This is a genomic window from Pseudoalteromonas sp. SWXJZ10B (assembly GCF_015864475.1).
In the GTDB taxonomy this organism is placed as follows: domain Bacteria; phylum Pseudomonadota; class Gammaproteobacteria; order Enterobacterales; family Alteromonadaceae; genus Pseudoalteromonas; species Pseudoalteromonas arctica.
The window spans coordinates 1-49,610 of sequence record NZ_JADYXD010000028.1 but is presented as its reverse complement, the minus strand read 5'-3'; the positions used below and the strand labels follow the sequence as shown (position 1 = coordinate 49,610).

Below are 49,610 nucleotides of genomic sequence, written 5' to 3'. Positions count from 1 at the left end.
TGGTGGGTGATACTGGACTTGAACCAGTGACCCTCGCCTTGTAAGGGCGATGCTCTCCCAACTGAGCTAATCACCCACATCTAAACAACATTGCATTGCTGCGTTGTTGTGGGGCGCTATTATAGATAGAGTTGAAAATGTGTCAACACTTGAATGATAAAAATGTGCTGAATGAAGGTTTTATAAACAATAGGATATGGTTGAAGTCTATTTTATCATCAAATTTGATATTGCAGTTCAATTAAGCACCTAATAAGCTCCTAAAAGTGAGTAGGGAATTGTATTTTATTAATCTTAAATTTAGCTTCACGATACTTATTGTTTTTTTTACTGGAGTCGTTTTTATGATTATGAGCAAGATGGATTAATATTAGGGCTAGTTATTTAGTGAATAGAGCGGTCCTTTAAAAATGAATTTAATCTAAACTTCCCAAAACAAATGCTATTTTCAGCATTCTAAACTCTATTTTTGTACTTACTTTATTTTTATAAGCCAACCTAGCCAAATCGTAAATACTCATACTTCACTAATAGCCTTCGGATTAAGACTAAATAGATCACACATAACTAGTGCGTGTTGACCTTTGTGGATTGAACCCAAAGGGCAGCGCATGTTTGGACTTTATGCGGCGTTATCGCCTATTCATGGGTAATAACCAAACTACAATAGGCTCTGCCTTGCCTAAAAAGCAAACATACTGCTGCAAATTCACCCACCAAAGATCAACACGCCCTGAAGTTTTGTACATAGCATTACGAAGCTACAATGCTCTTTAAAAAATATTCTTCAAACAATAATCGAGTTTTTAGTACGAGTGACGCTGGTTAATAAGCAAGTAAAGGCTGCGGGTACTCTCAAATCCACATTTAAGTTTTGGTTATTATAAGCAATTGTAACTTTTAAAAGATTAAGGCGATTGGCGGGGCCTTAATTGGTAGTTTTTAGATAAGTTCAATTTGCATATAAATGTATACCTTTGCTTTGATGCAATTTTGTTGCATTAAATAGGGGAGTAGGGTGTTGTTAAGTATTCGCTGCGATATAGTGATGTTATTATAAGCAGTAGGGCTAGAATCTTATTCAAATTGTATTTTTTAGCACGCTTGATAGCCAGTTTGTTGAAAATTAAACCATTTAAATAAAGCTAGGTAAAAAACTGTTGACTTTATTTTGGGTGGTGCATAGAATGCGCCCCGCACTAAGCGATACACGATGTGTTTATCACGACGGGTATTGATTAAGTTGGGGCCATAGCTCAGCTGGGAGAGCGCTTCGCTGGCAGTGAAGAGGTCTGCGGTTCGATCCCGCATGGCTCCACCAAAAATTAGTGTTTTGTCCTAGGGTAGCAGTTTTCTGTGTCCCCATCGTCTAGAGGCCTAGGACACCGCCCTTTCACGGCGGTAACAGGGGTTCGAATCCCCTTGGGGACGCCACTTACTATTTTAAGTATTGTGTAAAGCAGTGTGACACCGCACTCTCTATGCACGACGTTATCAAGAGTACTAATCTCTTGGGGACGCCACTTACTTATTTTTAATAGGAAAGTGAAGTGTTATTAAGAAAGCTCGCCTGAAACGAGTCTAAAAATTCAGTTGTCCTAGTGACACATTTATGTGTCCCCATCGTCTAGAGGCCTAGGACACCGCCCTTTCACGGCGGTAACAGGGGTTCGAATCCCCTTGGGGACGCCACTTACTATTTTAAGTATTGTATAAAGCAGTGTTACATAACACTCTATATGCACGATGTTATTAAGAGTATCAATCTCTTAGCTATATCATTTACTACTTAGATAGGGAAGTGCAGTGTTATTAGAATAAAACCACAAATTAACACCCTCATTTCACACTTCATTTTTATATCAATCTATTTACACTTTGTTACAAAACCAAGCCCATAATCGCTCCATATTCCTTGTTGTACTTTTAATTAGTCTTTAAACTCATTGAGTTAATTTAAATATGGACTAAAAAATGAAACTCACAAAAATTGCACTTGCTGTTTTACTTGCATCAGGGTTGGCTGCATGTAATAGCTCAACTCAAGCTGTTGATAAAAATATTGTTACAGAAACATCAATTCCTGGCGTTACACTTATTGAATCAGTGAAATCTAATGCAGGTGAAATCAACATACCGTATAAAAAATATAAACTAGATAACGGTTTAACTGTAATTGTGCATGAAGATCATTCAGATCCCTTAGTACACGTTGATGTAACATACCACGTTGGTTCTGCTCGCGAAGAGTTGGGTAAGTCAGGCTTTGCTCACTTTTTTGAGCATATGATGTTTCAAGGTTCAGAGAATGTTGCTGATGAGGAACATTTTAAAATAATATCTGAAGCAGGCGGTACTTTAAATGGTACAACTAACTCAGATAGAACAAATTATTTTGAAACAGTACCTGTAAATCAATTAGAAAAAATGTTGTGGCTAGAAGCTGATCGAATGGGCTTTTTACTCGATGCTGTAACCCAAGAAAAATTTGAAGTACAACGCGAAACAGTAAAAAATGAGCGCGGCCAACGTGTTGATAATCGCCCTTATGGTCGTTTAGGTGAACGTGTTGCTCAAGCGATGTATCCAGATGGTCATCCATATTCATGGCCAGTAATTGGTTTTATGGACGATCTTAATCGCGTAAATGTAAATGATTTAAAAGCATTCTTTTTAAAGTGGTATGGTCCTAATAATGCAACGCTTACTATTGGTGGCGATATCAACGCTAATGAAATACTGCCATTAGTTACTAAATACTTTGCACCAATTCCAAAAGGCCCTGAAATCCCTACAGTAGAAAAAACAGCTGTAACACTCAATGCTGATAGATATATTTCAATGGAAGATAAGGTACATTTGCCTTTATTAAGTATGAGTTTCCCAACGACTTACGCTCGCTCTGAAGATGAAGCACCTCTTGATATACTTGCTGAAATATTGGGTGGTGGTAATAATTCACTACTATACAAAAACTTAGTTAAAACTCAACTTGCTGTTCAAGCAAGTGCAAATCATCCATGCCAAGAGTTAGCGTGTTCAATTAGTCTTTATGCTTTACCAAATCCTACAGCAGGGAAAACGTTAGCTGATATGGAAAAAATCATTCGTGATTCATTTGTTGAATTTGAAGAGCGTGGCGTTACACAAGATGATTTAGATAAAGTAAAAGCTAAAATAGAATCTGGTGCAATTTTTGGTCTGCAAAGCGTATCAGGAAAAGTCTCTCAACTAGCCGCGTCAGAAACGTTTACAGGTAACCCAAATTCAGCTAAAGATGAGATTGCACGTTATAACAAAGTTACAAAAGCTGATGTTATGCGTGTTTTTAATCAATATATCAAAGGTAAATCTGCCGTTATTATGAGTGTTGTACCAGAAGGGCAAACTCAACTTATAGCTGCTCCAGACAACTTTACGCCTAAATCGCATGATTTTGGAGGTCCATCTACAACTTCAGCTGATGATTTAGTGGCACGAAGAGCTGTTGATACATTTGATCGAAGTGCTCATCCAGAGGCCGGCGCAAATCCTGCTGTTGATGTTCCTACTCTTTGGCAAACTAAGACCGAAAACGGTATTAAAATATTAGGTACTCAAAGTACAGAAACGCCAACTACCGCTATTTTCATTAAAGTTCCGGGTGGCCTGTACAGTGAGCAAGCTAGTAAAGTGGGTTTATCATCAATAACTGCATCGTTAATGAGCGAGTCAACGCAAAACTACACTACAGAGCAGATGAGTAACGCGCTTGAAAAACTAGGTAGCCAGGTAAGTATCTACTCAGATAAAACACATACAAATGTGTATGTTTCTAGCTTAACCAAAAATGTAGATGCAACGCTAAAGCTTGTAGAAGAAAAGTTATTTAAACCAGCATTTAATGCAGATGACTTTGAGCGTAATAAAAAGCAAATCATTCAAAATATTCAACATTCAATGAAGGATGCTGGGTATTTAGCATCTAATACATATAGTAAATTACTATATGGCAACAATATAGCTGCACTTCCAAGTACTGGAACGCTTAATAGTATAGAGGCTATTGCACTTGCTGACGTTAAAGCTTTTTATAACGCAAACTTTAAACCGCAGGGCGCTCAAGTAATTATTGTTTCTGATTTAAAAGAGTCAACAATTGAACCAAAAGTTAAAGCTACACTTACAAATTGGAAAGGTAAATCGAGCTTAGTAGCGGTTGATTTCAGTGAACCTAAAGTAGAAACTAATGTAATTTATTTGGTCGATAAACCAGACGCTCCTCAATCAGAAATTCGTATAGGTAAACGCGATATGGTTGAAGATATTACAGGTGAGTTTTTTAAAGCTAACTTGATGAACTTTGCACTTGGTGGCACGTTTAATAGCCGTATCAATCTAAATTTACGAGAAGATAAAGGCTACACTTACGGTGCTCGCTCTCGTTTCTGGGGTGATAAAACATCAGGTGGCTTTACCGCTTCTGCAGCGGTGAGAGCCGACTCTACTGCAGCGTCTATTACAGAGTTTACTAATGAGCTTAATAACTATGCTCAAAACGGTGTCACTGATGAAGAGCTTATGTTTATGCGTAAGGCTATCAATCAAAAAGATGCGCTTAAATACGAAACGCCTAATGCAAAACTTGGCTTTTTAGCACAAATATTAGAATTCGATTTAAAACCTAGCTTTGTAAAAGAAAGGAATGAGATTGTTAGCAATATCAGCAAAGAAGAAGTTAACGCCTTAGCTAAAAAACACTTAAATACTAAAGACATGATTTATTTAGTAGTGGGTGATGCTAAAACACTTCGTCCAGAGCTCGAAAAATTAGGTATGAAGGTTGTTGACTACAGTCTTTAATATTTAAATAAATCATTGGAATTATAAAGCAGCTTTTTTAGCTGCTTTTTTTTGCCTAATTGTAGAGTGTTGAATTTTTTGTGAAAAATAGATTACAAGGAGCAACTACAGCATCTTTCTTTAGATATAAAATATAGTTTTATAGCTTAAACCTTCAAAGAACATCACATTCCTAGCTTTTTTATTCAGTACTTATAAAGATTCGATTTGGTAGCATAAATTTAAACATCCAACTTTATTAGGAGGATTTATGGCAAGTGGATGGGCACGAGACGGTGCAATTCAAGATCAAATTGATGCGAGTGTTAATGACGCCGTACAGTATGCAAGAAGCAATTTAATATCTGGCGCAAGTGCAGAGTTATGTGATGAGTGCGATGAGGAAATCCCACAAGCACGAAGGCTCGCGTTACCAGGAGTGCGCTATTGTGTTGCATGCCAAGCTGCAATAGAAGGTAATGGTGCTAGCGCTAAATCGTTTAATAGACGTGGCAGTAAAGACAGTCAGTTGCGTTAAAAGGTGCTAAAAAGCACCTTTTTTAATTTAAACTAGCACCCATAACTTACATAACTTAAAAGTTACTCATGTCATCTTTTTTCTGAATAAGTTCTATTGAATAACCGTCAGGGTCTTTTACAAAAGCAATTTCAGTAGTACCGCCTTTTACAGGCCCAGGTTCACGACTAACATTACCACCGGCTGCCTTAATATCAGCACAGGCTTTGTAAATATTATCAAATTCGATGGCTATATGGCCATAAGCATTACCAAGGTCGTAGCTATCCTCATCCCAGTTATATGTCAATTCTAGGACTGTCGTGTCCTTCTCATCTCCATACCCAATAAAAGCCAATGTATATCGATACTCGTCATTGTCTGCGCGTCGTAACTCTTTCATACCTAATACTTCAGTATAAAAAGCAATTGATTTGTCTAAATCCGCTACACGCAGCATAGTATGTAATAAACGCATTATTCAGTTCCTTTAGTGATTTTTCAAAGTTCAGTATATTTTTAACTAAGCGCTATTATTAAGCGCATTTTGTGGTTTTTATATGTATTAGCCATATATGTAGGCGTTACGTACAAATCACAACCTCAATACCATTTAGAGTCGGAAGCTGTTCACGTATGGTCTTTATAATTTCACCAATAACATCAATTGTAAATTACCAATTAATGAACCATTTTATTGAATTTTGCATATTTAAATAAAGAACACTCAATTATTGGTCAACCTATTAGTATAAAAAAGTTACTGATTGTTCAACAAAATTTAACCTATGTCTGATTGGGTTTTTCATATCTAACTCTTTGTTTTTGATTGATATTAAATTTATTTGTATGTAATTTGTAAAAATATGGGATTTACTTGGTTAACTTATTGGTTGACAAAAAAGGTGTATGGTAATACAGTTTTTGCATACCAATTGGTAAGTTGCTTGGTTTGAGTGAATACAATGTATTGGTAATTAATCAGAGTTACGTTTTGCACAGGTTAATTTATAAATAACTCAAGCTTAAAGTTACTCTACAAATTGAAACAAAGACACAGCGTATTTTAGAGTAGATTTTACTTGTTCTTATAAAAGTATGCGCCACATATTTAGGAGTTATTCATGTCAAAACCAGTCATCGGTTTCATCGGCTTAGGCTTAATGGGCGGCAACATGGCCGAAAATTTACAAAACAAAGGCTATGAGCTAATTGTTATGGACCTTAGCAAAGATGCGGTTGCAGCATGTGTTGCTAGAGGCGCAAAAACAGCAAGCACTGCTAAAGAGCTAGCTGAAGGTTCAGATATTGTTATGTTTTGTCTTACAACTTCTGCCGTTGTAGAAAAAATCATTTATGCAGAAGACGGTATCCTAGCGGGTATTAAAGAAGGTGCAGTACTAGTTGATTTTGGTACTTCTATTCCATCATCTACTAAAAAAATTGGTGCTGATTTAGCAGCTAAAGGCGCAGGCATGATTGATGCTCCTCTTGGTCGTACACCAGCACATGCTAAAGACGGCCTTTTAAACATCATGGCTGCAGGCGATATTGATACATTCAATAAAGTTAAACCAGTACTAGAAGATCAAGGTGAAAACGTTTTCCATCTTGGCGAGCTAGGTGCAGGTCACACAACTAAGCTTATTAACAATTTTATGGGCATGACTACAGTATGTGCTATGTCACAAGCATTTGCAGTTGCAGAGCTTGCTGGTGTTGACCGTCAACAACTTTTTGACATCATGTCGACTGGTCCATCTAACTCACCGTTTATGCAATTTTGTAAAAACTATGCAGTTGATAATGTTAGTGACCTTGGTTTCTCGATTGCTAATGCAAACAAAGATTTAGGCTACTTCCTACAAATGGTAGAAGACCTAGGTACTGAATCAAAAATCGCTGAAGGTTCATCAGCTAACCTACAAGCAGCGTTTGACGCTGGTATGGGTCAAGGTAACGTTCCTGAAATTTTTGATTACTTCAAAAAGTTAGAAAAGTAATACTTCTCGACCTTATTGAGCGCTTTAGGCTTTTAGCTTAAGGCGCTTTAACACACATGACACCAATTGACTAAAGTCTTTGTGCAATGTCAGCTTTTTAAAATTCTGATGAAGCACTACTTTCAGTCACAACGAAAAAGAGTTAACTATGCGTTTGATTAACACAATAAAGCTTAGTCTAGTTCTCATCGGTTGCATATCCACACAAATAGCGGCCAAAGATTATTTTGTAGAAAGTAAACAAGCTTTTAATGATATCGCAGCTAATCTAGTTGCTGGCGACAAAGTAGTACTTAAAAATGGTACTTGGTCTGACTTCGAAATCCTACTTGAAGGCCAAGGTACAAAAAACTCTCCTATTTTATTGACCGCTGAAACTAACGGCAAAGTAATTTTATCGGGTCAATCTAACCTAAGACTTGCAGGTAAATACCTTGAGGCTTCTGGCTTAGTATTTAAAGACGGCTACACACCGAGCTCAGCTGTAATAGAATTTCGTAAAAACAAAAATGAATTAGCCTACAACTCACGAGTAACAGAAATTGTAATTGATAATTACAGTAATCCAGACAAACGAGAGTCTGATTATTGGGTTGCATTATATGGACAACATAACCGCTTTGATCATAGTCATTTAGTTGGCAAACGAAATAAAGGCGTGACAGTTGCTGTTCGTTTAAACACTCAAGCAAGCCAAGAAAACTATCACCGTATAGATAATAACTATTTTGGCTACCGTCCAACTTTTGGTTCAAACGGTGGTGAAACACTTCGTATTGGTACTAGTCATTACTCATTAACTGATTCACATACATTGGTAGAAAATAACTACTTTGAACGCACCAATGGTGAAGTAGAAATTGTGTCGGTTAAGTCAGGTAAAAACATCCTTCGTAATAACGTATTTTATGAAGCGCGCGGTACATTAACGCTGCGCCATGGTAACGGTAACCTAATAGAAGAAAATATATTTATTGGTAATGGTGTTGACCACACCGGTGGTATCCGCGTTATCAATAAAGACCAAATTGTAAGAAATAACTACCTACAAGGTCTAACAGGGTATCGTTTTGGCAGTGGTTTTACTGTGATGAACGGCGTACCAAATTCATCTATAAATCGTTATCACCAAGTTGAAAATGCGACAATTGAAAACAACACATTTATAAATGTGCGTCATATTCAACTTGCCGCAGGTAGCGATGCTGAGCGTAGCGCTGCACCTAAAGATAGCGTAATGAAAAATAACTTAATCATAAATCAAGATGGTGAACAGCCATTTACAACATTTGATGATGTAAGCGGGCTGGTACTAAGTAACAACATTGCTGATACAAAAGTACTTTCTGAGCTAACGTACGGTGTAAAAAAAGAAAAAATCACGCTTAAAAAAGCAAGTAATGGTCTACTTTACCCAACATCTAAAAGTTTAAATGTAGGTGCAAAGCGCGATTTAAAAGTACTTAAAAAAGAAGATACCGGTGTTAGCTGGTATGCAAAAGTACCTGCTTTAGTTGATTTTGATTCTGGTAAGACACATTCTGTTAAAGCTGATGTAAGTGCATTACTAGACGCTATTGATAATGCACAGTCGGGCGATGTTCTAGAACTAGCGCCTGGCCAGTATGATGTTTCTAAACTGGTTAAAATTGATAAAACGTTGACAATTAAAGCGAAGCAGAACACAAAGTCTAAACTTACTTTTCAACGTTCTACCTTGTTTGAAATACATGATGGCGGCAGCTTAAAACTAGATGGTTTATCTATTTCAGGTGAAAACGCGCCAGATGCAATAGGTAACAGCATTGTTCGTACGCAAAAATGGGGTATGGTTGATAATTACCGCTTTGTAATGACCAACTCAGAGTTAAATGCTTTAGATATTAATCATTCATTCCATTTCTTTATCACTGGTAAAGGTGCAATGGCTGATGAAATTATTCTTACAGGTAATACCTTTAATACAGTAACAGGTGACATTTTACGTCTAAATACTGAAATTGAAGACTTAGGTGTTTATAACGCGGAATACGTTATTGTAAATAATAATACATTTAATGATGTGCAAGGTGGTGTACTTAAGCTTTACCGTGGTGGTACTGATGAAAGTACATTTGGCCCTCATTTTGAAATGACAAATAACACGCTTAATAACGTTGGCCTTGGTAAGCGTAACAAAGAGCAAGCGAGCATTTATGTTCACGGTGTTCAGGTTACTAATATCAAAGATAATAAATTTGTTAAATCTGCTCCTATTGTTGTAGAGCACACAGTAGGCGAGCCTAAAACTGAAATCTCAGACAATACATTTGATGTAACTAAAGCACCAAGTGTTAAAGAACTAAGAGTTAAAGGCCCACATACAGCAGTATTAAAAAATAACAACATTTTAAATAAGGCAGGGTAAATACTATGTACTTATTAAAATGCCAAACAGGTTTTAAAATAGCGGCTGTAGCAGCACTTACATTACTTACATCATTGGGTGCGCATGCAGCGCACCCAAACTTAGTAATTACTACTGATGACGTAAGTCATATGCGTCAAGCAATAGGCAGCGAAGGTAAATTTTCTACTGCGTTTGAGCTATTAAAAGCGCAAGTAGACGAACAAATAGCTCAACCAATTGCGGTACCTGTACCAAAAGATGGTGGTGGTGGTTATACACATGAACGCCACAAGAAAAATTACCAACTTATGTACAACGCGGGCATTATTTATCAATTAAGCCAAGATGATAAATACGCAAACTATGTACGTGATATGTTGCTTGAGTATGCAAAATTATATCCAACACTTGGTCTGCATCCAAAACGTAAAATGGACTCGCAAAATCCAGGTAAGTTTTTTTGGCAAAGCCTAAATGAAGCAATGTGGCTTGTGTACACAATACAAGCTTATGATCTAATTCATGACTCGTTAAATGCCGATAACATTAAAACAATCGAGGATGACTTACTACGTCCTGTTTCGTTGTTCACATCAGTAGGCCAACCCTCTACATTTAATAAAGTACATAACCATGGAACATGGGCAACAGCGGGTGTTGGCATGGCAGGGTATGTATTAGGTGAACCTGAGTGGGTAGAAAAATCATTATACGATTTAGAAAAGTCGGGTAAAGGTGGCTTTATTAAGCAGCTAGAAATGCTGTTTTCACCACAAGGTTACTATAACGAAGGTCCTTACTATCAACGCTTTGCACTATTACCCTTTGTAACGTTTGCTAAAGCGATTGAAAACAACGAACCACAACGAAAAATCTTTGAATATCGCGATGGCATATTATTAAAAGCGATTGATACGACGATTCAACTTAGCTACAACGGTTTGTTTTTCCCAATTAACGATGCAATAAAAAGTAAAGGTATCGATACTATTGAGTTAGTTAATGGTGTAACGGCAGCATATGGCTTAACCAACGATGCGGGTTATTTAGATATTGCTAAGCAACAAGACCAAATAATTCTCTCTGGTGATGGACTAAAAGTAGCTCAAGCACTTGATAACAACATGGCAAAACCTTATTCGTTTAAATCTGTTGCCTTCGGCGATGGTAATGACGGTAAACAAGGTGCTCTAGTTGTAATGAGAACGCAGGTAGGTGGCGATCAAGCTCTACTATTTAAACCTGCTGCACAAGGCTTAGGTCACGGTCATTTTGATAAACTAACATGGCAGTTTTACGACCACGGTAATGAAATTGTATCTGATTATGGCGCAGCACGTTTTTTAAATGTAGAAGCTAAATACGGCGGTCGTTATTTACCTGAAAACGAAACTTACGCTAAACACACGGTTGCGCACAATACGGTAGTGGTTGACGAAACAACGCATTTTAATGCAAATGTTGAAGTAGGAAATAGTAATTACCCTACACTTAACTTTTTCGAAACGAATGAATACGGCACGGTTTCAAGCGGCGAAATAAGCACAGCTTATAAAGGCGTTGATCTTGAGCGTACGCTTGCACTTATTAACTTACCTGAACTACAAAGCACAGTTGCACTTGATATATTTGATGTTGCAGCAAATAAAGCACATCAGCTTGATTTGCCTTTGCATTATAAAGGTCAGCTTATAGATACCAGCTTTGAGCTAAAAGCGAATGCAACACAACTGTCTGCATTAGGTACTAAAAATGGCTACCAGCATCTATGGCTTAAAGCTCAAGCGCAACCTCAAAGTGGTTTAGCTAAAGTAACGTGGTTAAACGAAAATGGTCGCTTTTATACGCAAACGAGTTTGGTTAAAGGTGATGAGTCTTTCTTGTTTACTCAAATAGGCGCAAACGACCCTGATTTTAACTTACGCAACGAAAACGGTTTTATTCGTCGTGTTGAGGGTCAAAAGCATCATAAATTTATATCTGTATTAGAGCCTCACGGTGAATACAATCCAAGTAAAGAATATACGTTAGAAGCTGTTAGTAGAGTTACAAAGCTTGAATATAGTCAGCAGGGCGATTTAACACTTGTTGAACTTGATATTAAAGGCAAGTCATATTTAGTGGCTATTAATAAAGCACCAACCTCAGCTAAAAATACATTCAATTATCAAAATAAAGAGTTCACTTTAAATGGCCGATTAGGCGTTTATATGATGAACAATAATCAGGAGTAAATAGGATGCAAAAGCAAAGCGCAAACTTTTCATTTGGCAACGAGACCGAAATTGAAGATTTAGGAAATGGTCTAAAACGTCAAATGCTAGGTTATAACGAAGAGCTAATGGCTGTTAAAATTTGGTTTGAGAAAGGGGCTATTGGTTATAACCATGCTCACAGACATTCTCAAGTAACGTATGTTGTTGAAGGTGAGTTCCACTTTAACATTGATGGCGTAACTAAAATCTTAAAACCGGGTGATAGCTGCTTAATCCCTCCATTTGCTGATCATGGTGCTACCTGTCCAACAGGTGGAATCCTGATTGATACCTTTAGCCCAGCGCGTGAAGACTTTCTTGAGGATTAATTATGCAACTTAAAGGCTTACGTTGGTGGGTTATAGCGCTAATTGCGCTAGCTACCATTATTAACTATATCGACCGTCAAGCACTTAGTGTGCTTTGGCCGGACATTGTTGAAGATTTGTTCCCTGATGAATCAGCATTAGAGCGTAAACAAATATACGCTAATATTTCAATTGTGTTTGTATTTGCTTATGCATTTGGTCAAGCCATATTTGGTAAAATATTTGACTGGGTAGGCACACGCTTCGGTTTTGTTCTATCGATAGGTGTTTGGTCTATTGCAACCGTTGCACATGCATTTGCACAAGGTGTGCTTAGCCTTAGTATTTTTCGCGCAATCTTAGGTGTAGCAGAAGCTGGTAACTGGCCGGGCGCAGCTAAAGGTAATGCTGAATGGTTTCCTACTAAAGAGCGTGCCTTAGCACAGGGTATTTTTAACTCTGGCGCTGCTATTGGCGGTATTATTGCTATTCCTTTAATTGCTTATTTAACTATCTACTTTAGCTGGCAAATGGTGTTTGTTTTTGTGGGCGTATTAGGTTTTCTTTGGTTAGTGCCTTGGTTAATTTTGGTTAAAGCGCCGCCTAGCTCTCATCCTTGGCTTACTGCCGAAGAGCGTGAATATATCTTAACAGGTCAAAGACGTGTTGATGATAATGGCGATGTAACAGGTGAAGACGAAGAAGAATATAACCCTTCAACTGCTGAGTTACTTTCTCGTAAGCAAAGCTGGGGTGTAATTATTGCCTCTGCTGCGATTGACCCTATTTGGTGGTTATTTGTTTTTTGGATACCTATTTACCTAAACGAAGTATACGGCATGGATGTTAAGTCTATTGGTATATATGGTTGGGTACCTTATGTTGGCGCTATGTTTGGTGCTTGGTTTGGTGGCTTATTAGCTCAAAACCGACTCAAAGCCGGTTGGAATACAGATAAAACACGTAAGCTAACTATAACGCTGGGCTGTTTAATTATGTTACCTGCGTTACTTGCAATGGCAAATCCAGGCGGACCAACGACAGCGGTACTAATTATGGCTGTTATATTATTTGGTTTTCAAACTGCAATTGGTAACGTGCAAACACTACCAAGTGATTTGTTAGGCAAAAAAGCTGTAGGTACATTATCAGGTTTCTCTGGTATGGCGGCAAAACTTGGTGCTGTAGGCCTTACATCGCTTGTGCCTATTCTTACTGCTGATGGTAATTATACGCCAGCATTTGTTATTGGTGCTTCTTTAGCCATTATAGCAATGGCAGCTGTTTGGATTTTAATTCCAAAAATAGAACCTCTTAAAAAGCCTCAATAATCTAGATAATAACTGCTATGCCAACATGTTTTGTATAAGCGCATAGCAGTTAACTACATAGGGTAACTTCCAAGATGAAAAATATTTACTTTATCGGTGAATGCATGGTCGAGCTTAGAGCTATGAGCGCAGCCACACTACACCAATCATTTGCAGGCGATGTTTATAATTCTGCAGTGTATTTAAAACGTTGCTTCCCGCAGGTTACTACTTCGGTTGTTACGGCTTTAGGTCAAGATAATTTAAGTAAAAAAATGCTAGAACGCTTTGAAAGTGAACAAATAAATACACAACTCGTATTTGCTCACGATACCAAAGTACCTGGCATGTATTACATAGAAACCGATGAGCATGGTGAGCGTAGCTTTATTTATTGGCGTAATGATTCTGCAGCTAAAAAGGTTGTTGATTTTTTAGATGCTGATGCACTCGAGCAGCTTAGCCAAGGTGATATGTTTTTCTTTTCAGGAATTTCATTAGCAATAATTGAAAAAAGTGCACGTGAGCATTTTTGGAAAGTTGTAAAGCAGCTCAAAGATGCTGGGGTTAAAATAGTTTTTGATCCTAACTACAGAGCGCGTTTGTGGAATAGTGTAGAGGAAACTAAAGAGCAATATCATTTAGCCTTTACGCTTGCAGATATTACCCTACCTGGCGTTGAAGATTTAACAACACTTTATGACGTTCATAGCGTAGAAGCGGTTGTTGAATATTTAAAACCTTACCAAATTGAAGAAATTGTTGTTAAAAATGGCCCTGAATCGGTAGTGACAAAAGAGGGCAATACTCTTCAAAGCCACACTATAATACCGGTAACAAATGTTGTAGATACGACATCCGCAGGCGATGCTTTTAACGGTGTTTACTTAGGTGCTCGTTTATCTGATAAACCAATTTCGAGTGCTGTACAACTTGCTGCAAAAGCCGCCGGTGCGGTTATACAACAGCCAGGCGCTATTGCTCCAAAAGATATATTTCAGCTAGCAATGGTTGAAGCTGGTATCTGATACCAATTTTATTAAAAACATGATCACCTTAGCGTATTAAATAACTCACTAACTACGTTAAAAATTATTTATATAGAACAACTATGTATCATAATTTTAGCCTTGTTATTGAGCTATTTTCTTGTCGCTATAATAGCTCATTAATTTAATGCAATTGGTATAACAAAATAATTAACCTGAACTCTGGTTAAGAGATTTACTAACATATTGAATCATGGTGATATTTAAAATTATTTTCTCTAGCTAGAGATTTTCAGTGAAAACAAGGCGAATTTACGCGTCAATAGCGGGCCTATTGCAAGTAAATTCAACGCAGTTAGCGCTGAAAATAGCTGCTTGAGATAGATTTATTATCTAGAGTTCAGGTTAATCAAACATTAAAGGCCGCCATACCTCGGCCGCATTACTTTTTATAAAGGAACAACGTTATGACTCGCTTTTCTGAACTTATGTCAGGACAAACACTGCTACCTATAATTCAAGCTGATACGCCAGAGCAAGGTGTTCAAATAGCGAAAGCTATGGCTAACGCTGGCCTTACTTTAGTTGAAGTAGTACTAAGAACAGAGGCTTCTTTAGAAGCATTAAAAGCTATTAAGGCACAAGTGCCAGAGCTAAAAGTCGGTGCGGGTACAGTCATAAATACTGACATTTTAGAGCAAGCACTTGAAGCGGGTTCTGACTTTATTGTAACGCCAGCGGTTTCTCCTGCATTACTTACAGCACTTGCTAAATGTAATGTGCCGGTACTTCCTGGTGTATCAAACACCGGTGATATTTTAATGGCACTTGAATATGGCTTTGAAGAGCAAAAATTATTCCCGGCTTCGCTTGCCGGAGGAGCACCTTTTGTATCAGCTGTGTCGTCAGTATTTAGAGCAGTCAGCTTTTGCCCTACAGGCGGCGTTAGCGAAAGTAACAAAATGGACTATCTTTCTTTAAATAATGTATTCGCCGTTGGCGGTACTTGGATAGCGAAAAAAGAGTGGGTTGAACAAGAAAATTGGCAAGCAATTACTGATTCTTGTATCCAGGCTTTAAAATAGAAAGGATTTCATAAATGAATTATTTAGCCCCAACAATACTGCCAGGCGTAATCGTTGGCGATGAAGTAAGTGCTGTGTATGAACATGCGCGTACTAATCAATATGCGTTGCCAGCGGTAAATGTTGTTAGTACAACATCTATAAATGCAACGCTAGAAGCTGCTAAAAAGAAAAACTCGCCCGTTATTATTCAGCTTTCTAATGGTGGAGCTCAATTTTTTTGTGGTAAAAGCTTATCTTTACCAGAGCAACAATCAGCAGTGCTTGGGGCGGTAAGTGCTGCAAGATATGTACATTCAGTGGCAGCACATTATGAAGTAGCAGTGATGCTTCATACTGATCACGCAGCTAAAAAGCTACTACCTTGGATTGATGGTTTGCTTGATGAAGGTGAAAGACACTTTGAACTGACTGGCAAACCACTGTTTAGCTCGCATATGATTGATTTGTCAGAAGAGCCTTTAGAAGAAAATATCGAAATTTGTGAACGTTACTTAACGCGTATGGCAAAAATAGGTATGACGCTTGAAATTGAGCTTGGCTGCACGGGCGGCGAAGAAGACGGTGTTGATAACTCACACCTAGACAGCTCTTCTTTATACACTCAGCCTGAAGATGTTGCATTTGCTTACGAACGTTTAAGTCGTATTAGCCCTAATTTTATAATTGCAGCGTCTTTTGGCAATGTTCACGGTGTATATAAGCCGGGTAACGTTGTTCTTACACCAACTATTTTAAAAGATTCACAAGCTTACGTATCAGAAAAATTTAATCTACCAAGCAACTCAATTAACTTTGTATTTCATGGTGGTAGTGGTTCTGAGTACGATAAAATTGCAGAGTCTTTAACCTATGGTGTAGTTAAAATGAATATTGATACCGATACGCAATGGGCGTGTTGGACAGGTATTTTAGACTACTACAAAGATAACCAAGCATACCTACAAGAGCAAATTGGTAACCCTGATGGGGATGATAAGCCAAACAAAAAATACTATGACCCTCGCGTATGGTTGCGTCATTCAGAGCAAAGTATGGTTGCAAGACTAGAGCAATGCTTTGACGATCTAAATTGTGTAAATAGGTATAGCGCATGAAAAGACTAAATACAGTATTAAAAGAAGACGGTGTAGATACCGATCTTATTTTACTTATTCGCACAATTTTAGCGACCAGTAAAGAAATTGCTTTTCGAGTAAGCCAAGGTGAATTAGCCGGTGTTTTAGGTTCAACATTGAATGAAAACATCCAAGGTGAAGTTCAAAAAAAGCTAGATGTAATTGCAAACCAACTACTTAAAGACATACTACTTGACGACAGCAGCGTTCGATCAGTTGCATCAGAGGAAGAAGATCATGCGGTAGGTGGCCATCCTGAAGGTAAGTTTATTGTTGCTTTTGACCCACTAGATGGCTCTTCTAATATTGATGTTAATGGGCAAATAGGCACTATATTTACTATTTACTTAGCCCGTGACGATGTTGCCTTCGACAGCGACGAGCAATTTAGTCAGCCTGGTGTAAATCAAGTATGTGCAGGCTATGTGTTATACGGCCCTTCATCATTACTTGTAATGAGTACTGGCGGTCCAACGCGTTGTTATACATTAGACTCAACGCATGGCGGTTATCTACTGACAAATAAGCAGTTAAGTGTGCCAGAGCAGAGTCGTGAATTTGCCGTTAATATGGCTAACTACCGTTATTGGGACGAACCGACACAAGTGTATTTTGATAAATTGCTTTACACCTGTGAAAGCTTTGAAAAAAGCTCAATGCGCTGGAATGCAGCGATGGTAGGCGACGTTCATCGTATATTATGCCGAGGCGGGTTATTTTTGTATCCGCAAGATAAACGCAGTGGTAACGATAACGGAAAAATAAGACTGCTTTATGAAGCAAACCCGTTAGCGCTTTTAGTTGAAAACGCAGGTGGTAAAGCAACCTCTAGAGGAACGCGTATTTTAGATATTGCGCCAACTAGCTTGCATCAACGTGTGCCTGTTGCTTTGGGCTCAAATGAGCCTGTAGAGTTTTATAATAACGCTATTTTATAAACCAGTACTTAATAAAAAAGGGGCAAGAAAATAGCCCCTTTTTTACCCTTATTTTTCATTCTCTCTGTAAATAATCCTTTTTATACAAACTCACTTCATTTCTTAATTTTCTTATAGTCTTCAAATAAGAATACTTCATATATATTAAATAAATCTGATTTACTTAACCCCATGTAAAACCAATTTTTTACTCTAAGGTTATGTATTTTCGCAGTAATTGTGCATGATTGAATTCAATTTTTGACCTGCGATAACAGTACAGGGTTAACTTTATGTTTATTTGTTGTTATTTAACTGGGTGGATGTAGTGGAAAAAGTTATTTTATTATGGTTATATTACCAAGTTGGTTAACAATTTATTTGCAATTTAAATGAATTTGGTAATAAACGCATGATTTATTTGGTAACACACACAATAGATAACCAAATATTAAAACCATAAATTTGGAGAATAGAGCCACCATGAAATTAAAACATTTTGCGCTATGCGCTATTGCAGCTGCAATAGTTGGTTGTGACACAAACTCAAACAACAATGACAACAACTTGGGCTCTATTGCTCTTAGTGGAACTGTTACAAGCGGACAAACATTAACAGCTGAAGTTAGTGACCCTGATGGTATCTCAGGTGACGTGACTTACTATTGGTATGCAGATGGTGAGGCAATTACAGGTGCAAATAGCGCTTCGTTTACACTGACTGACGATCAGATAGGGTTACCAATTACAGTTCAAGGGCTTTATACCGATGATGGCGGTATCAATGAATCGCATATTACAGATCCAACCGCAGATGTTGCCGCAATCGCATTCCCTGCAAGTTTAACTATTACGGGCGACGCTCTAGTTGGTTCGCAACTAACAGCCAATGTAGCTGACGAAAATGGCTTTGATGGCGATACAGTAACTTATAAATGGTTTGCTGATGACATAGAGATTGCAGATGAAGCACTTTCAACGCTTACGTTAACAGACGCACAGTTTGGTACAGTTATAACAGTTAGTGCATCTTTTGAAGATAGCCGTGGGTTTAACGAGTCTGTGACTTCAGCGGGTACAGAGGTTGTAGCACGAACAAACTCAGAAGGCGAAGTTACAATTAGTGGCACGCCAACCGTTGGTAATATATTAACAGCAGAAGTTGCTGATACCGACGGGGCAACAGGAGATATTACTTACCAATGGCTTGCTGACGCACAAGAGATAGATGGCGCAACACAAAGCACCTTTACAGTTGATGCATCACTTTTAGGTCAAAAGATAAGTGTTCAAGTTGCTTACACAGATGATAATGGATTTATCGAGGATAATACATCAGAGGAAACAATTGCTGTTTCTGCTGTTGCGGTTGACGAAGCCGGTAGCGTCGCCATTATGGGCGTAGCGCCTTATTTGACAAGTGGCGAGTTAACCGCTGAGATAACTGATAACAACGGTGTTGAAGAGGCAAACGTTACTTATACTTGGTCTGCTGATGGCGTTGAAGTAGCCGACAGTAATAGTAAAACATTTACACCTTCTGCTTACGCTGGCTCAATAATGTCGGTAAAAGCTACGTATACAGATAACGATGGTTTTGCGAGTGAGGTTACAAACTCACTTGATACATTAGTTTACACACAATTAGTTAGTAACCCTGAAGCACTCCTTGGTGCTATAAGTGGTGGTTTAGCTGATGGTGATGTTATTGGCTTAAACACCGGTGTTTATGCTGATATGGACGCAGTTTTATTAACCAGTGCAGTAACGCTTCGCGCTGTAGAAGGTCAAACTCCTGTACTTAGCGGTGAATTATGTGTGCATGTAGCTGCTGGAGTAGATGGCGCTGGATTAACAGGGCTTACCTTTAAGAATATAGATACTAAAGCGGGTGCATTTTGTGAAACCGAAGAAGGTGCTGTTATTTACTCAGAAGGGGATAACTTTACTTTTTCGCAAAACACGATGGATGGAGAAGAAGCTACACTCAATAACTCTGAATACCATTGGCTGATGATAAAAGGTCAAAGCGCGTTGGTTGAGCGAAATACATTCTCTAATCGAAATGTAGCAGAAAAAGGGTCTGTGATAAAAATATCATCATCAAGCTCTGATCACGTTATTCAATATAATTTATTTAGTGACAGTGATAATCCAAACTTTGGGCAATCAAGTTTATATTTAATTAATGCAGGTAGTACAACGGGTAGCGGTGCAGCTGATGATGCAAACTTTACTATTCAGTATAACCGCGTAGAAAACTTTGTAACGGGTCGTCGTTTAATTCGAGTACAAACTTCTGGTGCAACCATCAAAGGCAATACAATTGTAAATCCTAATGGGGGTATCTCTTTGGAAGATGGTGGATTTAACAGTGTTACAGACAACATTATTATTCGTACTACAGATATAGCGAGCTCATCAGATAGACCTGCCGGTATTTTAATAACACCGCTTGGGCATACAGTGAGCAATAACTATATTGCAGGCATCCGCTCAGCTAACAAAGAAGCGGGCGGTATTGTATTTACTGCAAATCCATTTTCGCAAGCTGATGGCGGAGTACCAAAGTCAGGTAATCAAGCCGTTCTTGATGGTGCCGGTGATTTTACACTTAACGTAACTAACAATACGGTTTTAAACTCACAACAGCCAATCGTATTTAGCACAGAAGTACATGATAATTCAAACGTTAGTGATTGTGATGAGTTAACGGTCGTCAATAATCCAACCCTATACGGTCTAACCAAAAATGCGTTTGTTATCAACTTTAATGGAAATTTAATTGCAAACGGTTTAGGCGATCAAACAGACGAAGATACAATAAACAGCAGTGCTACAACTCAAGGCCTATTTTACCCAAATACACTTGATAGTGACCATGCTTTTGAATATGACTGTGACTTAATTAATCATGATAGTTCGGTGCTAAGTAATAACTTTGGTTATATGGATAGTCGAGTATCAGGCGATGCAAGCGGTGACTGGGTTGAAATTAGAAAACTAAATGGTAATGGCGCATTCGATACTGATGGTGCAATTGACCAAGACCCAGCAACTAATGGCAAAGAAGTACTTGAGTACGTTACAGCAACAAGTACGTTATTAGAAACTGACCCTGCAGGCCTTCAGGCAGAGGCGGGTGCTAAAGGTCTTCATTATATTCAATCATCTGAAGTCGGTGTTGGATCTACATGGAAAATACAAAACGATTAAATAACCAATTAATCAGTTAACTTTTAAAAGCCCCAAATTTGGGGCTTTTTTATTATTCATTAATAATCACCACACTTTTCTCAACCTACATTACCCATTTATAAACTAGTTTAGAGCGGTTTATATTCTAGTAAAAAACCTGCCTGACCTACTGGTAATGCCGCTAAGTTAAAATTGGTATACCTTATGGTAATATTAAAGCGTCAAATTGGTTGATCATCGTGCTGCGTTTAAGTATATTAACGTCAAAGGTCACATAAAATATACATAAGCATAACAAGCTAACACACTAAAATCACACAACAACAACCAGCGGAGAATTCAAATGTCGTTGAAGTCACGAGATAACAATAATTCTACAACAGGGCAGTTTGCAATGCGCCCAGTTGCAAAATGGGTAAGAACAGCGGTCATCGCAGGTATGGCAAGTTCTTGCGTATTTACAGCAAGCGCACAGGAAGATCAGGGAAAAGCGACAGAAGTTGAAGAAGACGTTGAAATAATTAGTGTTACAGGTACACGTAGAACGATTCAAGACCAAATAGCAATTAAACGTGAAGCAACAACGGTAGTTGATGGCCTGTCATCTGAAGATATTGGTGATTTACCAGCACTGTCTATCGGTGAAGCACTGGAATCAATTACAGGTGCTGCATCTCACCGTGAAAACGGTGGTGCAACAGAAATCACTATTCGTGGTCTTGGTCCATTTTTAAGTGCAACGCATATCAATGGTCGTGAAGCGACTAATGGTAGTGGTGACCGCTCAGTTAACTTTTCGCAGTTTCCGTCTGAACTTGTAAAAAAAGTAGCAATTTATAAAACGCAAGATGCGTCAATGATTGAAGGTGGTGTTGCAGGTGTTATTGCACTTGAAACTATAACTCCACTTGATTTTGGCAAGCAACGTGTATCAGCTGAAGTTAAATTAAACTACAACCCTGATGAAGGTAATGTAGATAACTCACTTCAAAGTGACGCGGGTTACCGTGGCACGTTTAGTTATGTAGACCAGTTTGAATTTGATAACGGCCAAGCCGTTGGTGTGTCTTTTGGTGTACAGCGCCAAGATATTAGCCAACCAGAAGCTGAATACAGAAGTTCGAGCCCATCAGGTTCTTCATTATGGGCGTGTTTAAACGATCCTAATAATACCAACGAAGGTTTTTATCGCAGTAGCGCAGGTGACTGTGAAGATCAAGTAAGCGGCAGTAAAAATCAAGGTTACGATACAAAAATTGATCCTGATACAGGTAAAGCAGTAAGTGATGGGACTCCTTATGCTTGGACTGGCAGTAGCCGAAGCTACCGTCAAAACGAGACATCAGATGAACGTGATGCAATGTTTTTTGCACTGCAATATCAACCTTCAGCTGATTGGGATGTTAACTTTGATGCACAAATTTCAGATAGAACACAAAAAGAAGCACGCCACGATTTAATCTTTTTACAAAAACGTGCAACACCAGGCGTAACCGGTCCAACACTTGTTACTAATGATGTTGGCGGTATCCTTCATTGGGAAGGCGAAGAGCGAATTGAATCTGCAGGTGAGCAATTTTCTCGTGAAGAAAACTACCAAGGTTACGGCATAAATATAGAACATACAGTTACCGATAGATTAACTGTTGACTTAGATTTAGCGTATTCAAAAACAGAACGCGAAGAACTTCAAATATCTAACCGTGGTAGAACATCAGGTCGTAATTTCTTTTCTTGGGATATGGGCGATGAGATCCCTCATTTCACACTGACAGACTTTGACGTAACAGATATTTCAAACTTTACAGATAGCCTAAGAACACGACTTGACCGTGAAAATGTTCGTGAAAACGAAGTTATCTCAGCGCGACTAGATTTTGACTATACCTTAGATGGCAATGTTTTCACCAGTATTCAAGGTGGTATTAGAACATCTGAAATGACCTTCCTACAGTATGGTGGTAGCCAAGGTAACGGTTCACGAAATGAATACACACTAGACTCTGGTACTGAAGCGCTTGACGTATTACAAGGTTGTCAAATCGATTTCCCTGAATCAGGCTTTTTATCAAGTGTATCTGATGGCGATATCGTAACAAATGTTGATAGTGACGGTAACGTTGTAGATAGCGGTACAGGTTCATCATGGGCTACATACGACAACGTATGTTTCTCACAAGCTGTAGCTGGTTCTAACGCTGATGGTGTGTTTGCTTACCCAGAAGTTGAATATGAAAATGCAGGTACAATTGATGTAACAGAAAAAACCACATCAGTGTACTTAATGGCGAATTACGATACTGAAATGTTTGGTAAATTCATTCGCGGTAACTTTGGTCTTCGTATTGTAGACACAGAAGTAACTTCGATTGGTTTTAGAAATAGCTTTGACGTAGTAACAAGCGACACCGGTGTACTTTCTCTGGTTGAATCTGATAATGGTTCATTGGATAAAATTAAAAGCGGTGGTGACTACACGAAGTATTTACCAAGTTTTAACCTAGTTATTGACTACAGTGAAGATATTTTATTCCGTGCAGGTATATACCGTGGTATGTCACGCGCAGATCCATCTGATTTAGGTTACAGCCGTACATTCCAAGAAGATACAGAAGGTACAGCAACATCAATTAGCGATTTATTAGTGGGTGTAAATGGCTCTGGTAACCCGGACACTCAACCGCTTATGTCGTGGAACTACGATGCTGCGTTTGAATGGTACCCTAACGAAGATTCAATCTTAGCGTTAAGCTTATACTACAAACAGTTCAACGGTGGTTTTCAACAACAAACAGTAATTGAAGATTTTACTGTTGCCGGTGAAACTGTTTCATTACCAATTACTAACTCTGTTACATCAGATGAAGACAGTGAAATATTAGGTCTTGAAGCTTCATTTTCTTACCGCTGGGATAATGGCATCGGTATGAAATTTGGTTACAACTATGCAGACACTGATTTTGAGTTCCAAGATAGCTTATACGGCGATACGTTTGAGACTGACGTAGATGGTAATACTACACAGTTAACTGACGGTATTATTGAGTCGGCTTCAGTACCTGGTTTCTCAAAGCATGTATTTAGCAGTCAGCTATACTACCAAATTGGTGGATTTGATACTGCTGTTATTTACAAATATCGTAGTGAGTATTTCCAACCATATACTACAAATGGTACTCGACTTCGTTATGTTGATGGCGTAGGCGTATGGGAAATGCGCGCATCATACAAAATTGATGAGCACTTTAGAGTTAAAGCAGAAGCAATTAACTTGTTCAGTGCACCTAAATCACAAGACTTCTTTGTTGAAGGTAACCTAGGTGAAGTGAATGACTACGGCCCACGTTTATTCTTAGGTTTAAGTTACAAGCTGTAATAATAGTTAAACATTAAATCACATTAAAAAGGCGGTTTTACCGCCTTTTTTGATCCTCAAATTCTTCAATTTTATATTTTCGATAACATCAACAAACAGTACTTAAAAAACTCACTCCTAAATTACGCTACTTGACTAAAAACAATTAAATTGGTTAACCAATGATGCTGTTTATTCAGCACGCCCAACATCATCGGTTTCTCCTGCCTAAATTATTTCATTTTTAAAACGATAACTATTCTAACCTTTGTTATTGACAGCCCTATTTCTAATAGAATTTAAAAACTATAAATAACATCAACTTAAAATGTAAGTTTTGCTTTTAACTTGAAATTTAGTTAGGTTTTTCTATTTTGGTAATAACATATTGCATAATATTTGATCTAAATTCATTACCAAAAGGTTGACCTTTGTAGGTGTGGGTGTAAATATAAAGTTAAGACTTTGTAATAAGAAAGGGCTTTTAATAAAAACAATAAAGTAGCTGGTTAAACATAGCATTTCACACACACAGGAAAAAAACTATGAGTCACAAGTTATCTAAAATTACACTGGCAGTTATATCGGCAACCGCACTTGGTATGTCTTTGTCTACACAGGCGCAAGAAGCTCCAAAAAAAGCTGCGGACGATCTTGAGGTTATCGAGGTTTCAGGTATTAGACAATCGCTTACAAATGCGCTTGCACAAAAGCGTTCAGCAGATAGCCTTGTTGAAATTATCGAGGCTGTAGATATTGGTAAGCTACCAGATCAAAACCTCGCAGAAGTACTTGAAAACGTAACAGGGATTCAAATTACCCGTGAAGCAGGGGTAGGTACGGGCGTTCAAATTCGTGGTACCAATGCCAATCGTACAGAAGTGAACGGCGTATCAACAGTTGGCTCAGGGTCTGGGCGAAGTGGCATTAGTTTTGAAGATGTATCAGCTGCAATTATCTCTGGTGTAGAAGTAATTAAGTCACCAGAAGCAAAAACAATCGAAGGCTCTGTGGGCGCAACAATAAACCTTAAAACAATTCGCCCGTTACAGTTAAATGAAACTCTAGGCTCAATTAGAGTCCAAGGTGAAGATAGTAGCTTATCAACAGATGGCGTGACCCCTAGGGTATCAGGTGCTTGGGGTGATAACTGGGAGCTTGATTCGGGCGGTAAGTTTGGTGTTGTATTTAGTGGTAGTTACAGTGAGCAAGACGTAACCGCATTTCGTCCTCGCGCAGATAGAGATAATTCGGTAGCCGCTGATAGTGGTGCTGCAAGTGCACAATCGTTTGATTTTCTACCAGTACAATTTTTAATTCAAGATTACGATAATTACGAATACGAGACAAAAAACTTCGCAGGTACATTTGAATATGCACCAAACGATAATATGAAATTCTTTTTTGATGCAGTTGTTAATGATCAAGAGCGCCGCCAAGAAAGCTCAAGAGTACAAGCATCTGGTCTAAGTGATCTTAGAAATGTATCAATACCGAGTGAATTTGAAACAGTTAATTTTGGTTCACTGGACGGACAAAACCTAGGCAGTATACAAGCGGCCGTAAGAGGCGTAATTCCGGTTGAAGACGGTGGTGGCGATCCTAACTTGCGTTTTTCTAGCGATACTAATTCACGCATCACAAAGAGCAAAATATTTAGAATAGGGGGCGAATGGCAAGGCGATAGATTATTTGCAAGTGTTGAAGCCTCAACCTCTCGTTCTGATTCAACTACACCAAGCTTTAATACAACGCTTAATTTTATAAATCCAAATGTTGCTACTAATTCTTCAAATGAAAACGGGACTCCTTTTGAGTATGATCTTACAGGTGATGCACTTACGTTTGGGATTGCAACGGGAGAGGCAAACGCGCCAACAATGGCTCAATTGCTCGACCCTGCAAATGTTGTTCTACGTGACGTAAACCAAGGGCAAGATGAGTCAGAGAATACAGAAGATGCGTTTCGTACAGATTTTACATATTACTTAGATGATGTAATAACGTCAGTCGATTTTGGTTACCGCTATAGTAAAACGAGTAGTGTGTCGGATCAAGTTCGCTCTAACGTTGGTTTAAGAAATATGGCTGATAGCCCAACGGGTGATTTATTTGCACAATTATTAACAGCGGGCCCAGATAACTTTAACGATGGTGATGGGCGAGCACTCTATATTCGTGATTTCTTACTTATAAACCCAGAGCTTGCATCCTCTGATCCACAAGCCGTATTAGCAGCGCTTAACCAAGCGATTGAAGCTAATAATGCAATAACGGGTTCTGATCGCGGTCCAATAAGCTCACCAACGTCTCAAGTAAATGCATTTTTTGATATTGAAGAAGAAACACATGCCTTATATGCACAAGCAAATTTTGAGTATGGCATGTTTCGCGGTAACTTTGGCCTACGTTATTTAGAGACTGAAGTTACATCGCTAGGTAACTCTGTTACTCAAGATGGAAGTGGCAACGAACTGGTTACTCAGCTAACGTCAAAAGGTGATTACGATTTCTTTTTACCTCGATTCAATTTAGCCGCGAATGTAAGTGAAGATGTGATTGTTCGTTTAGGTTGGTCAAAAGATATTAGACGCCCAGATTTTGATGACCTATCTACATCTGTTACGTTTGGCACAAGCCCTAATAGTGCCGTTTCAATTGGTAATTCAGGCTTAGCACCAGAAGAAGTAACCTCTTTCGATATATCCACAGATTGGTATTTTGCACCCGCTGCTTTGTTAAGTGTGGGGTACTTTCATAAAACACGTAGCGATTTGCACGTTACACAGCAAGTTGACCCATTTGAAGACCCAAGCACAGGCTTTCGCGATACAAATGGTCCAGAGTGTGAAGGAGGCGGCATATTTAATCCAATTGCAGACATAAACGTGTTTGGCCCAGATGCTGGCGTAGGGTTATGTGTACCAACACAAACTACTATTAATGATTCTGGTGAAACAACACAGCAAGGTATTGAGCTTGCAGCTCAATACGACTTATCAAGTTTTGAAAAAGAGCTAGGTTGGGCATCAGGTTTTGGTGTGGTTGCTAACTATACCTATCAAGAATTTTCTGGTGGTGAATCATTTGACACTGCAACGAGTCGTGCAAATGCTGTTTTTGCATTAACAACCGGTAACCCGGATGCAGACATAAGTGCTAAGCAATCACTCATTGATCTGTCAGAAAACGCATATAATATTACATTTTACTATGAGAAATACGGTCTATCTGCTCGAGCGCGTTACACGTGGCGCGAAGGGTACCGTTCAACTGACTTTGGTAGCACCTCAAGCTTCCCATGGGGTTTCCCTGTTGTTCAAGAAGACAGAGGGCAGCTTAATGCCAGCATAAGTTATGATGTGAACGATCAGCTAAATATCGGTATTGAAGCTGTAAACTTAACTGAATCAGAAGTTAGCCAGTCTTGTGTTAACGAAGGTGCTTTACTTTGTTTCCAAGGTATTACAGACCGCCGTATTACATTTGGCGCAAGCTATAGATTTTAAACGTTATAGTTAAATCGAGTCTATAAGTGTGTGTATTTAAAGACGCTAAAAGCAAGCCACCTGGCTTGCTTTTTTTTAACTAAAATTAGTTAACATCTATATAAAATGATTTATCCCACTTTGTATTTTACTTTTTAACCTTACCCTTAAGAACATAAATTTCACCATCGAAACTGCCTTGAATCGTCAATCCTTGGCTTGCCAACTCTTGCAAATATTCAACATGATCATTAGTAATATGCTGGCCCGGTACCAAAAGCGGAATACCCGGTGGATATGGAGTAACTAAACCGGCACAAATGCGGTTGTTACTTTTGCTAATAGGTACAGATTCGCGATCGCCATAAAATGCATCACTTGGAATACACGCTAAGTCGATAGCGGGTAAATTTTCAGGTAAGCGGGCTCTGCGCGTCGATTTCGACAGCTTTACCTTACCGCTGTCTAATTTTTTCAGCGCATTGTACAAACGAATGATTTTCGAGCGCGTGCCACCAAGCGTAAGTAAAACCAAGATGGTGCTGTGCGTGTATTTTTCTATCTCAAGGCCAATTTCATCCAATAAGTATTTATGAATATCTTTTAATGAATAAGGTAGTTCACTAATATCAATAAGGATTTTTAGCGGATCGTGACCCATGTTATCGCCACTAAAGTGCGGGAATATTTTCATAAAATCTTCCTTACCGAGCACTTTAATTTGCTTGAGCGACGCCATTTGTTGTTTAAACTCTTCAACATGATTTAGCAGCGCATTGAGTAATTTATAACCTTCCATCTCTAATTGCTTTTGGCATACGTCGAGAGACGCAATAAGCTGATATTTAGGCGATGTGCTCGCGTAGATACTGTAAATATCGCGGAAGAAATCTGCATCAAAATCGGGGTCGTTAATATGAATATAAGACGCCTGAGAAAATGCCGATACCACTTTATGGGCAGAATGGGTAATGTAGTCAGCCCCAGCATGTATGGCTGAATAATGACGAAAGCTAGGATGAAACAAAGAATATGCAAACCAGGCTTCATCTATAAACACTTTAATACCATGTTGATGAGCGTAATCTACCACTTGTTTCAGATCGCTAAGTAGACCATCGTAAGTACAACCAGTAAGCACCAATAATTTAGCATCTGTATTGTTTTCAATTGCCAACTTAATATCGGCCAACGACGGTGGCGCGAAAATACCGTATTTTGGATTTAGTATACTCGCCAAATAAATGGGGTAACTAGCTGATTGCAAGATGCCATAGTGTACGGACTTATGGCAATTACGGTCGACAATTACTTTATCTCCCTTGCGCAGCAGTGTCTGCAAGATGATTTTATTTGAGGTAGATGAACCATTTGTAACAAAGTAGGTGTGTTTAACCTCAAACGTCGCCGCGGCTGATTCTTGAGCGCGACCAATGGTATTGGTGCTGTCTGATAATGAACCTAGTGAGTCTACCGAAACGGACAGATCGCCAACAAATACATTGCGACCGTAAAACTGATAAAAATCGTTTATATAAGGAGAGTTTCTAAAGCTAGAACCGCCGCTATGACCAGGTGTATGCCAAGAGTCATTCGCTTCGCCAACATAACGACGATACGCCGTCCAAAATGGTGTTTCTGAGCGATCATCGAAGTCGTTGATCATATAACCTAAAATGGCTTCAGGGTCAGAAATTACCTCATCTTTAAAAAAGAAGGATTCGATTTCTTCCGATTCATTGATGATCTCCAGTCCTTTAGTGTCATCGCCGATAACATAAACCGGTAACTCGAGACGAATTGCCTTTAAGTCTTCGATAAAGCGACTATAAATTTGTTCACCCACTTTGTTGTGTACATCCCAACTGAGAACCACGGCTTGAATATCGCCATCTTCCTTTACACATTCCAGTGCTTGCTTCAGATCGAGACGTTCAATAATATCGATATCGATATCAACTCGCTCAAAATTAGGAATCGTTTTTGACAGGTTAGCGCAAAGCTCTTGTAGAATGATTGGGTCTTGCTCAATTATCAAGATACGAAGTAAAGGTAGCATAGGATTTCACAATAAAATTTTATAATGCTCAATAGCATAACTAAAGGAGTGAGACTTGTGAAATTAATACTTTGAAAAGTTTACCTGTTAGTCTTAAACGCCCTAATGAGTTTGGGAAAGATGAAAGCCGAGAAAAATTTTGGTGTTATGTTTGTAGGCGCGGCTTTATGCCGCGTTTTGGCGTTTTAAGGCTTGTGCTTTATTGCGCGAGGTAAACTCGCGACTACATGCCGCGCTTTTGGGGCTATTCAGTCTTATCTTTAAACTCACACAAGTCTTCAATAATACAGCTGCCGCACTTTGGCTTACGTGCTACGCAGGTATAACGTCCGTGAAGAATCAACCAATGATGCACGTCTACTTTAAATTCAGTAGGCACTACTTTTTCAAGCTTTTTTCTACCTCAACTATATTTTCCACATAGCGAGTTCAGTATGGATGGAGGCATGAGATATATACGTGTCTGTGTTCATTTTTAAATGACATTATTTATTCATTTTTGAAAAGAGTCTTAATTAATCTATTGATTTTAGTGTCTTTAAAGTAAGATAGTGCTTATATAATCGTTAAATGGAATTTTCTTAATGACTGAAATTAAACTACCTTCTTCTTTAAAAACACTCATAACTAATAATGAGGTAATTCCTTTAATTGGTGCAGGTGTTTCCATGTCAGTCCAAACTAATAAAGGGAATAGGGCCTTTCCATCATGGCCCGAATTACTCAAAAATGCTGCCAGTAAATTAGAAGATGAGAACTTGGTAAAACATTCTCAGATGGTAAATTTGCAAGTAGATACCGGTATGTATCAAGAGGCGGCCCGAGTTGTTCAATCAAATCTACCGGGCAGACAATGGTTTGAATTTCTTAAGTCTCAATTTTCTATTAATTTCAGTGAATTAGACCATAAGTCTAAAGAGTTACCAAAAGCAATTTGGCGATTAAGTAATAGGGTTGTTACTTTAAATTACGATAAGGTTCTTGAGTGGGCTCATGAAGAATCTGCCAACTTATGTGTTTTTGATAACTCCAATTCTGAGCAGCTCGCAGCGTTTGCAAGACCGACTAAACAAGAAATGCTTTGGCACTTGCACGGTAAAATAGAAGCCCCGCACCATATGGTTCTTACTCCTCAATCCTACCACCGTTTATATCAAGATGATGCTGAGGGGCATTATGAATCAGCACTTATGAAGTTTAGAGAGTTGATAAGTAATAAAGTTATTTTATTTATTGGTTGTTCATTAGATGATGCGGAATTACTCGCTGAAATAGTGAAGCAAAATGAATTGTACGATGGGAATACCGGACCACATTATGCCTTGGTGAGAGAAAGTGACAAGCAAGTAATTGACGGTAAGTTAACAGGTTGCCATGTTAAAACTATATCTTTTAGCGAGTTTGGTCAGCCATTAATTGATGCTGTACATCAATTAGCTGAATGTAAAATTATAAAAGACCAGCAGTTAGTTGAGCAAATAGTCGAAAAGTCATCCGAGAACGATGAAGCTTGTCCGCTACCATACGATAAAATTAGTTTATTCACAGCCTCCCCTCTAGATAAACCGATAGATGATTCAGATATCATCGCAAAGCTTAAAAAATTTAAATATCCTATTTATCATCAGGCTTTTACGGAATGTAATTTAAGGGAGGCTGACAATTACTCAATTTTGTTTTTACTTGCGAAGAAAACAAGCAATGGATTGTTAATTGAAGATGATAATGCTTGTAGTGAGTATATAGCTATTGATGAGTTGCAAGAGAACTTACCTTTAAAAGCTAAGTTGACAGTATTAATCACTGACAAGCTACTTAGCGAGCAAGAGTTAGAACGAGTCGACTTTCCTCTGCTTGTTTTATCACTGTTGAAAAAGCAAGGAAGGGAGCTAAAAGTTTTAGATAAATTAACTCATCAGTTATTTAAAAACCCTGATACTAAACACTTTATTGATAAACAAGATATTCAGTTGGTAAAGGTTAGTAAATCTTTATTAGAATCTCTAAATCCTGAAAATAAACTTCATTGGTCATGTTATCAACCTGTATTGCCGAGGGAAATCAATTCGAGCGAGTTACAGGGTTTTACCGGGCGATTATCCGATTTAGCGGATATTAGTCAAAAGCTAACTAAGGCAGCTAATGGTCAAAGGTTATTAACTATAAAAGGTAGCGGAGGTCTAGGGAAAACCACAATAGCAAAAAAAGTGGCGTTTGAGTTAGCCATTCGCGGGCATTTTGATGCTGGAGTCTATTTTATTGATTGTGAAAATATAATCAGTTCTAACCAGCTCGAAATACACATAGGGGAAGCTTTTAACTTACGAACTGCAGAAGATTTATTTGGTTATTTGGCAAAGCATCACGATCAGCGAAATAGGTTGATAATTTTTGATAATTTGGAAAGTTTATTATATTTAAAACACGTAACTCAAAGCACGGACAAACAAGCCATTGAGCAAGTTAAAGAGTTGTTATCACGTACGTTAATTTATGCAAAGGTTTTGGTGACCTCCAGAGAAAGTATCAATACAGATTGGGAAGATATTCTTCCCTTTAGGCAAATGGAATCAGAAGAAGCGTTATCTTTATTTAATCATTTAACTAAAAATAGCTACATTAGTGATGAAAATCAAGATTTTGCACGTAGGAAAGTTTTAGAGCCGTTACTAAATAATAACCCGTTAGCAATTAAACTAATTTGTGATGGTATGCCTAAAGGTAAAAACTTAAAAGAATTGAAGCAAGAATTAGAAGAAGATTTTTTTGGTAAAGTTAAAGAAGAAGATTTAACTTTAATGTTTGACGATGAGGTGGATACTAATATAAATCGCCAAGAGTCATTATATATATCTATTCTATATTCTTATCAAACACTTACAGATAGTCAAAAGCGTACTTTTGAATCATTTTCTTTATTTCCAGATGGTATTGACTTAGACACGTTTAAACGCTTAATTGCTGAAAGCAAAAAAGGTGATAGAAATAAGCAAGTAGGTAATTACAAAAAACCATTGAGTGATAAAGATATTTCTGTGCTCGCTCATAAATCTTTAGTTGAGGATCATAATGGATTTTATACATTGCAGTCTGTTATTCAGCGCTTTTCCCGCTTTCAATTTGAGCAGCATACCTTAGAGAGGGACCGACTTGAGTTGTTTAGACAAGCGTTTTTATATAATCAATCTCTTATGAATTATATTTACGAGCTTTATAAAGTAAACAAAAAAGCTTTACTTATCTTTGTATCATTATTCAACAACTTATTGGCAGCCCTTTCTTATGGTGCGATGAAAGGTATAGTAAGAAGTGATGAAGAAATTGAAGATTACATTTTAATGGTAGAAAATATAGGTGAGCTTTCATCCTTTTTAAATTTTACACCAGATTTTTTAGCTACTTTAGATAATCTTGAAATTGAACACTTTAAAACAGAAAACAATGAGGAGAAAGTCAGCTTAGCCTTGAAGCTAATTAAGATTTTTTCAACTTATTTTACTGGAGAGTTTGATAGGGCTTATGAGCAGTTAAAGTTGCTAATTACAAATAATTCACTGATGGATATTGAAGGTAGACCAGAGAAAGGCTCAATACTTGACAGTATTATTTATATGAATGCGCGCCATTTATATACAATGGAAGGTGAGGCATATGATAGAGTTCTCCATGATGTAAAGTATGATATCTATAATTATGCTGCTGTGTCAGCGGCTTTTGTGCAATTAGCTGTTAATGTGGCGCCTATATTAACTGTGGTGAGGCAAGAATCATATTATTATGAGGCACAGAGTTACTTAGCTGGCGTAAAGCTTCATCAAATAGGTAAAACAATTGATGAACTTCATGATAATCAGCATCTAGATAGAATTACTTTAACTTACATTAAGTCTCGAAATGTCTATATAGATTATGAGCATATTGATAAATTAGTAAGTGTAAACCCTTTTACAAGAGGTTTAAAAAGCCTTATGTTCGCCTTTTCATGTGAGCAAGATTCGCTAGCGGGAGAAAGTCACAATATTGAACAGGATGATAAAGTTATTAGATATTATCAGTCAGCATTACCCGATTTGAGCCACATAAAATTTTATTATGTACAAGCCCTTTATTTTTATGCTCGCTACCTACAAACAATAGACAGTCAAGATTTTGAAATAGTCTATGAAAAAGGGTTAGACTTAGCAAAAAGACACCATTATCGTTATTGGCAGCACTGCTTCTTAACATTGAAATGTCCAGCATTAGGCAGCTATGAGCCTGAGGACTATCCACTACCTGGGAATCCTGATATTTCAACATTAATTGAAAAGCAATTTAAATGGATTAAGAAAAGATATGGTACAAGTTTAAATCCTTTTAACCAAGAAAGAGCTGGTTTAAAGTTACTTGCTAGTTGATAGTTTTTAAAATTACATTGAAATGCGGGTGCTGTGCACTCGCATACATCTAATAAAATATATCAGGGAAGTTAATCTGAGGTTTTTTCTTTAAACTCACATAAGTCTTCAATAATACAGCTGCCGCACTTTGGTTTACGTGCTACGCAGGTGTAACGCCCGTGTAGTATTAGCCAATGATGCACGTCTACTTTAAATTCTTTTGGCACTACTTTTTCAAGCTTTTGTTCAACGGCGACAACATCTTTACCCATGGCAAGCTTAGTGCGATTAGAAACACGAAATATATGTGTATCTACCGCAATTACAGGCCAGCCAAAGTATAGTTATAGTAGATGGTTGTGTTATATTGATTTATAGTGTGTACAACAACAGCAGAGAATCAATATGATGAAATACCGAAATACCTTTAAGCCTTTACTTTACAGCTATATACGCTTTTCTACGATCGAGCAGGCTAAGGGGAATTCGTTAAATCGGCAGCTTAGTTTTGCAAAAGAGGTTGCCAAGGAAAAGGGACTTGAGCTTGATGATTCACTTTCTATGCGTGATATGGGATTAAGTGCATTTCATAAAACTAATATTACACGTGGTGCTTTGGGTATATTTTTAGCTGCGGTTGAGCAGGGTAAAGTACCTCCGGGCTCTATTTTGGTGCTTGAAAGTCTGGACCGTATTTCTCGTGCTGCACCACTAGACAGCCAGGGCATTATTGCTCAAATTATTAATGCAGACATTACAGTGATCACTGCTGCTGACCGTAAAGAATACAACAAAGAAAGCATTAAAAAGAATCCGATGGATTTGGTTTATATTATTATTGTACTAATACGGGCTAATGAAGAAAGTGAAATGAAATCGCTGCGGGTTCGCTCTGCGTTAACTAAACAATGCCAAGACTGGTTAGCCGGCAAACGGGGTTTTAGAGTTAAGTGCGGGATGTCGCCTAGATGGGTGGTGTGGAATGACGACAAAAAGTTATTTGAGCTAGAGCCGCGTAATAAGGCAATTATGTTACGTAAGATTGAACTATTTAAAAAAGGCTATGGTGGCATTAAAATAGCTGAGCTTATTAACGGTGAGTTTGGTGCGGGAACTGTACACCACACTGGGGCTAATATATATAAAGAGGTAAAGCGCCGCTCTCTTATAGGTGAGTTAAATGTAAAAGTAGGCGATGTTGATTACGTTCTGGAAGATTATTACCCGCCATTGATGAGTAAAGCTGAGTTTGATTTTTTAGTCGCAGATTCATCTAAACGAGGTGCGACGAAACACACGCAAAAGTTTGTGGGAGTTTTATCGGGCGTTGGTGTATTTAAATGTGGTAGCTGTGGTAAATCGGTAGGTTCGCATGTTGTTTATCGTAATAAATGTATTGATGAAGTAAAAAGCAGCCATAAGCGTTACGGCTGTGTTGAAGCTCGTCGCAGTAATAATTGTACAATGAGCTCTACTGTTCAAATCGAAATGGTTGAAAATGCTGTTGTTACTTTTTGCCAAGATAAGGTAAACCTGCAGCGTATTTTATTAAAAGGTGGTGATAGAGAAGCGATTAATATCAGAGAGGCTGAGCTTTCATCGCGTTTAGTTAAAATTAATGACGATATAGATTCACTTACTGATGCTCTTTTGACTTTAGATGGAACTCCACCACAGGCCATTGCAAACAAAATATCCAAACTTGAGTCTGAGGCGCGTGAAGTTGAGTCGCAGATTGATATGAGTAAAAATAAATTAGCTAAAATTGACAACTCATTTCGTGATGAAGTAACTGATCGTTGGTTATCTATTACTAAAAATCTTGTAAAATTATCCAGTGATGAACGTTTGGCCATTCGCCAACTAGTTAAAGACACTTTTAAAAGCATCAGCTTACAGTTAAATACATTTAGCGGCGATAAAGGAGGGCTCGATAATGTATTTGAGCATTTATTAGGTGCATCAAATGCTGACTACTTTGAGCTCCTACTTGAATTTCATAATGATAAGAAGCGTTTGTTGCGTCTGCATAAACATACTGGTGAGCTAGTTAGTGGTTATGACTTTTGACGTAATTACGAAGGAATCAGTTGCAAGTTCATCTTTGCAACTGGCCATACTTAATATTGCATGATTATAAAGCTTAGTTATTTAGAATCTTTAAAGTAATAAGGATCAATACTTTTAAACCGAGCACAAAAAGTATCAATAGTATATGCCATCATCGCCTCGAAGACCATTAACTCAACTGCTACCCCTGACTTAATAATCTTACCGTTATCGGTGATTATCGCTAGCACATATCCTTTTTGCATTTGAAGTCCATTATTATTAGAAGAAATAATTTGCATAGTAACCTTTAATTTATCAATAGAAAAAACTGGTTATGTTGACTTGGTTAGTTTGAGGGTTTAATTATTCAAACTAACAGTACTATAGTAACTATTTTCAAAATTTTTCAAAATTTAGGGAGGGTTGGATAAATATCTGAATTCCTCCGCCAAATGGAGCTTCACATCGCTTTTTGATTGGAATTTTAAAAGTGTGAAAAATTTATATTAAATTTTTCAGGTAAATTGAGGCAGGAATAATTACTTTTTTGAAAACAAGCTTTGCGATTAGTTAGTATTAATTTTTCGATACACTTAATATGAAAGGGTAGTTTTAAGTGTTTTTTAACTTCAAATAGCTTATGTACTCAAGATATAAACCTACTTTCGAGATTGTTTAATAAGTATGACTAAAACTACTGTCAGGAGAGCTGCGGGTAGTAACCAAATAAAATCAGCCATTTTATTCTTCTTCGAGGTTGTAGAGTCATAATCTTACTTTAATGATTTTTATTATTTTTGCAAATTTAGCCAACAAAACGCAATTCTTCATTTTTAACCATCGCATGGCCCTAGTTAATTTCAGGACAATTAACGAGGACAAATCATGAAAAATACTAAATCTCAATTTATTCGCCAATACGTTCGAGCCAGCAAATCGCCTTGGGATGACTGCTCTACAATTTTATTGCTAGCAGATGTAGTTGACGAACAAAGTTTGGAGTTAAATTTCAATAATTACATATATCTACATAGAGATAGCGTTGGGAAAATACTTGGTATTAGTATTTCAAATAGTATGTTGGAAAAAAATCCGAGTTTTGAAAATCGATATTTAGAAGAAGTTGATATGGTGCTTTTTTTACTTATCCACATAGAGCAAATAACACAGTTTTGTGAGCTGTTCTCTGAGGAGTTTCAGCAAATATTTATGCAAACGCCAACTACATTTTTTGCAGCCGCAGAGAGTGATTGGGTCGATATTATCGATAATGCATAACCCCCCTAAGCGAACATTTGTTCGCTTTTTTTAAAATATTTTTCGTAAACCGATTTAAATACCCATGTCTGATTTTATTTACTAATACGTTATCGATTTTGATAACAAACTACACAAGGATAGTCAAAACATGAAACATGCATACGTATCAACATTGGATTTTTTAAATTTATTACACTCATTTAGCCGGGTAATCACCGCGAATGACCACCAGATAAACTTATTAGAATTACGCAGTGATAATGCGAATTTAGATGAGCTTTGGGAGGTAATTGGCTCTGAAATTACAGCGAATAAAGAGCTAAATCAGTACGCTATGCGAAAGTTTACCTACGAGCTTATGCATGCTCTAATTAGCGACCCTGTAGAGCGTGTGGAGCTGCCGTGCGACTTTGAAGATGATGTTTTTGCTTAGTGTTAAATTGGAAATAATTAGCGATTGAAACTGAGGTCATAATAGTTATTTTCAAAATCAAAATAACAGCCTAATCATGTCTCCCCAAATATGCCGTGAATCATTATTTGCTGATTCGCTGCCCTAACTGCAATAGCGTTTAATAGGGCATTTTACTCAGTTACTGAGTATCAAACCTGGGAGGAGGTCCTGCGCAAATACAGGATTTCGTTACGGTGGCTCAAAAGCGCAGTCATTGTAATAATGTTTGGCAAGGCGGCGTAGAGGTCAAATGCAAAAGGGAGGTAGATTTATATCTACCTCCCTTTTGCGTATTTCAGTAAGGCAGCTCACTCAGTAGTTTTATTACAAATGATAGTGGTGAGGTAAAAAAAATAAAAAATAATTAATTTATTTTTTAACCGTCAGAAATTAATTAATAAAAAATAGAAAGTGGCAAATGTGCCTTTATTTTTATTTTTTCTATTTTAATACTTTTAGAGGATGTTATCTTATTGAAATTAAATAAAATATTTACTGTGTTTGTGGGCGATTTATATGTTTATTGTGGCACTTTATACGAAATGAGTAGGCAATTTATACGGTTTAGGGGGGCACTTTACCGTGAATAAATAAAAATTTTATTAACCAAAAAACTTACCGAAATTTCTTTTATTGGTTGAGCCGCGGTTAGCATAACACCATCAACCAGAAATGAGGTAGAGAGATGAGCAGTAAAAATTCTTCAAAAATTGTTTTCGCCAATAAGCTATTACATGCGGGATATTCGCTAGAGATTAATGAGCAGCGATTAATAAATCTCGCGTTGTCTAAAATCAATTCCAAAAAGTCTAACCCAGGACAAATTGTTATTTATCCAACGGAATATGCCCAGTGTTTTGGCCTCAGTAAGCGCAGCGTTTATGAGCAGCTGAGTTCTGCCGCAAAGTCACTCCAAGATAAATCCGTCACTATTTTAGACGATAGCGGTGAAGCGGTATCAATCCCGTGGGTGAGCAATGCTACATACGAAAAGGTGAAAAATCAGGGCTCGTTTATCACACTGGAGTTTTCAGAAGCTATCGAGCCGTATATTTTTAATATTGAGGGTGATTTCACAGAGTTATATTTTCATAACACAGTAAAATTAAACAGTCTGGCATCATTTCGATTGTACGCACTCCTTAATTGGGTGCGAAATTATAAAAATTACAAACGGAAGGGCGAGGTAGTTGTGAATTTTCAATTACCAGAGATGAAACAGAAATTATTTTTATCCGAATCATACGGAGTATGGCGGGATTTCAAGGCTCGCGTACTCTTACCTGCTATTGAAAAAATCAATGCCCACACAGATATATGCGTAACGTTTAAGCCGCTAAAAGTGGGTAACTGTATTACTGCCATTGAGTTTGCGTACAGCACTCAATGCCCTAGTAAAAGTGAACATATAGCTAGGCCAAATCTATTTCGCCGCCCTAGAGTTAAAAAAGGGTCAGCTAAAGAGGGCGAGTGGGCTCGTGCAAACCTCACGTTATTAGGAACCTATGAGCTGTTAAAACAGAATCAAAATCCTACTTTTAAGCTGAAAAAAGCAGATGTAAGGCGTTGCGTGGAATATGCAAAAATCCTTGGTGACGATGAATCTAAGATTTTTTACTCTAAACAATTGAATAAAAAACAACCATAACGCATTAATGTTTATACTACTGCATTACGAGTAAAACATTTTTTCAATTTCAGAACAAAGTTTAGTTCGGTATATTATTGAGGCACGCAGCAGCTCAGCATCACTTTCACTGAGAAGTGGTGCGCGCGACTTTTTGTCGTAACGTTCAGGTAGCTCCGTAAATAGCTGCTCATGTAAACGTTTAATGTCATCAAAAATTTTGACCGACTGAGAGAATAAAAAAATCTTACTGTAATCGTTATTTTTTAACGAGGCCAAATATTTTAGTAAAATAGCCTGCCGTGCCGTTTTATTTTTAAATGAGTGCTCAATTTCAACTGCTGCAATAGAGCCATCGAGGAGTCGTACAGCACCATCTATCGTTCGCGTATCAGATAGGTTATTAATACGTTTAAATTCAGGCTCAGTAATAAGCCCATTCCACATGGGCGCGTATGTTTCATCACTTTGATAATTATGTATACCGCGCAGCATGACAAATGCGTTAATCAGGTTATGCATAACATTATTTTGATTGAACTGCAGAGCAGGGTTTTTATTACTCCTAAAATATACGTCGATGCCCATTAATTCCTCGGCAAATTTGGCTGCAGTATAGGTAGGCACGTAGACACGACCGTCAGGGCTTCGGTGTGTTTTTACCACACGCAGCAAACTGTCCTTTTCTAGCCGGTTCAGATGCTCTAATGCTAACCGATGATTAATGCCGTAGAGCCAGCGAATAATCCCTGGTGTAACAATGGAAAACCGAATAGCAATTAAAGCGGTTAATCGTGTTCGGTTAACCCCTTTTTGATGATTGTTTACGCCTGGATAATACCGCATATCAATATCAAAATAGCGAGGGTAGTGAGTATGAAGAGTGTTGTTCGTTTCCAAATTTATTGATGGTTGCTGAGTCAATTCACAAAATCCTTTTGGTGAGTTAATTAGTAAAAGTAACTAGCACCGCAACACAAAAATTATCATCATTTTATAATTATATTGTCGTTTTTCATCCCGAGATGCTCTTACAGCATGCACGGAATCATTGTCGCGATAATTATCGCAACAAAAAGCAGCTTTCAGCTGATGGCCTCGTCGCTTCGCTACTCAACCATAGGGCCTAAAACGCCCGCCAGCTCTGGTTGTTGCTCCGCAACGAGCTGGCTCAACGCGCTATCGCGCTAGCGTTGTAGACCCTGCGCGAATGTACGAGCTACGCTCCGTACTAACCGCCATACTGCCGCGCCTGACAATGCAATGGGTGCCCCATAATTTGCATTTTTCATCTGCTTTTATTTTCTGACGAAAATTATGGTTCGATATCAATTTGTCCCAAATTGATATCGAATTTCGCTGATGCGAAACACTATCGCGGTTAGTACAGACCAGCCTGTACATTCGCGCGACTCCATACATTTCCGGCTGCGCCTCCAATGTATTACGCGAGCTATTGGTCTCATTCTGAGACGCTTTTTTTGCAGTTTGTCGTGCCGAAAAATGCGTTTTAAGAGCGTCTATCAGACAAAAAACGTCTTCAAATTAAACTTATTAATAAACTTTTTAGATAAAGAGGAAAGGATTTTTGCTTAAAAGATTAAGTGAAAATAGAAGAAAAGTTAATGCCTTATTCAAACTGTTTGTTGCTGAGCTGCGCAGTCAAACAAGTTTGTTTTTTATCACGAAATCATTAAATTTGAAAGCATAAATTAATAATTAAGAAGGTTTAAAAAATGAAAAATAATGACGCTACTGATATCGCGATTAATCCAACAACAGGATTACCTATCACAAATGCGAGCGCTAATATTGTAGATGTTGGCGGCAATGTAGTGGGCCAATCTAATCGAGTAATGACCGTTTATGAAATTGAAGAGTCGATAGGAGACTCTATAGAGCACGATTGTTTTGATGCTTTTGACTCGTTTGATGATGGTTTTTAATGCCCAAAATATTGAAAGCAATTAGTCGGTATCGAATAGAAGCTGTCTATTCGATTATCGCATTTAGTGGCTCAGCTATACTGTTTTTACAGTACCAACTAACTCAAAATTTTGCCTGGTTTATCGCTCTAAGTTTGTTTTGCACTAAAATGTCTATTGGTATAATTAACTATGAGCAATATCGCCAAAGTAATAAGCATAGTATGAAAGCTATGCTTAAATATTTGTTTTTTAAGTTTATATAACCCCCGTTTATTTGTCCTAAACGCAAAGCGCTCCGAGTTAATCAGGGCGCTTTTTTAGTTGTATAAGCATTTAAGTTTTTAACCAGCCTGCCTTTAAGTTAGTTAAAATATTCTGATTCGACAAACATCAACGTATAAATTGTGAAATATAAGGCATCTGGTGTGGGCTTGAGGGTACCATCACTTAAGCTGATTTTGAGCCACAGCTTGAGAATATGTTTATAGCGAGCGAATCGCACGTTCTTCTACCACAGCGTCGCTCGTTTGTCTGAATTACTCATTTGTAACAAACTTCTTAACTATTTGCCAGTACTACCAAAATACAGTAGTTCTGTTTTTTACTTAAGGGCAAAAACGAGCGATACGGTCGTTTTCCTGACTATGCAAGCAATATACTTTGACAAAATTGAAAAGTAACTGTTAACGACCGCTTATCGCTCGAAGCTGGACTTTGCAAAAGTGCCACGGTAATGCCCACGAGCAGCATTTGGGAACGCTTCACAAGAGTCAAATAACTGTCGGCTAAAATGTTGATGTACGAAAACAGTCAGCTGTTGTTTTATCCTTTTGATCAACTCGCTTTTTATAAACCAGATAGATCTCTTTCGCTATTTATGATTGATGCTCTTTCTCGTTTGGCTATTTGGGTTTGAGAATCATCCATATATGACAATGTTAGCTGATAAGGTTTTGTATAAACATTACACATCCCAACGATTCGTTTACCGTTACCACCTAACCTTATTATTGGCATGCCGCTAATTACTGCTGATAAGTCAGGTTTTTTAGCTCCGTATTTTTTGGATAATGCTTGCTCTAAAGAAGATAGCTCTTGCTTGCAGTCCGCTTTGGTTGGGAAACTACCTTGTGCTTCAATTTTATATACAGATTGTGTTTCAGGTGTTACATAAACAGAGTAATTATCTAGATTTCCATAAGGTTTTTCTGGCTTATACCTATATTGATCACCTTCTACTTTTGTTACCTTGATTAATTCGAGGCTACTGATATTAATTTTTTCTTTGAATTTATAACCGAATCCACCTTCAACGTCATTGGCTAAAGTAACGAAAGGTAAGCTTAGTAATAAAATTACTGTGATATATTTCATAAAAACTCCTAGTATGATTAGAAAAGCTAACGAGAAGCTACAGAGGTTTGTTAGCTGCTAATACCTAATAAATTCTGTTCAACTATTTTCGCTAGTACGCTAGCCCAAACTGAAAAGGAAACATCACCAATTTTATTTACTGCATCTTTAGTTTGCTGCCAGATCTTTTCACTTTTTGCATTTTCAATAAACTCATGTCCCTCCCATGTAAGTCTGGTTGGAATTGCCTCTGGACTTAATGAATTATCATCTGAAGTGTTGCTCGCATCTATGAGTCCAGCTTCATCTAGAATGAAACAATGATAAAGGACTTCCTCTTCAGTATAACCTTCTACCTTAAAGTTGCTGGGAGCGTATCCGTGCTTATGTTTACTCAAGGCAAGTAAAATCTCTCTTACTAAATCCATGTTTCGTTTCATAAAATAAAACCTTTGCAAAAAGGCAGCGCATGTAAATGTAACTTACCGCGCAGCGGTATATCGGCTGTATTACTACAGCGTATTATTAGGCGTGCTTTGTAACACTTCGTCTTACTCTAATTTATTTCTTAATGTAACTAGAAGATCACTTAGAATGGATAACATTTCATTGAAACAAGCCACTATTTCTATCCAACTTTTTTCTGGGAAGTTATGATCTTCTTTGCTTACTTGGAATATTATAGTTCTATCTTCATCATTGCATACAGATGAAATTGAATCAAAAACCTGTCTTTCTGAAAAATGTACATAACCTGATGTATATTTATATACATCCTTAACCCAAGGATGATTCTCAGTCATTTTATTAATGAGATAACCATCTCTAAGTTTTTTTCCATCACGGCACTTGAATGAATTTAGTGCCTTGCCTCCAATAATTGCTTTTGCCATTTCAAAGGGCTCATCTACATATGTATATGCCAATAGTCGGCTTATCGTATCTAGTTCCATTCTCACAATTGCACGAGCACAAGTCATATTCTTTAATTTGACTAAATCATTAAGACCACTTGCCAAACTTAGAGATCGTTTAATAGCACCTATGATTATGAGATCCAATGTATACATTGGCCTATCACCACCACCTAAAGTTTTCATACCCATCTTCGGAAGATATGAAGCCCATTGATCAAGCTTTTCTAACTCTTCGTTAATACTCATATTTCGCCTAACAATTTAATATTGATCAAATGGAGCATATACCAGCTGACTTAACGTTCATTTATTTACTTTATATGGTTTTAACAAATTACCTAAGGTATTACTATCACTAAGTTTTCTAAAACTTTAAAGTAAGTTTAATAGAATAATATGCGTGCATCGTTCATATATTATTAGCATATGGGCAAAGAACAGTTTGAACAATCAATTTACTAATATTTAGCCAACCTCAATGACCGGTTTTCGCTCAAAGCTGCTCATTCTGGATTAAAAACTAACTAATAAAAGCTGAGAGTTTAACGTTTAAAAAGTCGCTTAATTGGTTCTTAATTATAAGCTTTCATAAATCATGATTAGGGTAATATGGTCAAAGGTCTTTACTCTCACAGCGACTTTTTACTACATCATTTTGATTCTTTTGTAGCTTTGAAATTTTTTCTGCTCGAGTACATTCCCAAGCATCTACAGGATATATTTTATCCCATGCATTCATTAGTTGGCGTTGTGCTTTACTCATGCTATATCGTTTGTAGGTGTTCTCCATATATAGATAAGTCCGCGCAATTTGCCCTCTAGCCATTTCAGGTGGCTCAGCTTTACTGTCATCAATTTTCATCGCACAACGTCCAAAATCGCTTTTAGCCGCTGGAAGCATGGTAAAGTTATGATTACTTCTTAGAGCGTTCACAGCCCCAATAGCCGGATAAAGGTTGAACATATCAGCTTGCATGAAACGGTATTCCGTATTTACTTTCTCTGCACATCTTCGACCTTTAAATGACTTCCCCTTACTATTTACACATTGCTTATGCCCATCTCGCCATTCGCTAAAAGTACGACCAAAGTTTTCTGCTGGAACAACGTGTTCCCATTCAATTTTTTTAGCTCGTTTGACGTATTTTGTTGTAGAAAAGCCTTCCGGCTCGGTTACTTTTTTACTAGCGTCAAATGTCGCACCACAATAAAGTGTAATGCGGTGATTGTTATAAACCTGCTTTTCTAGAAGTCGTTTAGCTTTGCTAAATGAGTCGATTTCTTGATTTGCTGAAGAGGCAGCAGAAAAAACAAGTGTTGCTAACAGTGAAATTGTGGATGCTTTCATTATAATTCTTGATACCTATTTCAGTTTAAATATGTCACATATAATAAATGAGTTAATAAGCTAGTTCTCATTTGTGGTGACTGACAATTTTAATTGTAGAACTAAGATATTATGCTTTTAAAATTTAATGGGAAAGCTACTTCCCAGTCCATGTATTGTCATTTTGATACTGTCCAGAGCAAGCGCTGTTATATGCAAATTGGCCAGTAGACTTATCTCGACAGCGCCAGACTAAGTTGTAGTTACCATCATAAAACTGGTCCCACGCATAGCCAGAAGAATAGTTATTTGACCCGCCAGCTCCTGCTGCTGCAACAGCTAAAACAACGACACCTACCGCAACCACAGCAGCAACAACGCCTTGAGCGATTTCTTTTCTGTCTTGCGCGGCTAATATCTCACATTTGTACTGAGTAAGTGTTCTATATTTAACTTCCCTGTTAAGCGCATAGATATAGTTCACTTCATCAGTATTTTCGGCGGTATAACTTTTAGCGAGGATATCTTTATCATTAAGGTAGTTTCGACACACTTGAGCATCTGTTAATTCAGAGTCACCAGCAATGATGGCGTGTCTAGAGGCTGAACAGCCAGTAATAAAGCTAAGTATTAGAAAAGGTACAATAGTGTTTTTAACTAAAGTCATCAGTAAATTATTCCATAATTAAAATAAGCTTTGAGTAAGCTCATAATTCCTTTGTGAAATTTTAACAAACCGATGGTAATTTTACTAATTGTTATTAAAGAGGTTTTTAATCTTTAAGGCTAAAACCTGCTTATAGCAACTCTAATTAAACTATCGTCTTCACAAAAAGAACCTTGGCATAATTTGAACCTTAAATTACACTGTATATATAAACAGTATTTGAGGTGTATATGTTCGTTATTCCAATTTTTATAGAAGCTGGCATCACCGGCTTTGAATCTCCTGCCGCAGAATATGTAGAGCTAGGTATTTCAATCGATGAGCTAATCATTAAACACCCCAATGCTACTTTTATAGGCATCGCTTCAGGTCAATCAATGCAAGGGGTGGGGATATTCGATGGTGATTTATTGGTTATTGATAGATCTGAGGATCCAAGTACAGGTGATATCATTGTTGCAAATTACAACGGTACATTTGTTTGTAAGATCATAGACAAAACAAAGCGCCTGCTTATCTCTGCATCTCACGATTATAAATCCGTTTATATTTCTGAAGATGATGACTTTAAACTCGAAGGTGTCGTTACTACTAGTATCCGTCTACACAAAAATATTGTTGAGTTAAATCGATGTTTGCCCTCGTAGATGCGGTTGCATTTTATGCCAGTGCGGAGAAAGTATTTGACCCATCCATTCGCTTTAAACCCGTTGTTGTTTTAACAAATAACGATGGGTGTATTTGTGCCATATGCCCTATCGCAAGAAAGTTGAACATCCCAAAATTTCAGCCTTACTTCAAGATTAAAAACTATTTAGAACAGCACCATGTCGTGGTTCGCTCTTCTAATTATGAACTTTACGCTGATTTAAGTGAAAGAATGATGACTGTCATTAATCGTTTTTGTGATGACCATTATGTTTATAGTATTGATGAATCGTTTTTACGTTTTACTGGTTTTTCTAAAATCATTAATGACTGGGCTGACTACGGACACACAATACGACGAGCTGTATGGCGCGAGACAGGATTACCTGTTGGTGTAGGCTTTGGCATTACGCCTACGTTAGCTAAAGCAGCCAACCATGCGGCAAAAAAACTCTCTGGTTATAACGGAGTTGCTGTTATTAATGATGATATCTCACGCCAAGAAATCCTGATGCGTATGGATGTTACCGATGTCTGGGGTATTGGCTCTCGACTCGGTAGAAAACTCAAGGTGATGGGAATTAAAAGTGCATGGGATTTAGCGAATCAAAACCCAAAAGAAATGCGACGCATGTTTAGCGTTGTTGTTGAGAGGACCGTAAGTGAACTCAATGGCATCGCCTGTTTGAGTTGGGATGAAGTAAAACAGAATAAAAAAGAAATCTACTCGACAAGAAGTTTCGGGGAAAGAGTAAGTGACTTAAATACATTAAAATCAGCCCTCGTAACACACGCAACGATTGTTGGCCGCAAGCTAAGAAAACAACAGTCATTAGCAAAACGACTTGTTATATTCGCTGCAAGCTCTCCACACGAAGACCTGTATTATAAGAAATCGTTGCTCTATGATTTTCCTATACCTACATCAGATACCAGTGTTATAGCCAGTGCTGTTTCAGATGTTATTGATGATATTTATAAGGCTAACACGCGCTTTTATCGCTGCGGTATTGGCGCAATAGAATTAGAAAGTGAGTTATTTCAACAAGCGGATATGTTTTCTGTAAGTAAAGATAACCCAGAAGTAATGGCGTGTTTGGATGCTATAAATAAACGTTATGGGGTCGGCACTTTATCTTTAGGAAGTGAAAAGCTCACAAAATCATGGAGCATGAAACGAGCTTTTTTATCGCCCCATTACACAACCCGCTGGTCAGATATTCCAATCATAGATTGTGATTGAATTGGGTTAGATAAACCAAATATTGAATGGAATTAGACCAGAACATTCATCTAGTATGAAAATCTAATAAATGGACGTATCGCTTTTACTGAATAAACTTTAGCTCAAGATATTCCTCTTTGAGCGATTAGCGGTCATTCAGGGTAAATTGGCATTAGTTAAGGGTATTAATAGATACTTTCCCTTCTTTCACATAGTAAAACTATCTTTCTGAAGAGTAATATTTAAAGCTGGCAATACTTACACTATTTGATAATAATAAGAAATCATTAAATAGGGACGTTTTCGCACTAAAATAGGGAAAGTGTCTTTTGATAAAGCTGTTAGCACCTAGGGGGAAATTTGGCATCTTGGAATTTAAAAGCTCTCAGAGAAAAGTTAAAAGCTACCCATGATAAACATAGTATTGAGCGAGCAGTCATATGCATGGACTCATTCGACTGGAAAAGTAAAGCAGCACTTTATCATGTTTATACAGCTGATGAGGTCTTTTCAAAATATTCAGGTAGAAAAGATAAAGATGTTGCAGAAATGATGAATCGGTTATTTTCAGAGGAGAGCGATGTAGAGTTTGAAAAAGCTCGTTGTATAAGAGAGTTTTCTTTGGTCGCAGCGGCAACAACTGTCCATACGCTTCCAGAAATATTAGCTCAAATTATAGCAGTATCGACTGACCCAGAAATTAGAAGCGTTCACTCTATCTCATTTAATGGTGTTGTCAAAAAGATGATGAATCCAGAATACAAATCAAAGCTAGAGGCCTTTCAGGAAAGTTTCGAATATCAGTATGTTCACGCTTTTACAAATACCGTAAAACATATTAGCCTTGTCAAACCAAAATATAGTGTTGGCTTTGATACTCAGAATTATCATGGGGTAGTATTCGATTCGTTCACCTTTAAAGGTGAGGACTTCGAATCAATTCGAGATGAAAAACTAGTAGAGTTTATTAATTCAATTAGATCACATTGCGTTAAATTAGGCCAAGAGCTGAATGAACTCGTCAATTAACGTCTTTCGCTGGGACGCATACAAGTAGGGCTGCTTCGCTATTGAAAAGTTAGCTGTTTCAAAGGAATTGAGTTTGATTCAACATTTGAGTAAGTATAAAGAATATATAAAAAAATGCGGTGTTGGTGATAATGACGTGGTTGCAGATTCACGTAAGTCTTATATCTCTTATTTAAACGGTGTTTCTAAACATCTAAACATCACAATTTCTCCCAGTATTTTATCTAATGAAAATGATGTGTTCGAGCTATCTAATCGATTAGCAGAGGCTAAGCAAGTATCACCTAAAACCATTAAAAATTATGGTGCTGCAATGAAAATGTATGTAAATATGGTTTCATCTTTAGGTTTAAAAAACAACTAACAAATGACTATGATACCACTGTCCGCTTATGGCACTAAGCCGTATTTCATCAGGAAGAAAAGCCGGCCTTTGGATAATTCTATGGTATGCACAACATTTATTTGGCAGTTACTACTTTAAAGGATTAGTTGGTTTGCTTTCATATGAGGCCTAAATACGGAGTAAAGAAATGACTGAAATAATTAAAGCAAATTTTAAAATTGAAAATAACAATAATATTTCTGGAGTACTTGCTACTGGATCAGACTCAAAAAAATTCAGTTGCTGGTCTTCAGAGTTTTTTCATATTGAAGATCACTCTAACATCTATGGTAAGACTAACGAAAATAAATATATCTCCTTATTAAACTGCTTAGGCGGGAGCGGTGCGTCCAGTTATATGTCTCAAAATGAGCGTTCATACTCATGCGAAGTTTATTCGCATACTTTGGTTGTTGGAAAAGATAAAGTAAATTCTGAAACAGATAAATTTGATTCTATTTCGTTAGTAGCCCCCTGTGTCAGGATAGTTGTCGCCTCTAACTTTTAATAGAGGCAGATAAAATGAGACGTCGATTTACACCAGAAT

Annotated in this window: 34 protein-coding genes, 4 tRNA genes and 2 pseudogenes; 28 read left to right on the top strand and 12 right to left on the bottom strand. The window is 37.6% G+C overall.

Annotated features, from left to right (window positions below; all coding sequences use genetic code 11):
* A tRNA-Val gene (locus I6F54_RS18220) sits at positions 1 to 76 on the bottom strand.
* 1,169 nt (positions 77 to 1,245) lie between these two features.
* Here I6F54_RS18220 and I6F54_RS18215 point away from each other — a divergent pair.
* The 5 genes from I6F54_RS18215 to I6F54_RS18195 all read left to right on the top strand — a co-directional run bounded on the left by I6F54_RS18215 (position 1,246) and on the right by I6F54_RS18195 (position 5,359).
* Positions 1,246 to 1,321, top strand: a tRNA-Ala gene (locus tag I6F54_RS18215).
* Between the two features lie 37 nt (positions 1,322 to 1,358).
* Positions 1,359 to 1,434: transfer RNA gene (locus I6F54_RS18210), tRNA-Glu, on the top strand.
* Positions 1,435 to 1,616: 182 nt separating this feature from the next.
* Positions 1,617 to 1,692, top strand: a tRNA-Glu gene (locus I6F54_RS18205).
* A 282-nt stretch (positions 1,693 to 1,974) separates the two neighbouring features.
* Positions 1,975 to 4,842 (top strand): M16 family metallopeptidase, encoded by a 2,868-nt coding sequence (locus tag I6F54_RS18200; protein ID WP_197142557.1) that lies wholly within the window; start codon positions 1,975 to 1,977, stop codon positions 4,840 to 4,842.
* A gap of 250 nt (positions 4,843 to 5,092) precedes the next feature.
* The gene (locus I6F54_RS18195; RefSeq protein ID WP_165729482.1) at positions 5,093 to 5,359 is read left to right on the top strand and encodes a DksA/TraR family C4-type zinc finger protein; all 267 of its coding nucleotides are present in this window, start codon (positions 5,093 to 5,095) and stop codon (positions 5,357 to 5,359) included.
* A 55-nt stretch (positions 5,360 to 5,414) separates the two neighbouring features.
* Here the strand turns inward: I6F54_RS18195 and gloA are convergent, their stop codons facing one another.
* Entirely contained in the window at positions 5,415 to 5,816 is a 402-nt protein-coding gene (gloA, locus tag I6F54_RS18190; protein ID WP_165729483.1) for a lactoylglutathione lyase, read from the bottom strand.
* A 646-nt stretch (positions 5,817 to 6,462) separates the two neighbouring features.
* Here gloA and I6F54_RS18185 point away from each other — a divergent pair.
* The 12 genes from I6F54_RS18185 to I6F54_RS18130 all read left to right on the top strand — a co-directional run bounded on the left by I6F54_RS18185 (position 6,463) and on the right by I6F54_RS18130 (position 27,774).
* Positions 6,463 to 7,341, top strand: a complete 879-nt coding sequence (locus tag I6F54_RS18185) for an NAD(P)-dependent oxidoreductase (protein ID WP_007585320.1) — start codon at positions 6,463 to 6,465, stop codon at positions 7,339 to 7,341.
* Between the two features lie 148 nt (positions 7,342 to 7,489).
* On the top strand, positions 7,490 to 9,748 hold the full coding sequence (locus I6F54_RS18180) for a polysaccharide lyase 6 family protein (RefSeq protein WP_197142556.1): 2,259 nt from the start codon (positions 7,490 to 7,492) through the stop codon (positions 9,746 to 9,748).
* Between the two features lie 5 nt (positions 9,749 to 9,753).
* Entirely contained in the window at positions 9,754 to 11,964 is a 2,211-nt protein-coding gene (locus I6F54_RS18175; protein ID WP_024591531.1) for a heparinase II/III domain-containing protein, read from the top strand.
* Between the two features lie 5 nt (positions 11,965 to 11,969).
* On the top strand, positions 11,970 to 12,314 hold the full coding sequence (locus tag I6F54_RS18170) for a cupin domain-containing protein (RefSeq protein WP_002962963.1): 345 nt from the start codon (positions 11,970 to 11,972) through the stop codon (positions 12,312 to 12,314).
* Positions 12,315 to 12,316: 2 nt separating this feature from the next.
* Positions 12,317 to 13,624, top strand: coding sequence for an MFS transporter (locus I6F54_RS18165; RefSeq protein ID WP_007585328.1), 1,308 nt, complete (start codon positions 12,317 to 12,319; stop codon positions 13,622 to 13,624).
* Between the two features lie 74 nt (positions 13,625 to 13,698).
* Positions 13,699 to 14,631, top strand: coding sequence for a sugar kinase (locus I6F54_RS18160; RefSeq protein WP_165740803.1), 933 nt, complete (start codon positions 13,699 to 13,701; stop codon positions 14,629 to 14,631).
* Between the two features lie 428 nt (positions 14,632 to 15,059).
* Positions 15,060 to 15,677 carry a bifunctional 4-hydroxy-2-oxoglutarate aldolase/2-dehydro-3-deoxy-phosphogluconate aldolase gene (gene eda / locus I6F54_RS18155; RefSeq protein ID WP_007585331.1) on the top strand — a complete coding sequence of 206 codons (618 nt, stop codon included), beginning with the start codon at positions 15,060 to 15,062 and terminating at the stop codon, positions 15,675 to 15,677.
* 14 nt (positions 15,678 to 15,691) lie between these two features.
* On the top strand, positions 15,692 to 16,774 hold the full coding sequence (gene fbaA, locus I6F54_RS18150) for a class II fructose-bisphosphate aldolase (RefSeq protein ID WP_007585332.1): 1,083 nt from the start codon (positions 15,692 to 15,694) through the stop codon (positions 16,772 to 16,774).
* Positions 16,771 to 17,733, top strand: coding sequence for a class 1 fructose-bisphosphatase (locus I6F54_RS18145; protein ID WP_010555334.1), 963 nt, complete (start codon positions 16,771 to 16,773; stop codon positions 17,731 to 17,733). The genes fbaA and I6F54_RS18145 overlap by 4 nt, the downstream gene beginning before the upstream one ends.
* A 462-nt stretch (positions 17,734 to 18,195) precedes the next feature.
* A complete protein-coding gene (locus I6F54_RS18140; protein ID WP_197142555.1) occupies positions 18,196 to 20,928 on the top strand; it encodes a poly(beta-D-mannuronate) lyase in 2,733 nt (910 codons plus the stop codon).
* 325 nt (positions 20,929 to 21,253) lie between these two features.
* Positions 21,254 to 24,286 carry a TonB-dependent receptor gene (locus tag I6F54_RS18135; protein WP_197120000.1) on the top strand — a complete coding sequence of 1,011 codons (3,033 nt, stop codon included), beginning with the start codon at positions 21,254 to 21,256 and terminating at the stop codon, positions 24,284 to 24,286.
* Positions 24,287 to 24,810: 524 nt separating this feature from the next.
* Positions 24,811 to 27,774 carry a TonB-dependent receptor gene (locus I6F54_RS18130; RefSeq protein ID WP_024591526.1) on the top strand — a complete coding sequence of 988 codons (2,964 nt, stop codon included), beginning with the start codon at positions 24,811 to 24,813 and terminating at the stop codon, positions 27,772 to 27,774.
* A 127-nt stretch (positions 27,775 to 27,901) separates the two neighbouring features.
* Here the strand turns inward: I6F54_RS18130 and I6F54_RS18125 are convergent, their stop codons facing one another.
* Both I6F54_RS18125 and I6F54_RS20390 read right to left on the bottom strand, forming a co-directional pair.
* Positions 27,902 to 29,812 carry an aminotransferase class I/II-fold pyridoxal phosphate-dependent enzyme gene (locus I6F54_RS18125; RefSeq protein WP_165729538.1) on the bottom strand — a complete coding sequence of 637 codons (1,911 nt, stop codon included), beginning with the start codon at positions 29,810 to 29,812 and terminating at the stop codon, positions 27,902 to 27,904.
* 244 nt (positions 29,813 to 30,056) lie between these two features.
* Positions 30,057 to 30,249, bottom strand: a pseudogene (locus I6F54_RS20390) (endonuclease III); the annotation flags it as partial.
* Between the two features lie 147 nt (positions 30,250 to 30,396).
* On the opposite strand from I6F54_RS20390, the gene I6F54_RS18115 reads away from it, so the two are divergent.
* A complete protein-coding gene (locus I6F54_RS18115; RefSeq protein ID WP_197142553.1) occupies positions 30,397 to 34,209 on the top strand; it encodes an SIR2 family protein in 3,813 nt (1,270 codons plus the stop codon).
* Between the two features lie 71 nt (positions 34,210 to 34,280).
* Here the strand turns inward: I6F54_RS18115 and I6F54_RS18110 are convergent.
* Positions 34,281 to 34,529, bottom strand: a pseudogene (locus I6F54_RS18110) (endonuclease III); the annotation flags it as partial.
* A gap of 67 nt (positions 34,530 to 34,596) precedes the next feature.
* On the opposite strand from I6F54_RS18110, the gene I6F54_RS18105 reads away from it, so the two are divergent.
* A complete protein-coding gene (locus tag I6F54_RS18105) occupies positions 34,597 to 36,261 on the top strand; it encodes a recombinase family protein (RefSeq protein WP_231617052.1) in 1,665 nt (554 codons plus the stop codon).
* A 77-nt stretch (positions 36,262 to 36,338) separates the two neighbouring features.
* Here I6F54_RS18105 and I6F54_RS18100 read toward each other — a convergent pair whose 3' ends face one another.
* Positions 36,339 to 36,542: a hypothetical protein gene (locus tag I6F54_RS18100; protein ID WP_197142552.1), complete on the bottom strand. Its 204-nt coding sequence runs from the start codon at positions 36,540 to 36,542 to the stop codon at positions 36,339 to 36,341.
* 586 nt (positions 36,543 to 37,128) lie between these two features.
* Between I6F54_RS18100 and I6F54_RS18095 the strand changes: the two genes are divergently transcribed.
* The 3 genes from I6F54_RS18095 to I6F54_RS18085 all read left to right on the top strand — a co-directional run bounded on the left by I6F54_RS18095 (position 37,129) and on the right by I6F54_RS18085 (position 39,605).
* Positions 37,129 to 37,521 carry a hypothetical protein gene (locus tag I6F54_RS18095; protein ID WP_197142551.1) on the top strand — a complete coding sequence of 131 codons (393 nt, stop codon included), beginning with the start codon at positions 37,129 to 37,131 and terminating at the stop codon, positions 37,519 to 37,521.
* A gap of 130 nt (positions 37,522 to 37,651) precedes the next feature.
* Positions 37,652 to 37,936 (top strand): hypothetical protein, encoded by a 285-nt coding sequence (locus tag I6F54_RS18090; protein WP_197142549.1) that lies wholly within the window; start codon positions 37,652 to 37,654, stop codon positions 37,934 to 37,936.
* A 706-nt stretch (positions 37,937 to 38,642) separates the two neighbouring features.
* The gene (locus I6F54_RS18085; protein WP_197142546.1) at positions 38,643 to 39,605 is read left to right on the top strand and encodes a replication initiation protein; all 963 of its coding nucleotides are present in this window, start codon (positions 38,643 to 38,645) and stop codon (positions 39,603 to 39,605) included.
* 24 nt (positions 39,606 to 39,629) lie between these two features.
* Here the strand turns inward: I6F54_RS18085 and I6F54_RS18080 are convergent, their stop codons facing one another.
* Positions 39,630 to 40,508, bottom strand: coding sequence for a hypothetical protein (locus I6F54_RS18080; protein WP_055018105.1), 879 nt, complete (start codon positions 40,506 to 40,508; stop codon positions 39,630 to 39,632).
* A gap of 812 nt (positions 40,509 to 41,320) precedes the next feature.
* Between I6F54_RS18080 and I6F54_RS18075 the strand changes: the two genes are divergently transcribed.
* The gene (locus tag I6F54_RS18075; protein ID WP_197142544.1) at positions 41,321 to 41,530 is read left to right on the top strand and encodes a hypothetical protein; all 210 of its coding nucleotides are present in this window, start codon (positions 41,321 to 41,323) and stop codon (positions 41,528 to 41,530) included.
* A gap of 828 nt (positions 41,531 to 42,358) precedes the next feature.
* On the opposite strand, the gene I6F54_RS18070 is transcribed toward I6F54_RS18075, so the two are convergent.
* From I6F54_RS18070 to I6F54_RS18050, 5 genes are all read right to left on the bottom strand, one after another.
* Positions 42,359 to 42,886: a hypothetical protein gene (locus I6F54_RS18070; protein WP_197142542.1), complete on the bottom strand. Its 528-nt coding sequence runs from the start codon at positions 42,884 to 42,886 to the stop codon at positions 42,359 to 42,361.
* Positions 42,887 to 42,936: 50 nt separating this feature from the next.
* Positions 42,937 to 43,305: a DUF2513 domain-containing protein gene (locus I6F54_RS18065; RefSeq protein WP_197142540.1), complete on the bottom strand. Its 369-nt coding sequence runs from the start codon at positions 43,303 to 43,305 to the stop codon at positions 42,937 to 42,939.
* A 111-nt stretch (positions 43,306 to 43,416) separates the two neighbouring features.
* Positions 43,417 to 44,028 (bottom strand): hypothetical protein, encoded by a 612-nt coding sequence (locus I6F54_RS18060; protein ID WP_197142538.1) that lies wholly within the window; start codon positions 44,026 to 44,028, stop codon positions 43,417 to 43,419.
* 367 nt (positions 44,029 to 44,395) lie between these two features.
* A complete protein-coding gene (locus I6F54_RS18055; RefSeq protein WP_197142536.1) occupies positions 44,396 to 45,130 on the bottom strand; it encodes an endonuclease in 735 nt (244 codons plus the stop codon).
* 136 nt (positions 45,131 to 45,266) lie between these two features.
* Positions 45,267 to 45,776, bottom strand: coding sequence for a hypothetical protein (locus tag I6F54_RS18050; RefSeq protein ID WP_197142534.1), 510 nt, complete (start codon positions 45,774 to 45,776; stop codon positions 45,267 to 45,269).
* A 230-nt stretch (positions 45,777 to 46,006) separates the two neighbouring features.
* On the opposite strand from I6F54_RS18050, the gene I6F54_RS18045 reads away from it, so the two are divergent.
* From I6F54_RS18045 to I6F54_RS18025, 5 genes are all read left to right on the top strand, one after another.
* Positions 46,007 to 46,423, top strand: a complete 417-nt coding sequence (locus tag I6F54_RS18045; protein WP_197142532.1) for a LexA family protein — start codon at positions 46,007 to 46,009, stop codon at positions 46,421 to 46,423.
* Positions 46,408 to 47,667 (top strand): Y-family DNA polymerase, encoded by a 1,260-nt coding sequence (locus tag I6F54_RS18040; RefSeq protein WP_197142530.1) that lies wholly within the window; start codon positions 46,408 to 46,410, stop codon positions 47,665 to 47,667. The genes I6F54_RS18045 and I6F54_RS18040 overlap by 16 nt, the downstream gene beginning before the upstream one ends.
* 342 nt (positions 47,668 to 48,009) lie before the next feature.
* Positions 48,010 to 48,678, top strand: coding sequence for a hypothetical protein (locus I6F54_RS18035; protein WP_197142529.1), 669 nt, complete (start codon positions 48,010 to 48,012; stop codon positions 48,676 to 48,678).
* A 73-nt stretch (positions 48,679 to 48,751) separates the two neighbouring features.
* Positions 48,752 to 49,042 (top strand): hypothetical protein, encoded by a 291-nt coding sequence (locus I6F54_RS18030; protein WP_197142527.1) that lies wholly within the window; start codon positions 48,752 to 48,754, stop codon positions 49,040 to 49,042.
* 169 nt (positions 49,043 to 49,211) lie between these two features.
* Positions 49,212 to 49,571, top strand: a complete 360-nt coding sequence (locus I6F54_RS18025) for a hypothetical protein (RefSeq protein WP_197142525.1) — start codon at positions 49,212 to 49,214, stop codon at positions 49,569 to 49,571.
* Positions 49,572 to 49,610: the final 39 nt, after the last annotated feature.

What these genes read in the sequence shown, in the direction of transcription:
- I6F54_RS18200 (WP_197142557.1), top strand. Translation starts at nt 1,975, where the DNA reads ATGAAACTCACAAAAATTGCACTTGCTGTTTTACTTGCATCAGGGTTG.
- I6F54_RS18195 (WP_165729482.1), top strand. Translation starts at nt 5,093, where the DNA reads ATGGCAAGTGGATGGGCACGAGACGGTGCAATTCAAGATCAAATTGAT.
- gloA (WP_165729483.1), bottom strand. Translation starts at nt 5,816, where the DNA reads ATGCGTTTATTACATACTATGCTGCGTGTAGCGGATTTAGACAAATCA.
- I6F54_RS18185 (WP_007585320.1), top strand. Translation starts at nt 6,463, where the DNA reads ATGTCAAAACCAGTCATCGGTTTCATCGGCTTAGGCTTAATGGGCGGC.
- I6F54_RS18180 (WP_197142556.1), top strand. Translation starts at nt 7,490, where the DNA reads ATGCGTTTGATTAACACAATAAAGCTTAGTCTAGTTCTCATCGGTTGC.
- I6F54_RS18175 (WP_024591531.1), top strand. Translation starts at nt 9,754, where the DNA reads ATGTACTTATTAAAATGCCAAACAGGTTTTAAAATAGCGGCTGTAGCA.
- I6F54_RS18170 (WP_002962963.1), top strand. Translation starts at nt 11,970, where the DNA reads ATGCAAAAGCAAAGCGCAAACTTTTCATTTGGCAACGAGACCGAAATT.
- I6F54_RS18165 (WP_007585328.1), top strand. Translation starts at nt 12,317, where the DNA reads ATGCAACTTAAAGGCTTACGTTGGTGGGTTATAGCGCTAATTGCGCTA.
- I6F54_RS18160 (WP_165740803.1), top strand. Translation starts at nt 13,699, where the DNA reads ATGAAAAATATTTACTTTATCGGTGAATGCATGGTCGAGCTTAGAGCT.
- eda (WP_007585331.1), top strand. Translation starts at nt 15,060, where the DNA reads ATGACTCGCTTTTCTGAACTTATGTCAGGACAAACACTGCTACCTATA.
- fbaA (WP_007585332.1), top strand. Translation starts at nt 15,692, where the DNA reads ATGAATTATTTAGCCCCAACAATACTGCCAGGCGTAATCGTTGGCGAT.
- I6F54_RS18145 (WP_010555334.1), top strand. Translation starts at nt 16,771, where the DNA reads ATGAAAAGACTAAATACAGTATTAAAAGAAGACGGTGTAGATACCGAT.
- I6F54_RS18140 (WP_197142555.1), top strand. Translation starts at nt 18,196, where the DNA reads ATGAAATTAAAACATTTTGCGCTATGCGCTATTGCAGCTGCAATAGTT.
- I6F54_RS18135 (WP_197120000.1), top strand. Translation starts at nt 21,254, where the DNA reads ATGTCGTTGAAGTCACGAGATAACAATAATTCTACAACAGGGCAGTTT.
- I6F54_RS18130 (WP_024591526.1), top strand. Translation starts at nt 24,811, where the DNA reads ATGAGTCACAAGTTATCTAAAATTACACTGGCAGTTATATCGGCAACC.
- I6F54_RS18125 (WP_165729538.1), bottom strand. Translation starts at nt 29,812, where the DNA reads ATGCTACCTTTACTTCGTATCTTGATAATTGAGCAAGACCCAATCATT.
- I6F54_RS18115 (WP_197142553.1), top strand. Translation starts at nt 30,397, where the DNA reads ATGACTGAAATTAAACTACCTTCTTCTTTAAAAACACTCATAACTAAT.
- I6F54_RS18105 (WP_231617052.1), top strand. Translation starts at nt 34,597, where the DNA reads ATGATGAAATACCGAAATACCTTTAAGCCTTTACTTTACAGCTATATA.
- I6F54_RS18100 (WP_197142552.1), bottom strand. Translation starts at nt 36,542, where the DNA reads ATGCAAATTATTTCTTCTAATAATAATGGACTTCAAATGCAAAAAGGA.
- I6F54_RS18095 (WP_197142551.1), top strand. Translation starts at nt 37,129, where the DNA reads ATGAAAAATACTAAATCTCAATTTATTCGCCAATACGTTCGAGCCAGC.
- I6F54_RS18090 (WP_197142549.1), top strand. Translation starts at nt 37,652, where the DNA reads ATGAAACATGCATACGTATCAACATTGGATTTTTTAAATTTATTACAC.
- I6F54_RS18085 (WP_197142546.1), top strand. Translation starts at nt 38,643, where the DNA reads ATGAGCAGTAAAAATTCTTCAAAAATTGTTTTCGCCAATAAGCTATTA.
- I6F54_RS18075 (WP_197142544.1), top strand. Translation starts at nt 41,321, where the DNA reads ATGAAAAATAATGACGCTACTGATATCGCGATTAATCCAACAACAGGA.
- I6F54_RS18070 (WP_197142542.1), bottom strand. Translation starts at nt 42,886, where the DNA reads ATGAAATATATCACAGTAATTTTATTACTAAGCTTACCTTTCGTTACT.
- I6F54_RS18065 (WP_197142540.1), bottom strand. Translation starts at nt 43,305, where the DNA reads ATGAAACGAAACATGGATTTAGTAAGAGAGATTTTACTTGCCTTGAGT.
- I6F54_RS18060 (WP_197142538.1), bottom strand. Translation starts at nt 44,028, where the DNA reads ATGAGTATTAACGAAGAGTTAGAAAAGCTTGATCAATGGGCTTCATAT.
- I6F54_RS18055 (WP_197142536.1), bottom strand. Translation starts at nt 45,130, where the DNA reads ATGAAAGCATCCACAATTTCACTGTTAGCAACACTTGTTTTTTCTGCT.
- I6F54_RS18050 (WP_197142534.1), bottom strand. Translation starts at nt 45,776, where the DNA reads ATGACTTTAGTTAAAAACACTATTGTACCTTTTCTAATACTTAGCTTT.
- I6F54_RS18045 (WP_197142532.1), top strand. Translation starts at nt 46,007, where the DNA reads ATGTTCGTTATTCCAATTTTTATAGAAGCTGGCATCACCGGCTTTGAA.
- I6F54_RS18040 (WP_197142530.1), top strand. Translation starts at nt 46,408, where the DNA reads ATGTTTGCCCTCGTAGATGCGGTTGCATTTTATGCCAGTGCGGAGAAA.
- I6F54_RS18025 (WP_197142525.1), top strand. Translation starts at nt 49,212, where the DNA reads ATGACTGAAATAATTAAAGCAAATTTTAAAATTGAAAATAACAATAAT.